Source organism: Peribacillus sp. NPDC055009 (assembly GCF_053608705.1).
Genome location: NZ_JBSGVZ010000018.1, coordinates 1 through 57,671 on the forward strand (window position 1 = coordinate 1; position 57,671 = coordinate 57,671).

The window sequence follows — 57,671 nt, forward strand, 5'->3', positions numbered from 1 at the left end:
ATATATAAGATATATAATAAATAACTTTGGTTAATGAATAATAAAATTTTAAAGGATAAAACGTTTTCAGATGTTATATTAACATGTTTTTGTCGAAATATCCAAAGGTTAAACCACTTTATGCAACCTTTTTTAAACTATATTTCTGTTTAATTCGTCAAAAATCGCTTTTAATTGTCTTTTTTGCTCATTTAAGTCTTTTTTTCGCTAAAAAAAGAATTTTGTATTTTTGTATAATGATTATTTTTCAGGTAAATTTAACTAGTTTGAAAACCCTTTCACCTCAATCAAACTTCCAAGCTGTTAAACTCAGATTGCCATATTGAAAGCTCCTGTGCAGGAGAGCCGCTTTTTTGTTGTCATCTCCTGACCCCATTGCGATGACCAATGGAATGAAATGCTCTTTGGAAGGCACAGCCTCTGTACTGTAAGGGGCGATTTTTTCATAATTGAACAAAGATTGCAAATCCCATTTCATGATATTCTCTTCGACCCAGTTCTCAAACTCGATTGCCCATCCTTCTGCAACATGCATATCTTTCTGAATTTGGGTGAAATTATGGACAATTCCACCGCTTCCTATGATTAGGACATTACTTTCCTTTAATTCTCTCAATGCTTTCCCAATTTCATACTGCTTGTCCAATGGCAGCGCAGGACTGATGGACATGGATACGGTCGGGATGTCAGCTTCGGGATACATGATATGCAAAAGCCCCCATGCTCCATGATCCAGGGGGCGCCTTTCATCAAGTTCCCCCAATACACCTATCTTAGACAATAAGGTTAAAATTCGATCTGAAAGCTCAAGGCATCCCCTGGCAGGATAAGTTATTTGAAATATTTCTTCAGGATATCCTGCAAAATCATAAATGACTTCATGCTTCCCTACTGCAGAAATCATTTGATCTTCATTTTCCCAATGTGCTGATAAAATAACGATGGCAGCAGGTTTCTTCATAGCTTGCATATAATCCTTCAAAAAAGAAGTGTAGTTATTCTTTTCCAAAGCTAATAGCGGTGTTCCATGTGATAAAAACAATGATGGCATCATAGAAACGATAAATCCTTTCACAATGTAATCTCTATATCCTATACCTTAATTTACTATAGATAAACAATGTGTTCATCAATTAAATTGCATTTTTGGGGTTGTCTCATCAATAGTATCAAAGGTATACCCTTCTTTTTTTAGGAATTCAATTATATCAGGCAATGCTTTCACTGTATTTTTCATACTATTGATATCATGCAATAAGATATTAACATGCTTTTGATCTTTCGTCCCTTTTTGTACAGCAGTAATGATTTGTCGTTCACTTATTGACGGACTGAAGCCATCTGTCGAGTCAATGGACCAATCAAAGTATATATACCCTTTGTCCTTTAGTTGTTGAAGGATCCCATTGATGATGGGTTTAGTGGCAGCCTGATGCCGCAGACGATTATTCGAGCCGCCAGGAAGGCGCACAATTCGGCTTTTTAACCCATACTCCTTTTGCAGCATGGTTTCAAGTCTATTCAAGTCTTGAAAGAAACCCTCAGTCGATCGATAAATGATGGAATAATCATGTGTATATGAATGAAGGGCAATCGAATGACCGCGGGAAATCATTTCCTGATAGCATTCCTTTGCGTATGGCTCTTCGTTGCCTTTAACGAAAAATGTGGCTTTAACATGATAGCGGTCCAAAATATCCAATATCTTGATGGTATTCAAAGATGGACCGTCATCGAAAGTCAAATAGGCGATTTTCTGATTTTCCTTACTTTTTAGGAGCGGTGTCATCTCTTCAGGTACCATTGCATGTACTTGAACGTTTTGCACAGCCATAAGGAACAAAATAATAATGAAAGAACCCGCCATGGAAAGAAATAAATTAAGCTTATTCTTCATAGGTGTTGCATCCCCTTCCTTTTGACCATTAAGATGTGCCAATATAGGGGATTCATGCGCAATAAGGCAGCGGTAAAAAATACCGCTGCCTTATAATATGAATTATCGATCGACATTAAAGTAACGAGCTTCAGGATGTGCAAAAACAATGGCGGAAACGGAAGCCTCTGGTTCCATCATGCATCCTTCAGTCAATTCCACGCCAATATCTTGAGGTTGTAACAGGCGGAATAGCTTCTCCTGGTCTTCCAGATTAGGACAAGCAGGATAACCAAAAGAAAACCTTTGTCCGGTGTACTTAGCGGCAAATCGCTCTTTCATGGACATTTCAATCGGATCGCTTATGCCTAAATCATCACGCATTAATTGATGAATTCTTTCCGCAAAACCTTCTGCTGTTTCGAGAGCAAGTGATTGAAGGGCGTGATTTTTCAAGAAATCACCTTCAAGCTTAAGTTTTTCTGCCCATTTTCTGATTCCTTTTCCGGCAGTGACCAGGAAGAAACCAACATAATCCATTTGCCCGGAGGAGACCGGTTTCGCGAAGTCCGCTAAACAAAGATGCGGACTCGTATCTTGCCTTGGGAAATCGAAAGTTTCCAAAACCTCTTGATGATTGTCCGGGTTGTATACCAATAGCCTATCTCCTTCGCTTTGAGCAGGGAAAAATTGATAAACTGCATGCAAGCCATAATCCGGTTCCGTCTTAAGGAATTCAATCAATTCATCAACGAGATCATTGAGCTGCACTGCTTTTTCATTCCCTTGCTTAAGCAGTTCGGAAACTTTACCTTTTAACCCCAAATGATGACCAATCAGCATTTGCCTATTTATATATGGCTGGATGACATCCAATGGATAGTTTTTCAAGACGTGACGTTTGATGTCACGTGGTATTTGAACAGGAACATCGCTTAAAGGAGCAGCTGTGGACTGCTTACGGACAGGTTTTTCCAGAGTGGCGGCAATGGCGGCATTCGCTTTCGACCTTTCTCGTTTCTCGACTAACTCTTCCAAGTACACCACTTTTTTGTCAGAGTCATGTAAAATATTCGTTACAGCCAAACCATCCATCGCATCTTTGGAATATAAAACCGGTCCTTCATATTCAGGTGATATTTTAAAATCGGTGAATTTACGTGATAATGCTGCCCCACCCACTAATATTGGGGTATCTATTCCAGCTTGCCTTAAATCCTGAGCGGTTAAAACCATTTGCTGTGCAGATTTGACAAGTAACCCAGAAAGGCCAATGATGGTTGGCTCATGTTTTCGAACCTCTTCAATGATTTGTTGCGGGGCGACCTTGATCCCTAAATCAATGACTTCATAGCCATTATTCGATAGGATGATATCCACTAGGTTTTTCCCGATATCATGCACATCTCCCTTGACAGTAGCCAAAAGGATTTTCCCTTTCTTAGCGCTATCTTCAGAGTTTTCCATAAGTGGTTCAAGGTGAGATACTGCCGCTTTCATCGCTTCAGCACTCTGAAGCACCTCTGCGACAATAAGTTGGTTGTCATTAAACAACCGACCCACTTCACTCATGCCATCCATCAATGGTCCATTAATGATTTCCAATGGGGTATCACCGCGCTCAATCGCTTCATTTAAATCATCAATTAATCCTTCTTTCGTTCCTTCGATAATATAATTACCTAGACGTTCGTCCAATGGCAGGATCACACCATTATCCTTCTTCTCAGCTTTTTTTCCACGATAAAATTCGGTAAAAATCGCTAAAGTTTCAGTTGAAGTCTCAAACAGGAGTGCCTCAGCCAGTTTCACTTCCTCTTCCGGAATCAGAGCGAAACGTTCAAGTTTTTCTGTATTCACGATGGCATAATCGAGTCCCGCTTTTGTACAATGGTAAAGGAAAACTGCATTTAATATTTCCCTTCCCCTCGCTGGCAGACCGAAAGAAACGTTAGAAATACCAAGTATCGTTAGGCATTCTGGAAACTTTTCTTTAATCGCCTTTATTCCATTCACCGTCTCTAAAGCAGACCCGATATATTGTTCATCTCCTGTGCCTACAGGAAATACAAGCGGATCAAAGATGATGTCACTTTTGTTTAGACCGTACTTTTTGACGAGCAGATCCACAGACCGTGTTGCCACTTCCAATTTCCGTTCAGCATCGACGGCCATCCCTATTTCATCAATGGTTCCTACGACAACGGCAGCACCATATTGATGGACTAAGGGTACTATTTTTTCAAAGCGCTCTTCACCATCTTCAAGGTTTATGGAATTAATGATCGATTTTCCTTGTGAATGTTTTAATGCTTGTTCAAGTACAACTTCATCCGTAGTATCGATGACCAATGGGACCTTCACTTTTTTGACGACCTCTTCCACAAATTCCTTCATATCGCCAAGCTCATCCCCATCAGGATCAGCAAGACAAATATCAATGACATGGGCGCCTTTTTTCACCTGGTTACGTGCAATTTCGGCTGCTGGCTCGTAATGCTTGCCGCGTATCAGCTCCTTGAACTTTCGGGAACCGATAACATTCGTCCTTTCACCTACGAATAAAGGACGCATTGAATCATCATAAATGAGCGGCTCTATGCCTGATACGGCATGACCATGGGCAGTTTCCGTAATAGTACGGGGCTTCATGCCTTCGAGGACCCTGGAAAGTTCTTTAATATGCTCTGGTGTCGTACCACAACATCCGCCAATGATATTGACCCATCCCTTTTCGGCAAATTGCTTCATTTTCTCTGCCAGGGAAGTAGGTGACTCATGATAGTGGCCCTCTTCATCAGGGAGCCCGGCATTCGGATAACAGCTGATGGCGCTGTTTGATATATCTGCAAGTGTCCTGATATGGTCTATCATGAATTCCGGCCCTGTTGCACAATTAAGGCCGACAGCTACGGGCTTCATATGTTCAACCGATAAATAAAAAGCTTCTATGGACTGGCCAGCAAGTGTAGTGCCCATCGGTTCGATTGTTCCTGATATGATGACAGGCACATCTTTTCCTGTTTTTGCGAATGCTGCTTTGATTCCAGAAAAGGCAGCCTTGACATTAAGCATATCCTGACAGGTTTCCACCAACAGCAAGTCTACACCGCCATCCAAGAGACCCAGTGCCTGTTCTTCATAAGAATCGGTTAAAATATCAAAAGTCGTTCCGCCCGTTACGGAAAGCGTTTTTGTAGTGGGGCCCATCGAGCCAGCTACATACCTTGGCCATTCTTCATTGGAATACTTTTCACAAGCTTTAACGGCAAGCTCAGCTGAAATTTTATTTAGCTTGTAGGCGATCGTGCTTATTTGGTATTCCTCAAGAACGATGCTGGTCGCTCCAAAGGTATTTGTTTCAATGATATCTGCGCCCGCCGCTAAATATTTTTCATGAATGGATTGGATGATTTCCGGCTGCGTCAGTGATAAATATTCATTGCAGCCCTCGAATTGTTCCCCTCCAAAATCATCTGCTGTCAAATCCTCCGCTTGAAGCATGGTTCCCATCGCCCCATCAAGTAGGAGAATCTTGGAATTTAACTGATCTTGAATCGCTTTTTTATTCATGTACTGCCACCTCTGATGTCTGTTTACTATCGACTTTTCTAATATATTTCGTAAGTTCCGCCGTCATTTCATAGCGAAGGAACGGAGTGATTAAATATATGCCCTTGAATTTTTCCCTTGCCGCGTCCACCAGTTCCCGCGCGATATTAACCCCTTCAATCCTTGACTTTACAGGGTCATCCCCCGCTAAAGCCATTGCCCTTCTTACGTTATCAGGCAATTTGATGCCTGGGATCTCATTATGGATGAATTCTGCGTTCCGGGTGCTTGTCAAAGGCATGATACCGATGAAAATCGGGGTTTCTAAATGTTTTGTAGCTACATGTACTTCTTCGATTTGCTCCACCGAATAAATTGGCTGTGTCAAAAAGGATTGAGCACCACAGGAAATCTTCTTTTCCATTCTCAGTACTGCTTTATCCAGATATTTCACATTCGGATTAAACGCTGCCGCAATTTTAAAATTTGCCCGTTGCCCCAGACTTTGACCGGAATAGGAAAGACCTTCATTAAATTGTTTGACCATGCTTATAAGGTCGAAGGAAGATAAATCATAAACCGAAGTGGCACCCGGGAAGTCCCCTATTTTTGAAGGATCTCCGGTGATGATCAATAATTCATTCAGCCCCACCGTCTGCAGACCCATTAAATGTGATTGCAGGCCAATCAAATTTCGATCACGGCATGTTATATGCACCATCGGATTAATATTCAATTGGTTCTTCAGTAGGTTAGCCAGTGCATCATTCGATATCCTTGGTGAGGCAAGTGAATTATCCGCTAGTGTAATGGAATCGACCCCTGCTTTTTTCAAAACCTCTGCACCGGTCATGAAGCTCTCTATTCCCAGCTTTTTAGGTGGATCAAGTTCAACCAGGATTGTCCTTTCCGTCTTGGCCTTTTCGTACAGTGGAAGTTCCAATTCTCTTTCGTTCACTTCAATTATTTCTATTTCACGGGATTTCGTAACTTTCTCTTTTACGGGAGCAAAACTTCCGATCGCATTCTTTACAGCTTGAATATGCAGTGGCGTCGTTCCACAGCACCCGCCTATGATAGCGGCACCTTGCTCACGAAGTTCCAGGGCACTTGAACCGAAATATTCCGGCACGGCTTTATAGACGAGCCTTCCATCCACATAATCAGGAAGGCTGGCATTAGGGTATATGGCAATCGATGCTTGCTTTGGCAAACTCACTTCTTCCAAGGCCCGGATCATATGATGTGGACCAAGACGGCAATTCACCCCAACAACATCGGCACCCAATTGCTCGAGTTTTTGAAAGGCTTCATTTAAATGGATTCCATTTTGGAGATTACCCAGTTCATGCATCGAAACATTTGCGATGATCGGCAGTCCAGTTTCATTTTTTACGATTTGCAGAACGGTTTCCAGCTCTTCCAGGTCATAAAATGTTTCCAACAGAATCCCATCAGGGTTTTCCATCAACAGACTGTATAACTGTTCACGAAACCCCCGTTTAATCTCTTCCATGTTTAAATCCGATTTCCTGATACTCCGTTGTGCCCCTATGGTACCGAAGACATAAGCCTGTCCTTTTGCCGCTTTTTTAGCAAGAATGACTCCCTGGCGATTGATTCTGCTTACTTCATCTTCAAGTCCATACCGTTTCAATTTGTTGAAATTGGCTCCGTATGTATTCGATTGAAGGATATCTGCACCAGCTTCCAGATAGGCACGATGGATAGACTCTATTTGATCCGGATTCGTGCAGTTTAATTCCTCATAACATTGATCGATGCCATTTGAGTACAATAAGGTCCCCATTGCCCCTTCCCCAACTAGCATTCTTTCTTTCACTTCTTTACGAAAATTCATCATTACACCCTCTCTCAAAAACAGTCCTGTTTTTGTCGTATTTTATGAGTATGAGAGAAAAGGAAAAAAAAACCTTCTCAAAGAAGAAGGTTTTTTGAAACATTCTCCTCATCTATCAAGCTCTGCTTGCTGGATTTAGCACCTTTGCCTAAGCTGGTTGCTGAGGTTTCTTCGGGCCAGTCCCTCCACCTCTCTCGATAAGATCCATTTATATAATTTTCACAAGATTTCAAAATTAGATTATATTTAATTTACATTAATAATCTGTCAATTTCAATACCTGATCGACATTTTTTTCACTTTTGCAAAAATGATTCAATCTTTTGCAGCCTGAACCCTCTTCAAGATTCTTTGTTTCCAGTCTTCCGCTAATGGGTCCAGAGTAAGTAAAGCCTTGGCGCCTTCCAGCCCATCTCGTTTATGAAGGATTACCTCTGCTGCATAATGAACTGAAATTTTTTCTTGCAAACGATCTATTAGTACGATCTCGTTTTGTTTATTTATCGTTCCTTCTTGAAGTACTCTTGCAAAATAACCAGTGAAACTCGTTTTCAGCACTAGTTCCAAAAACTTAGGTTCTTGATTGAAGTGGGAAATGGTCGAACAAGGTATCCTCCCCTGGTTAATTTGAACAATCACTTCGCCTATTTGATAAATATCGCCGATATACGTGGTTTCTTCTCTCATCCCCGCTACGGTTAAATTTTCACCGAATGCTGGGATATCCAGCTTTTTAGAGAATCTTTCATTCCATAATGAATAATGCTCAAAGGGGTAAAAGCACAAAGCCCGATCAGGACCTCCATGGAACTTTTCATTACCTACCCCATCACCAATTATGCCTGATTTAGTCACTGTCACATTATCCTGTGCTTGTTTATCCATGGCTGAAAAGATATCGACATTCGAAAAACTTTCATGTTTCGGCTTTCCGGCCTGAAGTGATTTGATTTTTCCATTTTCCATTTTGCATCTTCCATTCATATTTAATTTATATCATCCTATATGTATAAATTATACTAAAAATCCATTATATTCAGTAGTTTTTAAAAATATATGAAGTGAAAAAGCCACATGAGCCGTTAAATGGGCGAAATATCATTGATTTCCAGAAAAATTCATAGGTTAGTTTCAGTAATTTTGTTGCTATTTCAGAATTAAATATGGTAGAATATGAACACAATATATAGTCGAAAACTACAACTGTTCGCCTATATGTTGATTTTCACGATTGAATTCCTCATTGTCGCTCTTTAGGGAGCGAATTTTTTTGCCTTCATTATCATCCATCATTTTCTTTTAGTTCCATTCTAATCCTTAAATCGTGATTCACTTACCTATTTTCACTTTCATTCCCTATTCAAATACCTCCCTGTAAAGTCACTTTCATTCCCTTATAAGAGGCCTGATTCCTTGCTAAAACAAGCAGAAAAGCCGAGCGACACCATATGTCTTCCGCTCAGCTTCCTGTTTAAGCTTGTTTCTTTTTTTTTGGTGCCGCTTTCTTTCGGGTCGTCTTTTTCTTTTCCGGTTCATCATGTTTCGTACGGTCAATGGATGCCTGTAATGCCTCCATTAAATCGGTTACATTGTTGGAAACTGGTTCTTTTGTTTTGGCTGTAATCGTCGTCTGTCCCGTTTTCTTTGATTCAATCAATTCAAGTAACGCGGTTCGATAGTCATCGGTGTATTTTGTCGGATCGAAAGTGGTCGTTAATTGATCTATTAATAATACGGCAGTATCGATTTCTTTTTTTGCAATGGTATCATTGGCGGGGATATTCGGAACATCCGCTGTGGAACGGACTTCATCCGGATAATGAATCGTTTCCATCACCAAGGTATTATCAACGACTCGGATTACCGCCATTTGTTCTTTAGAGCGAATGATGATTTTTGCTAATCCTACCTTATTCGATTCCTTGAGGGCCTGCCTCAAAAGGGAATAAGCTTTTATCCCTCCATCATTAGGGGACATGTAGTAACTCCGATTGAAATAAATGGGATCTATTTCTTCAATTTTAACGAAATCCACAATTTCCACGGCTTTTTCTTCGTTTTGTTTTTTCAGTTGCTCTAGTTCATTGTCTTCCAATACAACAAATTTTCCCTTTGTATACTCAAAAGCGCGGACTATATCATCCTTACCCACTTCTTTCTGGCATACCGGACAAACTTTTTCGTATTTAATCGGTGAATGACATTCCTTATGCAACGTCCTTAAAGAAATATCCTTATCCTCCGTTGCAGCATGAAGTTTTATCGGAATGTTCACCAAACCGAATGATATGCTCCCCTTCCACATCGTATGCATATTCGTCACCTCATAACTTATTTTTAAAGAGAAGAACAATTTTATTATTCCCCTTTGTTCAAAAAAAACCGAAAAAACAATTGCCAACTCTAACACTTCGTTTTTTTGGCAAAATAATGTTAATCAATTATTTGCGGAGGTGATACAAAAATGAAACCGATGCTGCCAACATATTACCCAGAAGCCCCCAGCCCCAAGGATTGGCGTTATGAAGTCAAATATGACGGCTTTAGGGCTATTTTAACGATAGACTCCGATACCATAAGCATTTCAAGTCGGAACGAGAAGGAATTATCACCACAATTCCCAGAAATCATTGCTTACATCAAAGAACTGGACCTGGAAGAATATCTCCCGCTTCAGTTGGATGGAGAATTGGTCTGGCTTACCAATGAAGCGAAAGCGGACTTTTTTCAAATACAGTGGCGAGGACGCCTTGGTAAACAATCCCTAATATCCGAAAAATCCCGCTTTTCCCCATGCCGGTTTATAGCGTTTGACCTGCTTCGCAACAACGGAAAAGACTTAGCAGCTAAACCTATGGAAGAACGTAGGGAATTGATGTTGAATATGGGGGCAAAACTTGGCTTTCCTATTCCGCCTGATCCCAACGATAAGGCTTTGATACAATTAATAGAAAGTTTTGACGTTTTGGAAAGTGCCTTGAATAAGGTCACCCTATTAGATGGCGAAGGGGTTGTCGCCAAGGAAATTAGGGGTACTTGGCAAGAAGGAAAACGTACTACATCTTGGATTAAGGTGAAAAACTGGAAAACCGTTTCTTGTTTCATTACAGCATTGCACAAAGAAAATGGTTATGTTTCCCTCGCAGTTTTCAAGGAAGGTGCCGTAACGAAAATCGGAAGTGTTAAAAATGGACTGAGTGCTCAAGATAAAAGTATATTGCATCAACTGATAAAGCAAAATGCATCAAACGAAGACGCACAATTTTTTTATATCCATCCATCCATTTGCATAGAAGTTCAATTCTTACACGTATACGAGGAAAATGAATTGCGTGAACCCCAGTTTTCGCAATGGCTTTTACAAACGACTCCCGATGAATGTACCTGGGAGAAATTTGTGCTAGGTCAATACACATTTCCAGATACGGTACAAATAACTTCCAGGGATAAACCGCTTTGGATAACTGAAGGTAAACAGGTGGTAAAAGTTGAATACCTTCATTATTTACGAGAGGTTTCAGCTTTCTTCTTACCCTACTTGAAGGATAAACTGCTTACGACGATCCGCTATCCTCATGGCACTTTGGATAAAGAAAGATTTTTCCAGAAAAACAAACCTGATTATGCGCCGGCTTTTATTAAAACGTTCATGGATGAGGATATCGAATACATGCTGTGTAACGATATTGAAACGCTTCTTTGGTTTGGTAATCAGCTTGCATTGGAATTCCATGCCCCATTTCAGAAAGCGGGTAAAACAAGACCTGACGAAATCGTCTTGGACTTGGATCCCCCATCAATCGAATTTTTCTCCTTTGCAATAAAGGCCGCACAGGAAATTAAAAAAGTGATGGAATCATTAAGGATTAAAGCTTTTGTAAAAACTTCAGGTAATAAAGGACTGCAAATTCACATCCCACTGCCTGAAGACAGATTTACTTATCAGGAGACACGCATATTCACCGACTTTCTCGGTGACTACTTAACAAGTTCCAATCCAAATGATTTTACAACCGAAAGAATGAAAATAAATCGGCACAATCGACTTTACTTGGACTTTGTACAGCATAGTGAAGGAAAAACCATCATCCAGCCTTATTCCCCACGGGGAAATTCTTTCGCAGGTGTGGCTACTCCTTTGTTTTGGGAAGAAGTGGACGAAAATCTCCAGTTAAAGGACTATACGATTGAAACCATCCCAAACAGAATAAAAAGGGATGGATGTGCTTTTGTGGATTACAGACTTGTCGATAATGGACCAGCCTTTTTGGAAGTTTTGTCGTTCCTAAAACAAAAAAAAACCAACAACTGAAGTAAACCCAAAGAGTCAGAAGTCGCTTTATTTATTAGGCAACCTTGAGGGAATGTAAAATGTAGCGTTGGAACGTAGGGCACTCGCTTTTCTTCGGGTTTGTCAACCTAATGGGATTCGAAATGGTCCCATCCCGAAACCCTTTCTCAATTTAATACAGAGAATACAAGACTGGCTTTCACTACATGATTTTTTACTGTTTTATATGAGATGAAAACTCACTGGATTGAAGAAATTTGCGACACTCCTGCCGAATAACTGGCTAGCCGAGACCCCACAGGCGCTTGAGCCTAGGAGGCTTGGCAGACACTCGGCGGAAAGGGGACCGATTTCTGAAATCAACTGCAACTTTTTCAAATAAGAAAACTGCAGGCAAACTCGCTTTTCTTCGAGTTTGCCTACAGTTTGAAGATTTCTTTATAATTTTGTTTTCAAATAACTTTGCACTTCATCCTGAAGCTTGGCATATAAGCTTGTTTCCAATTCAAAATCCTCTTTTTCAAGCATTTCAAATTTTTCAGGCTGATCTAAATCTATTTCAATCGATACCTTGAATTCATAAGTTGCGTTCCCGATTAAATCAATTAAATACTTTTGGCTTTCTTCATCATGATGGACGACACATTTCACTTTTCCGCCGTTATTGTAGACAGATATTTCACTTTCCAACGCGTTTAAACCAACAGAGTATGTTACAAGGCTTGAAGCCGACATCGCCGTTCCACATGCATTCGTGAAGCCTACTCCCCGTTCGAATGTCCGCACATAAATGCTCCCTGGTTCCAGCTCTTTCACAAAGCTGACATTGACACCATCAGGGAAAAGTTCATTTGGTTGATTGACCTTTGTTGAAAGTTCTTCCTGCAAATCACTTTGTAAAACATCACTATCGACGAGTGTGATCAAATGTGGATTAGGAACCGCCAATGCCGAAAATAGCAGTGTATCATGAAGTTCCGACAATGGTTCGTTTTGCAGCTGTTCTTTAGCCAATACAAGAGGTAGATCCTTCACATTGAAACTTACTGGTGAAATTTCCACCTTGAAAGTCGGAATGCCCTCATAAATATCTTCCGTTTTTTCCACGAGTAGATCTGCCTTCATGGTTTCCACGATCATTTTATCTAGCCCTAGAACGTCGTTCGCGTAACGTGCAACACAGCGAAGTCCGTTGCCGCACATCGAGGCTTCAGATCCATCCGCATTAAAGACACGCATCCGGCAATCGGCATGTTCACTTTTCATTACGAACAAAATACCATCCGCTCCAAGCTTCTCCCTATTGCATAGGGCCTTCGCGAAATTTTTCCGCTCTTCTTCAGTAAACGTCAGGGTTGTAGTCAATTCATCAATGATTAAGAAATCATTTCCTGAACCATGGCTTTTTAAACCTTCAATAATCATCCTGTCACATCCTCTAATATGCTGCTTTTCATTTATCATTTTTTAATATTCTATATCATAGCATTTTCAAGATGGATGTGTCATCGCGTAAATCACATTAAATCCATTTTTTCCAACGAAAAAACAAATAAGAAGAGCGGTTGGAATAAGAATTAACTCATTCCAACCGCTCTTTTGAATAATTAACCGATCATACCGATGATGAAATAGACGATAAACATTCCGGCACTCACATACATCGGGGCTGACACTTCTTTTGCTTTTCCGGTTACAAGCTTCAAGAAAGGGTACAGGATGAAACCGAATGCCATTCCATCGGCAATACTGTATGTGAAAGGAATGATCGTGATGATCATGATTGCAGGTATGCTCTCGGTTAAATCACTGAAATTCAGCTTTTTTATGTTTCCGAGCATCAAAATGCCAATGATAATCAAGATGGGGGCAATGGCGCTGTCAGGGATTACTTTAATCACCGGTATAAATAACAGTGATAGAATGAATAGCACGCCTGTCACCACTGAAGTAAAACCAGTCCTGCCTCCTGATGCGATTCCAGCTGCCGTTTCTACTGTTGCAACGGTAGGACTAGAACCGAATAAGCCTGATAATAGAACGGACACACTTGTCGCCTGCAGCGACTTTTTATAGGCATCCTGGCGGTTGATACTGTCTACATGCCCGTGTACAAGACCAATATTTTCAAAAACAAGAACCATCGTCATCGCAAATACACTTATCCAGAATTCAATCCGGTTTGCTTCCAGGAACGATAATGAAAAGAAAAGATCGCCGTAGGAAGCTGTGTCTATGCCTGAAAAATGGATATCCGATAGTTGAACCGTCCCGAACCAATAGGCAATGAGGCTGCCTGCCAGGATGGTAATCATGAAATTACCGGGGACATTCTTGATGAACAGCGTGATTGCCAATAAAAAGGTCAACACCGTTGCACACACCGCTGGATCGCTTAAATCTCCGAGTGCGACGATTGATGATGAACCTCCAGTGATTATCCCGCCCTTTTCAAGACCGATTAGCATCAAGAATAAGCCAAGACCGACAGATATGGCTTCTTTTATCGAACTTGGAATCGAATCACTGATTAACTTAGAGTATTTTGTAAAAGCGATGATTACAAAAATTACCCCGGAGATAAACACAGCACCAAGAGCCGATTGCCAAGATAGACCCATTCCTTGAACCATGGTATAAGCAAATAGGGCATTTACGCCCATTCCTGGAACGAGAAGGATTGGGACATTCGCCCAAAGTCCAATCATGACACAGCTTAAAGCAGATAAAAGAATCGTGGCGATCACTGCACCATTAATCGGTATGCCCGCTTCCGATAAAATCAGGGAATTCACGATGAGAATATAGACTATCGTAAAATAGCCGACCACTCCAGCAAGGATTTCACGTTTTCCATTCGTTCCATAGTCGGAAAAATGAAAAAACGTTTCCAAGTTTAATTTCTTCATGTTGTATCCTTATTAAATTTATCCCTCGCCCACCCGTTTGTATTAGTGACAAACTACACTTGGCGATTTTAACAAAAAAAAGGATAAAAATAAATAGCAATGATAAAAATTTGAAAAAAAACTGCCGGGAATGATCCCGACAGCCTCGATGAATATATTATTTTTGTTCTTGCGAATATCCATCTACTACCAATTCCAGCTTCCCTGTATCAGGCGAAATGATTAGACCATGCACAGGAATATTTTTAGGGATCAAAGGATGTCCTTTAATCACTTCGACGCTGTTCTTACAACTTTCATAAACATCATCAAATCCGCGAAGCCAATTGCGGATATCGATTCCTGCAGCTCCCAGTGTATCGATGGTGCTCTTTGGTATATCACGTTCGATCATCTTGTCCATTACAGAATCGGCATCGACTGATGCCATTCCGCAGTCATGGTGAGGTATGACCAATACTTCATCTGCCTTTAGCTCATAAATAGCAACAAGGATACTCCGCATCACACTTCCGAATGGGTGGGAGACGATTGCCCCGGCAGTCTTCAGGATTTTGACATCGCCATTTTTGACATTCAAGGATTTTGGCAATAGTTCAACGAGCCGAGTGTCCATACAGCTTATGATGACCATACGTTTCTCAGGAAACTTGTCCGTTCTATACTTAACATATTCACCTTTTTCTACAAACTGTTCATTATAATCAAGAATCTCATTAAGTAAACTCATAATTTACCACCTTTTTATTATGTATTTAATCTATGTATCTCCTATTATTATATCAAATATTTAAAAGATTTGCTAAAGGGTAACCATAGTCAATTTGAACGATGATTCAGAGTGGCTGCACAGAACCCAAAGACGATGATTTTAGGAATTTCAGCAACATTTGATGAAAAAGAAAGTATGGGTGTATTAGTCTTGAATCGTTTCCCCCACTCCAAAGGCATCCAGCCTTCTTGATATGAAACGATCTTTTCCCCGTCTTTTGTGACAATCTCGAATGAATTAACGCTCCCCGGCATTTCAATGGGCATCCATTCCGTACCGTCTGCCTTATAGATCATTCCATTGATTTTCACGAATGACCTATTTTCTTGATACGATCCTATAATGCCGCCCTGGTCATCCATGATCGTCATTTTATTGAAAAGCCCCCTTTTGATATGGTACTTAGCCAGCAAACGCCCTTCATGGTCCACCAGTTCATAACGCTTGGTCATGAGCATCGACAAGAAATTGGGTATCATCCACATGAACCACTTCATATTCAAATCCCGTATCTCGCCCATCAGTGACCCATCAGGCGCAAAAAGGAGCAGGCGCAATGTCGGTGCTGGCATAAAAGTCAATAAAACATGTTCATTTTTTAATAACCCGGAATTCGTCCCGACGAGTTCATCAGGCAATTCCTTCATTCTATTTTCAAATATCCGATGACTGATAAATTGGACAATGCTAAAGAAAATAAAAGGAGACGTGATCAATAATATATTGCCCGGTATCATCGCAAAAATATGGCAAATGAAAAATACAAATGCCAAAAGAAGAGATATCCAAGATGCATGAAAATTTGAATTGCTCGTTTTCTGATAAAATTCACGTATATTCATATCCCGCTCTGCTCCTCACCGCTTACAAGAAAGATTGCCGCCTTAAGGGCGGCCATTTTAGCAGTACAACAATCCGCCCGGCATCCACTTCCTAAAAGTGCATGGAAGTAGTTTTCATAATACTTTATTCGCTTTAATGTGATCTATTCCCTTTTTAATGAAGGGCATTTCCCAACACGGTTCAAATAAAAAAGGACTCCGAATTGAACGGAATCCTATTGTAGACAAAATGGCTTCTACCCAATTTTAAAAACAAGACTAATGTCTTTTTAATGATTCCTTATTGGATTGAAGAAATTTGCGACACTCCTGCCGAATTACTGGCTAGCCGAGACACCGCAGCCGCTAGGCGAGGAGGCTTGGCAGGCAGTCAGCGGAAAGGGAGCGGATTTCTTCATTCCACTGGAACGTTTTTAAATAAAAAACTGCAGGCAAACTCGCTTTTCCTCGAGTTTGCCTGCAGTCTGAAAACACTCCGAATGAACGGAATCCTTTTACATCATTCTATAATATCCTGAAAATCAACGGGAACCTGTAATCCGTTCCCTCATAAGCCCTAACAGCAGCTATGATGGTGAATACGACTAAAGCTATCCCGATAACCGGCAATAGCAAGAATCCAACCAATACTATAGTGAGTATCCCTGCGACTATTGAATATACGGTGTAGGAAATGAAAAAATTCAAGTATTCCCTTCCGTGATAATCCACAAATTGTGACGAGTCCTTCTTCAATAACCAAATCACCAAAGGACCGATAAATGCTGTAAAAAAGCTGATCACATAAATAAGGGCAGCAAACACTCTTTCATCTTTAGTAGGCATAGTGTCTTCTCCTCCTTTCTCATATGAATAATTACGAATCAAATGAAAAATAGTTTCATTTTCCTTTCATTTTATTCGAAAAAGGTAAAATTGGACTGCCTTTTCTTCATAAAACCCAATTGGCAATACATATGACAAAAAATCCGAATATGTTCATCCGTCTTGTGCATACAGTTTAAATAATGGATTGTCCTATACCTTCTAGAATGGAGTGATGTTTTTTTGCTGAATGAATTTCAAGCCTTCATCCTTGGGATCATTCAAGGCTTGACTGAGTTTTTACCTATTTCAAGTACTGGACATTTATATTTAGGACGGCATATTTTCCATCTTGACGAGGCCGGAATTTTTCTGGATACCATGCTCCATATCGGAACATTGCTGGCGTTATTGGTCGTCTATAAGAATGACATAATTGCCATTTTGAAAAATCCTTTCTCCAAAATGACTCTGCTTCTCATTGCTGGGACGATTCCTGCAGTGATTGCCGGCATTTTACTCGGGGATTGGTTTGATGGCCTTTCAAAAACAGGTGTCACCATTGGCTGGGAATTTTTAGCGACCGGACTGATTTTATGGGTAGCGGACGGAGTGAAAAAAGGGGCCAAATCCCTTAATGAAATTTCCATTAAAGATGCGCTGATTATCGGTACCTTCCAAGCTGCTGCCATCATGCCGGCTCTTTCGCGCTCCGGCCTAACGATAGCCGCCGGTCTCTTCTGCAGATTGGATAGGGCCACTGCAGCCTATTTTTCCTTTTTGCTTTCAATTCCTGCCATTACGGGGGGCATCGTATTTCAGATGAAACCGATTTTTACTGGAGATGTTGAACGGCTTCCACTCACTGCGCTTTTCGTCGGAACCCTGGCCGCAGCAATCTTTGGTTATATTGCAGTAGTATGGATGATCGATTTCTTAAAAAAGCGTTCACTGAAAATATTCTCCATTTATGTATGGGCCCTCGGCGCAATCATTTTATTCATGCAATTCACAGGTGAATTTTAAAGAAAAAGGCGGGCGAAAAACCAGTTTTTCAAGGAAAAATGCAGACGTTTGCCTACCGATTTCGCCCTTCAAGAAAAAGTTGAAATTTGACGAAAAAAAAAGGCAAAAAACCTATTCCCAAACCGTTTTTTTTTTAGTATTATACCTTCGTAAGGTACTTTAGATTTGCATATTTTCTGACAATAAAAATAGGGAAGGCAAATGGTGCGCCACCGGTTTCCGGTTCTAGTGGGTTCGATTCCCACCCCGAAATTTTTTGATGAACGACTTAAAAAATTTCGAGGGTGGGCAGCGACTACGCATAAGAACTGCCCTCAAACGGAGGGACGGAAATGTTAAAAAAGAGAGATTTCACAGATTGTTTTTCTCTTTATGAACAAATGACGCATCCAGATGTCTTCCCTTTCGTGCGCCATAAGGTAGATTCATATGAAGAATATGTTTTCATCACTAAGCAAACGATCGAAGCCGAAGATGCTGGGCAACTCATTTCACGAACAATCTTGGATGAATGGGAAAATCCCATCGGTTGTATTTCTTTATATGATATTGAAAATGGTGCAGGTTTCTTAGGCACATGGCTTGGCAAGCCTTATCATGGAAAAGGTTATAATGCCATTGCAAAAGACGCTTTCTTCAAAGAGCTTTTTTTCGAGCTCGGTTTGGAAACGGTCTTCATGCGTATTCGCAAAAAAAATATCCGCTCTATAAAAGCTGCAGAAAAGCTTCCCTATGCCGTCAATGCCAACGAAACAAGAAAATCCCTTTATGATCAAATCAATCATGAAGAAGATATCTACGATTTGTATGAAATCCCTAAAGATTTATACACCTTTCATATCCTTAGACAGCATGATGATGACGAACAGCAGTTACTTGAAGCATAAAGCGAAGAACATTTCAATTTGGATTTGTTTATCTTTTCATATAATGGCCGGAGCTTCCAAACCTGGAAAGCTCTTTTTTCCATTTACATAGGATGTTTAAGATAGATTGCTGCAAATCCCTATTCTTTTTAGGGATATTTTTTTATAATGAATACAATTGACCAATTCATCAATATATTCAAAGCGTCATTGAAAGGACTTAATCATGAAAAAAACATTTGCTTTTATCGTGCAGCTTATCTTCCTGCTCATCATTTGCAAGCTCGGCTATTATTTAGCCAATTTACTTCAATTACCCGTACCAGGCAACGTCATCGGCATGATTCTGTTATTCGTTTTATTACAGACGAAGGTTATAAAAGTCGAATGGATTGAACTTACTTCAGGATTTTTGGTAAAGCACCTAGCCTTTTTCTTCATCCCCATTTCAATCAGTTTAATGACAATGGGATGGCTTTTCATTAAATTCGGTTTGCCATTGGCACTTACATTGGGAGTCAGCTTGATATTTGGATTCATCGTTTCAGCTTGGACTGTTCAGAAGCTATCCCATAGAGGAGAGGTTAAGCAGCATGACAGCGCTCATCACAACATATAGCATCTTGATAACCATTCTTGCCTATTTCATTGGAAGGAAAATATATGCTAAACATCCATCACCTTTTACGACGCCCGTATTTTTCAGTACTGTTACGATAATTCTCGTATTGCTGATCAGCGGTTTGGACTTCGAAGATTATTCACCGGGAAAAGACATCATAACCTATTTCCTGGGACCGGCTACCGTTGCTTTGGCCGTACCACTTTATAAGAATAGAAAGATAATCGTTAAATATGCAATGCCGGCAATTAGCGGCATGATATTTGGTCTTATGGTCACATTGATCATTGCCTTCGCCATCGCTAAAGCATTTTCTCTTCCGCAATTCATACTCCAAGGATTGGCGGTTAAATCCATTACAGTGCCCATCGCTGTTGAAATCACTGAACTTTATGGCGGAAATTCCAATATATCAGCAGCCTTCGTCATTTTGACTGGGGTGCTGGGTACGATGATCGCTCCAAAAATGATGGATAAACTAAACATTACGATGCCCTTCGCTCGTGGTATCGCTTATGGTACGATCGCTCACGGTCTCGGAACTGCTCAAGCTGCCCAGGAAAGTGAGTTCACCGGGGCTGTCGCAGGTGCGGCAATGGCTATCGCAGGTATTCTTATTTCCTGTTTTTTTCCTTTTATAAGTAATTTCCTATAAAAAGAACCGCAACGTCAACGACGTTGCGGTTCTTTTTTATGATTTATCTTTTTTGCAAATCGTCGTATAATCGCCTAAGAATATAGGTTTTATACAGCTCCAGCTTTTTTTTCTCAATTGGATGATAGCTTATCCCTGCAGCTTTTAGCTGCTGAATGAACCATCCTTTGGAATATTCATAAGCCATTCTACCCCCTCCTCTGTTCGAAAAAGATATGCTTCATAGAGGGGATTGATACTTATTTTTTTGCAGCCATTACTTGAAGTAATAATTCATACATTTCAGCTGCCGTTTTGAATGGGCGTTTCTGACGCATTTTTTCCTGATATTCATTCGATTGTTCCAATAAATCCGCTAATGTAGCATTAAAAATCCGGTCATTTAACTCTTCTTCTTGAATGACTTTACAAAAGCCCTGTTTTTCAAAGCTTGACGCATTCAGAATTTGATCTCCGCGGGATGCATTGGCACTTAGAGGGATAAGCAGCATCGGCTTTTGCAAACCAAGGAATTCAAAGATTGAATTTGAACCTGCCCTTGACACAACGACATCAGCAGCCGCCAAAAGATCGAATAATTCTTCATGTACGAATTCAAAAGGAGCATATCCCCTTTGTTTCAACTCCGTTTTCACATTTCCCTTCCCGCAAATGTGTATAATCTGGTAATCCTTTAATAAAGCATCTAGGTTATCTGTAATTAAATTATTGATTTTAACGGCCCCAAGACTCCCGCCCATAACGAGTAACACCGGTTTGTTATTCGTGAATCCACAGAATGTCTTACCAGCTGTAGCGCGTCCCTTAAAAATCCCATCGCGCAATACAGCGCCTAGATACATGGCCTTATCTTTCGGAAGGTCTTTTTCCGTTTCCTGGAAAGTGGTGAAAATTTTCGATGCAAGTGGCATGGCAATCTTATTAGCCAGACCAGGCGTATAATCCGATTCATGTATCGCAATCGGTATTCTCAGCATCCTGCCTGCCAAAACGACTGGAACCGAAACGAATCCACCTTTAGAAAAAATGAAATCCGGCTTGGTCTTTTTTAATATTTTTCGTGCATCAAAAATCCCTTTTATGACCCGGAAAGGGTCTTTCATATTTTCAACTGATAGATAACGTCTGAATTTACCTACGGAAATCGTTTCATAACGGACCTCGGGAAATTCCGTTTCGATGATATTTTTTTCAATGCCTTTTTTTGAACCAATATAAGTAACATCCCAATCATGCTTTAAAAATTCCGGGATGATTGCTGCATTAACAGATACATGACCGGCAGAACCGCCTCCGGTAAATACTATTTTCTTAGTCAATATTTCCACCTTCCAAACTTAAAAAATCACTTTGCATCCATATTACCATATATCCCTGCCATTAATAACTTGAAAAAGTATTCAGTGAACAGCAAAATCCCCGTGAGGAATGTAATCATCGATTATTTTTCCTTTTTCAGCATGAATATATTATAATCTTAGTATTCTACAATACTACAAGATACATTGGAGGAGTAATACATTGCAAGAAGTTTCTGAATCACTCGATCAATTTGATGGAATCGAAGCCTGGACCAAATTAGGAATATCCATTGGCATTTTTCTAATCTTCCTTTTGCTTCGGAAAGTATTTACTACATATATATTCAAGTTCTTTCTACGAATTGCAGAAAAACGTAAAGTAGAATTTGCCGCCAACTTAATGCTCGCTATAGAACAGCCGGTAAGATGGCTTATCGTTTTGATTGGTGTTATCATTTCACTGCACTATTTTCCGATTGACTCACCTTCGGTTGAATTAAGATCGAAAATATACAGATCATTTTTTGTCTTCTTAATAATTTGGACGATTTTCAATATCAGTTCGATCTTAACCATTTTATTTCCGAAATTGGTAAGTAAATTCGGGCTTGAAGTCGATCAAATCGTCATGCCGTTCTTTACGAAAATCATAAAATTAATCATCATTGCTTTTGGTGCCTCCATCATTGCTGAAGAATGGGGATTTAATGTCGATGGATTCGTTGCAGGGCTTGGATTGGGTGGATTGGCTTTCGCTCTTGCCGCTAAAGATACAGTCAGCAACTTCTTTGGAGGGATCGTCATCGTTACCGAAAAACCTTTTACCATAGGAGATTGGGTCAAAACTCCAAGTGTTGAGGGAACCATTGAAGACATCACATTCCGAAGCACCAAAGTTCGGACTTTTGCCCAAGCTTTAGTTACAGTCCCAAATGCGACCCTTTCGAATGAACCGATCATCAACTGGTCCAAGATGGGAAAAAGACAGATTGCCTTCCATTTAGGTGTGAATGTCACGACACCAAAAGAAAAATTGGAAAATGTCATTAAAGACATAGAAAGAATGCTGATTGATCATCCTGAAGTCCATCCGGAAACGATTTTGGTTAAATTTGATGAGTTCAGTCATTCCGGTTTCAATCTTTACCTTTATTTCTTCACGAAAGCGACGGACTTTGGAGGATATTTATCAATCAAAGAAGATGTGAACTTTAAAATAATGGAGATATTGGAACAGGAAGATGTACAAATTGCCATTCCGTCCCAAGCCTTCATTCTTCAAAAAGACTCAAATATGGAAGCCATGAATGATTTTGAATCCATGCGCGACTGACAAAAGGACTTGCCCAAAAACGGAAAGTCTCAGAATGTAGACAACCTCGATGAAAATCGAGGTTGTCTACATTTTTTTATGGCTTGTACAAATTTTGACATTGATTATAACGTAAGACACTCGCTTTCCGCGTCCAGGAGGAGCCTCGCACACCCGCTCCAATCAACTTTGTTTTAACTTTTAGATAGAACCCTTTTGCCTAAAGTCTTTATTGTTTTAAAATAGACTAATTAACACTTGAGGTGATGAGGATGCTTTCTAAACATGATTCTATTCAGCGAGATCAACTTGAAATGGTTACTTTAGATCTTTAAAGTGTCGTTTAATTTTCCCCGAACATTGAGATATGAGGCACTTTCCATATCGCACTCTTTCACATGTGTGGAATCCACGTATACTTGCTCTGCACTTATTAACTTAAATAAGTGAAAAATCAAAAGGGGTTCTGAATTTTTTAATTCAGAACCCCTTTTGTCTACAAGCTGAGACCTGCCCAAAACGGCAAGTCTTTTTTAGCTTCAAATAAAAACTCTTAAAACATCACATGCTTATGTGATATAATTCTTTCATTGTGTTGAAAATTGCAAATATTGATATTGAGGTACTTTAATGAATCAGACTTATACTAAATCACAAAAGATCCGCCTGTTATTTTATATATTGATACCTATCCTGATAACCCAAATCAGCATGTATGCCATGACCTTTTTTGATGTGATGATGTCAGGACAATACAGCACTCAGGACGTTGCTGGCGTCTCCATCGGCAGTTCGCTATGGACACCCGTATACACGGGGCTGAGCGGGATATTGATTGCCTTAACGCCGGTGGTTTCACAGCTGGTCGGTTCCAGGCAGTCTAAATCCGTTTCCTATTCCGTGATGCAGGCCATTTATTTAGCTGTCACTTTAGCCTTATTCATATTAATCATTGGGGCGTTTTCCTTGAACCCCGTATTGAATGCCATGGACCTTGAAGATAGTGTCCACATGGTTGCTCATGATTATTTGATTGCACTTTCACTCGGTATCATTCCTTTATTCGTTTATAATGCGTTAAGGGCCTTCATTGATGCTCTGGGGCAGACCAGGATATCCATGATAATCACCTTATGTGCACTCCCGGTAAACGTCCTTTTTAATTACCTATTAATCTACGGGAAGCTTGGATTCCCCGAACTTGGCGGTGTCGGTTCGGGGTACGCCACTGCCATTACTTATTGGTTAATTGCCTTGGTGGCCATCCTTGTTGTAATAAAAATCAACCCGTTTTCGACATATAAGGTTTTCAATGAATTTTTCCGGGTTTCCTGGAAAGAATGGCGTGCCTTATTATTGATTGGAGTACCCATCGGGCTGGCTATCTTTTTTGAAACAAGCATTTTCTCGGCCGTCACCCTCTTGATGAGTAAGTATGATACCGTCACAATAGCATCGCATCAGATTGCCATGAATTTTGCCTCCCTGCTTTATATGATACCGCTAAGTATATCCATGGCTTTGACGATCGTCATTGGATTTGAAATTGGGGCAAACCGTTATAAAGATGCAAAAGTGTATAGCTGGATTGGCATTTCGATGGCCTTGACAATGTCGCTCGTTTTGTCGACCATCCTATTCCTCTTCCGTGAACCTGTGGCTTCTTTATACACAAAAGATCATGAGGTAATGATGCTGACTTCACATTTTTTAATATATGCCATCTTCTTTCAGATATCGGATGCCCTCCAGGCACCTATTCAGGGTATATTGCGTGGTTATAAAGATGTTAATGTCACATTTGCGATGTCACTGGTCTCCTACTGGATTCTCGGGCTTCCCATTGGCTATGTTTTCGCAAAGTATACAGATATGGGAGCCTTTGGGTATTGGATTGGCCTAATTACCGGCTTGGCTCTCGGAGCAATAGGCTTGGCGGCTCGCTTACGGTTCATACAGCAAGTGAAATATAAAAAAATGGCGTAAAAAAAGAGTGGGGCTGGATTACCGGCCTCACCCTTTTTCATTCTCACGCTAGGCTTTATATATTTTCCCAAGAACATCCTTTCCGCCTGTTACCGGTATGATGCTGCCGGTAATGAAATCTGACTCCTCATCACAAAGAAACGTGACGACCCTCGCTATATCTTCGCCTGTACCCGGTCTGCCGATTGGAACCGTACCATCCTTTTCTGCTCTCGCGCCCCTGATTTCCCCCTCTTTCCAATCACCTACTATATCACCAGGACAGACCATATTCACGGTAATGCCATGTATAGCTTCTTCGGCAGCTAAAGTTCTTGTCAAGGAGGTCAAGCCGCTCTTTGCCGCGGCAAAAGCAGAACGATAAATCCATCCTGGTGCAGTTTCACACCGTTCAAACCCTAATGTAATGACTCTGCCCCAGTTTCTACTTCGCATTTGCGGAATAAGTTCCTTCGCAAAATAGAAAAAACCGTTTAAATTCCCATCCATGATGTACTTCCATTCATCACTGCCATATTCAGTCATGTGTTTACGATCATGCATATATGGCCCTGCGTTATGAATGAAGATATCAACATGGCCAAAGACCTCCAAAATCTTTTGCAAAATATTCCGGCAATCTTCTTCACTTGACGAGTCACCTTGAATCGCAAGTGCCTTTACATGGTATTTTTCCTGTAATTCATCCACTAATGCTAAAGCTGCCTTTTTACTTTTTCGATAAGTAATGATAATGGCCATTCCATTATCCGCGAGTGAAAATGCCATCCTTTTGCCGATTCCCGTTGCTCCACCAGTAATAAAAGCTACTTTTTCATCCACAGGCTTTCCCTCTTTATCTAATGGATTTTACTTAATTATACATAAGTTTATTCCGTTTTCTATAATTTAGTAATTATATAAAAGAACCTATGGGCTTTAGCTGCATAAAATATAACAAATAAACCTGTCAGACCATAAGCAGGAGAGAGGAATTCAATATGTTTCCTTGGAATTCACTTTTTTCTTTTAAGAATAACCCGAACCAAAAGGATTTCATGAAAAATATGCAGCAAAGTGATGTACAATCATTCATTGAAAAAGTATTTTCACAAGTCATACCTGAAAATATGCAAGGTATGATGAATCAAAATGATGGCCGCTCACAAAAAGAAAATGCCAGATCTGAACATCCTTTATATGCCGAAGTATTTGAAACGCATTTATATGTCTTCGTAAGAATTCCAATAGAAGATGAATCTTGGCTAAAGAAAATGAAACTTTACCATACATCTAACCAATCCATCATCGAGGGGATTCCTGAAGAGTCAGATCGGCATGTCATAACACTCCCCGCACCTGTAAAGAAAAAAGGGGCATCAGCCCAATATAAAGAATCAACATTGGAAATACGTCTTCAGAAAAGTTTCAATACACAGTATTCAGAAATCGATGTATCCGAGATATAAGTTGCTACACACCGGGACCTCGCTGATGATAAGGTGCGGTTCCAGTTATTTCTTGGTTCAATTTTTTTAGATTTGGGTACATTATAGAGAACCAATCGATGTCACAATTGATTTTATTCCATGGAAAGGAATAATCTGATCCATTCTCGCAAAAAAAAAGCGCACCCCATGTTAATGGGATGCACTTTTCTATTAATCTATTATTTTCCGATGAATTGTTGAGTCCAGTAGTTACCAGATTCAACGTAACCTACTCCAATATGAGTAAAGCTAGAATTCATGATGTTTTCACGGTGTCCTTGGCTATTCATCCAAGCTTGTACCACTTCTTCAGGTGTTTGTTGACCTTGTGCGATGTTTTCACCAGCTGATGTATAGCTGATTCCGAATTGTTTCATCATATCGAATGGTGAGCCGTAAGTTGGGCTATTGTGATCAAAGTAGTTTTTATCTTTCATGTCTTGAGACTTGATACGTGCAACTTTGCTCAACTCAGTGTCGATTTTAAGAGCTGCCAAACCTTGTTTTGCACGTTCTGCATTAGTTAATTTAACAACTTCTTGTTCAAAAGCACTTAATTGAGAGCTTGTCTCTTGTTTTTCATCAGTTGATTTATTAGGTGTTACTGGTTTTGCTTCAGGTTTTGCTTGGTTCGTTGTTCCAGTTTCTTGCTGAACCGGTTTTTGAACTGGTTTTTGAACTGGTTTTTGAACTGGTTTTTGAACTGGCGTTTGAACTGGCTTTTGTTGTGCCTGCGCTGCAGGTAAAGTGATATTGTATTTAGCTAGGTATTGGTTAAGGACTTTTTGCATATCCTCTTTATTAGTAGATTTAAAAGTTACTTGTTTCACAGTATCACAGTTGGCTGCTTCAGCTTGGTTAGCTCCTACTCCTGTGAATATAATAGCTGCAGCCGCTGCTGCTGACATAAACATTTTCTTTTTCATTCGTATTTCCTCCTGTGATGTTCGTTTTGTGTTGTGCTTTGCTTCTGGAATTATCATAACATGTACTTTTTGTAATAAATGCACCAGCAATTTCCATCGAATTTAACAGGATACGAAAGAGAAAATATTATTATCCTAGTTTCAGAGAAAACTTGCAAGAATGCTTTACCTATCTATGTTTCTTTCAGTGGTATATATACTCATATTTTTCCAGCCCTTACTTGTCAATGGTAGTTACATAGAACCATTTCCATTGAATACTAATAACTTTTTGTTGACATATCGTATTTAACCAACTTAATATGACTTTCATTACTTTTATGTTACAAATTTTTCGATTTAACTTCGACGCTCCGTCTTTTGTCCCGATCATTTCTACCCTATTGCCTTGGTCCATTTTTCAAAAAAAAAACAATTCGGATTCACTTCCGAATTGTTTTGAGTTTGATGGTCATTCATCATTTCATTTCTTCATCATCCATCTCGTCCATTTCTTTTTTTTCGCCACTTTGTTCAGGAGTGCTTGGTTTGCCTATTACGAATTCTTTCTTTGGCATGTTGTGCATATCCCTTGCAGTTACATGAGCATATACATAGTAGGTTCCTTCTTCATCAAAATTCTTTTCCAATTCATATATGCCATTCCCTTTATGTTTCACTGCGATCTTGTCATGATCATCGCTATTTGCAAGCCAAATTTCAAAACTGACATCATCCGCATCTGTCACGGCTTCGTCCCCATATGTCACTTTTGCCTGAAATTTCACAGGCTCATTCACTTTACCCTGAATTGGATTGACAGCTAAATCGACATTTAACATTTTCGGAATTTCCTCTTCCTTGCCGCATCCAGCCAAAAAAATTAACGCCATGCAAAATAACATGATTTTTTTCATTTTTGAACGTATCCCCTTTTTATGAATTCCATTCTTCTTTTATAATCGGTAGGATGACCTTGACTTTTGTTCCACTTTTTTCCTTGCTTTCTATTTCGATTTTACCATTTTGTAATTCCACCAATTTTTTGACAATGGACAGTCCAAGCCCTGAACCGCCATCAAAACGGCTGCGTGCTTTGTTAACTCGGTAAAAACGATTCATGATATGAGGCAGATCCGCTTCCGGAATCCCGTTACCCGTGTCAGTTATCAGCAGTTCGCAATCATCTTTATGCTGAATTAGGGTAATATGAATCGCCCCTCCAGAATCCGTGTACTGAATGGCATTATCAAAAATGTTATGCAGGATCTGTTCCATCCTTCCTTCATCCCCAAAAATAATCGGGTCTGGATCCAGATCCAACTGCAAGTCCAATTTCTTTTCCTTTATTATCGGTTCATATTTCACAAGTACGTCTTCTATGAATTGAGCATAGGCAATTGGGATTTTATTTAACAAGAATGGATCACTATCCATTTTTGTTAAGTCCATCAGATCACCCACAAGCCGCTGCAGCCTAAGGGCCTCCCTTGAAATGAGATGAAGGTATTTCCGTTGTTCTTCATCATTTTTCACGACACCATCCAATATGGCCTGCGTGTATCCCTTTACGTAACTAAGCGGGGTTCTGAGCTCGTGTGCTACATTTTCAAGAAATTCTTTTTTTCTTTCTTCTTCCAAATGGATGGAATTGGCCATATCATTAAAGGCTATTGCCAGTTTACCTATTTCATCATGGCTCCTTACATGGACCTGTATGTCATAATTCCCCTCTGAAACGAGATGGGCTGCAGTCTCGATTTCCTTAATCGGACTGATTAGCCTTTTCAACCATTTTGTAGTAAAAAATATCGCGACTATCAAGAATAATAGGATCGCTGCCAACCATTTTGCAGCAAATTCCTTAAGTAAGACCGTAATGGAATCTACTGGAATATATGTATAGATGATACCTTCGAGGCGATCTTCGTCAATCAGGGGTATGATCGCCGCTACGATGTTCTTTTCAAACCTTTTCTCATATCCCTCTTTTTCAACGGCTTTCCCATCTAAAAGCATTTGCCGTTCTTCTTCAGAAATAAGGGTATCATAATTGATTTCAAAAGGCAGACAGGCACTCAATTCCCTGGGATTGTTGACGACAAAGACCTCGCTGTCATTCTTACTGTTAAACCATTCAACTTTTTCCTTGAAGTCATCACTGATTTCACCGCCGGTATAATCCGCCCCTAGCAATGACGCTTCATTGACTAAATCTGTTTTAAGCTTCTCCACATATAGATTTTTATAATAATATTGAGAAAGTGAGTATGCGAACAGAACGGAAAGGATGATGGCGGTGATGATGGTGAGCCATAATTTAAATGAGAGGGTTCGCCATTTATTGATCATTTCTTTTCCTCTATCTTATAACCGATTCCCCAGACGGTTTGAATGTAATCAGCCGCTCTTAATTTCATTCGTAACGTTTTGATATGGGTATCCACAGTACGTAAAGATCCTCCATACTCCCCGCTCCATACATTTTCAAGCAGTTGTTCGCGGCTGAGTGCCTGGCTTTTATGACGCATGAGAAATAACAGCAATTCGAATTCTTTCAAGGTTAAATTGATTGCCTTCCCTTCAACCAAAACCGTTCTGGATTGTAAGTTCAAGCTAATTTTACCGAATCGGACATGGTTTTGATTTTCTTCTTTCAATGATAATTTCCCTGTCCTTCGCAATACAGCTTCGACCCTTGCTACCAATTCTCCTGGATTGAACGGCTTGACGATATAATCGTCGCCGCCAAGCTTCAGCCCTTTCACCATATCCCATTCTTCACCTTTCGCACTGACAAATATCACAGGGATCTCCCAATTATCACGAATCTCTTCACAAACGGAGAAACCGTCCATACCTGGCATCATGATATCCAATAGGATTAAATCCACTTCCTCTGTTTCAACCATCCTTATAGCTTCTTTTCCATTCGCAGCTTGAAGGCATCGATAACCTGAGTTCAGCAAATACATTTCAACTAGATTTCGCATATCTTCTTCATCATCCACGACTAAAATGGTGTAAGCATGCATGTCATCTACTCCCTCAACATCAATTGGAACGGACCTTCGCCGACTTTTATCGTTTTTTTAACATCGACTGTTTCAGCATCCATTACATACACTTCATCACTATCATATCCCGCCACGACCACATCTTCATTGAAGTTCGCCATTTCAAAGGGGTTGACGCCGACCACTTTGCTTTTCACTTCCTGATATTGATCATTCAATTTATATAAGGAGCTTGTACCATGACTTAGGACAAATATGCCTTCAGCATTCTCCAGGAACTTTATCGGCATGGTGGGGGCCTTCAGTTTCTTCTTCAACTCTCCCGTTTTTGCCGAATAAATATATAGATCTTCTTCCACTTGGTCCCCATCCCCGTGTCCTCCGATCCATATTTCATCCTTTTCTTCCCTTAATAACGTGCCGGTGCTGGAACTATGTACGGGAAATTCGAAATCGACCTTTTTCGTTTCAAGATTTATCACTGAACATTTGGTATCACCAAAATTAATAACATACAAGCGATTTGCTTGCTCTCCTTGAAGAACGGTCAAGGGGCTTTTACCAACCTTGACAATATCCTGTACCTCCCCATCAGCATTTAAAAAATAAATGGAGTGATTCGCTTGATTGACCGCCACGATGCTTTTTCCATCACGTAACAATTGCATATTGACGATTCCTTTCCCAATTTCCCAACTGTTTATCAGTTTTCCTGCTGATAAAGAGTAAACTTGGACTTTCTTCATCTCTTTTCCATAAAGCAGGATAGTATCTTTGTCTGCCAGGAGCAGGGCTCCGGTAAATGGTTCTGAAATATCCCATTTTGCAAATGGATGATAGTTTTCATCTATAAAAGTCAGAGAAGTATCCTTGATATTGACAGTCGCCAGGAAAGATTCACTTTTATTGATTTTAGTAAATGCATTACCGCTAATACACCCAGTAAGCAGTACGATGGCAAGAAAAAGCCCAATGCCCCACTTCATATTTTAAGCTCCTTATTCATTAAATATCTATTTTTTTAAAATTTTAACAATGATTTGTGAAAAAAGTATGAAGCGGATAAGAATATTTGCTAACAAGCACCCGTATCACAATCTGGAATCATAATCTTTCCAATTCAGTAATATAGAGCATGACGATTGCATTTTTCATTTCTTCCGAAAGCGAAGATTCCATCACGCGTTTAATGGAGAGGTAAAATTTCTCCAATACTGGTTTTCGGGCACGGGGATGGGCATTTTCATCCAAAAGCTCACGGCGGATGAGTTCCGGCAAAACTTCCCTTCCACCTCCATCGGTCACCTTACGATTGTTCCATATGCTTAAATAAGCCACCAGTAATTCTTCTTGCCTGATATTTTCCTTCATAGTATCCCTTCCATCCATTACTAATTCATACATATTATTGATCAAGTTCGTAAAGACTATCTTAATAATACGATTACGCTTTTTAAAATTCAAAAAAGGAGTGAGTACAGTGTCTCAAGTATACCGCTGTCCGAATTGCCGGACAAATAAATCTCGCTTCAATCTCATTCAGCAAGTAGCAACCCCCGTTAAAAAGGATCCGCAATCCGGTGAGATTGTTGAACAATATTCGAACGATTCCCTTCAGCCGTTCCATCTAGCATATAATGGTCCTGAAGTTCGGGTGCAATGTGCTGCGTGCGGATTAATAGAAGACGAAAAGACATTTGCCGCCTTTGGAATGCAAGAATAAAAATGGTCAGACCCTCAAATGGGTCTGACCATTTTTTCAATCTTTTCCCACCGACATCTTAGCCCGGTCTATGGCAATTGGAATGGCTTTTCCATCCTCATATCCTTCATCCAATAATGCATTCGCGATCTCTATAGCCTTTTCCCTGACATCTTTATCTAGATTCTTCATCGAATTTGGGTAATCGTTCTTATTCCATGGCATTAATACCGCCTCCTTGATAAGAAAGTCTTCTTATATGTTTCCCTTCTTTTATGGGCGGTAAACGTTTATCGGACCGCTCTCGCTTCCAAAGCTTTCAACTGACCGATCAACATTTCCTCATCCAACTTTTCCCCGATGATGACGATATTCAATGGCATTTTCATCATTTCATTCATATACATCGGCATTCCGTATGAGTATTGAAATAAATGGGGGTATTGTGAATGTGTAAAAGAAATGTATCCTTTCATTCTATATACCGTTTCCGGCAGGGACCTAAGCCACTCTTCAAAGTCGGTTTGTGCCACCGCACCTTCAAAGGTATGAACGACTGCAGTTAAATGCAAATTGTCATGTACATCAAGCTTTTGATGGCTATTTTGCCGATTTCTTTGCATCCCTTGCAATGATTTCAAGGAAACATCTGCATACTCCGTCAATAAACATACAGCATCCGTATTCAGTGCCTGTATCGTATATATCAGCTGTGCGGCCTCCATCTCACTTACTAAATCCGCTTTATTCAATAGTATGAAATCGGCATGGTGGATTTGCTCGGCAAGCAGCTGTCGAAGCTGCGGAGACAGTTCCTCGCGATCGCGCCACCTTAATAAATCGACCACGGTGATAATCCCTTTATACTCCAGCCTTTTGGCGAAGATCGGGGACATGATGCCATCCAATACTTCAACTGGATGAGCAGCGCCCGTCGTTTCAATATAAACCGCATCCAAGTCATTTTCGGTTAGCAATTCATGAAGCTGAACTTCCAGTTTATCTTGAATTGTGCAGCAGATGCACCCGTCAAACAACTCCTTCAGAGGCACTCCATCACCAATGAGTCCGCTGTCAACCGATACACTGCCGAGCTCATTTAAAAGCACGGCCACTTTTCTGCCCGCGTCACTTTCCTGCTTTAATATATTTCGAAGAAGCGTCGTTTTCCCGCTGCCGAGAAAGCCGCCCAATATGTACACTTCGGTTGTTTTCATTCTTATCTGCTCCTATGATCCGGTTAAATTCGATTCCGTTAAATTTTATCATAATTACCTTACTAAAGCACTTGCCGGATTCACATAAAAAAACCAGCCCGTAAGCTGGTTTCAGACTAGGCAAATTCGAAGAAATGCGAGTTCGACTGCAGTTTTTTATTTAAAAACGTCCAGTCGATTTCAGAAATCCGCTCCCTTTCATCCGACTGTCTCCCGAGCCTCCTCGACGCAAGCGTCTGTGGGGTCTCGGCTAGCCAGTTATTCGGCAGGAGTGTCGCAAATTTCTTCAATCTTGCGAGATTTCTTTCCTATAAAATAGAAAAAACACAAAGGGATTAATCATGTTTTTTTATAAAATCAAGGTTAGGTGAGACCATTCCGACTTCCCTTTTTTCTACAAATAAAAACCAGCCCGCAAGCTGGTTTTTTAACATTGATTCATGCTTGAACTTCGTCTTTTTCGTAAATCGGCACCCATCCTGCCGCTGTAACGAAAATGCGGACAGCAACAGTTTTCCTATCTTCTGCAAGCGTGAAATAATGTCTTGTTGATTCTGGTACACTAATAAGATCACCTGGATTAAGGCGCACGTCAAACCACTGTTTATCTTTGCCTTCAATCGCAAAGATACTCGTACCGCCTGCTATGAAACGCACTTCATCATCTTCATGGTGATGTTCCTGCTTAAAGTTTTCAAGCATTTGATCCAAGTTCGGATTCGCATCGGATAATGTGATGATATCATGCGCTTTATAGCCTCTTCTTTCGGAGATTTCCGCTATCTCTGATTGGAATGCTACAAGGATTTCCTCCTTTTCAGCATCTGTTAGATCGTATTTTTCCACGAGATGGGCCGGTAATTTAGAAATGTCCCATTGCTCATAAATAACCCCTTGTGTTTCTAAAAATCCTTTTACCTGTTCACCGTTTTCAATAACCTCGTTTGTTTCCTGGAATCTTATCGTCGCCATCATTCATTCCTCCTTCATTAGTGTTTATCTTAAAGAAACTGCAAATGCCTTTTGTTGATTAAGCAACAGTTGATATTGAAATAAAAATTCGCAAGCTTCAAGTATTCTCTTTGCTTCGAGTCCGCTTTTACCCCAAACCGTAATACCATGATTGCGGATCAGCACGGCGCCAGAGTCTTCTTCGACATGTGGCTCGAACTTATCGGATAACAGCGGAATGTCAGCATGATTATATATGATTGGAATCCGAAGTTCCGAATCTTCATCCCACCGACCGGTCGCTTTAATGATTTCATGATTACGAAAAGAAACTTGGCCTTCATCCCCGTACAATTCGGATATCACATTATTTTCAACTGTATGGACATGGAGTACACAGTTCGCATTCGTTTTCCGGTAAATGACTGTATGAAGTAAAGTTTCGGCCGATGGTCTTAGGTTCGTTTCTTCAACTGGCTTTCCTTTTAAATCCACCAGTAAAAAGTCCGAATCCGATTGCTTCCTTTTATCCTTACCGCTTGCCGTAATATAAAAGAAAGGGTTTTTGGGCTCCCGAATGGACAAGTTCCCGCTAGTTCCCATAAACCAATCCCTTTCGGCCAGTTCAGCTTTAATATCTGCCAGCTCCTGCCATTCTTTAGAATGATTATTCACGCTTTACCCACCCATCTGCTGCTTAATAATATCAATTACATCAAAAAACGTTTCAAAACCTTGATGTGGAATCCCTTCGCTATCGCATTTTTCAAGCAGTATGTCACGGGCTATGACAAAATCCGCCTGTTTTGCAGCTTCAAAATCCGTTACTGAATCTCCAATAACGAATTTAAAATCTTCCGCACCCGCAATTTCCCTCATAATGGATGGCTTGCAGCAACCGCATCCATTATTACATTGATCATCACAGGAATGCGGCCACTCAATATAAATCTTTTCCTTATCAAAAAATGCACGGTTGCAATAAACGGACTCTGTTGGCAAGATATCATTCAAAAGCGGTGCAATGAAAAAATCCATGCCCCCGCTTACAATATATAAAGGGATGTTGGCTTGTTTCGTATACTCAACGAATTCATAAAACCCTGGACGAATGCCGGCCGTCTTTCTTACATATTGGATGATGTCATCCTTCAAGCCGCTATCAAGCAGGGAAAACATATCCCCTACTCCCGAAGATATACTGATTTTTTGCTGAAGGACACCGTCTTTCAACGCTTCCCATTCCGGAGGCGCAAATTTCTTCATGATGGAAATGATATTATCCGAGTTGGTGATCGTTCCGTCAAAATCACAAAAGATGATCGGTTTCATTATTTCTTATAGGCCTCCCCATAACACAAGAGCTTTTTTTAGTGTTTCATCCTCAGCAGCCGCTTCAGATAGTTCCTTTCCTGCAAGTACGGCTTCCACAGCGGATCGGAAAGCCTTTGCCCCGCCATCTGCTCCATCAGGATGCCCGTGAATTCCACCTCCGGCATTAATCACACTATCGATTCCAAAATCCTTGATTAGATCCGGAACCATGCCCGGATGAATGCCAGCAGAGGGAACAGGGAAGGCTTTTTTCCATGAAAGTTCATCTTTTGTCAGAGCTTCAGCAATCGCCAAGGTCTCCTTTTTTTCAAGTGCGACACTTCCATAAGGGGACGGGAACAAGGATAAATCCGCACCTGATAACCTTACTAATTTACCAAGCAATAATGGATAGCCGACCCCATAAAATGATGAAGCTGACAATGCCCCGCTATATGCGGGGTGCGCCATGATCGGCAGCTTGATACGATCATGTTCACTCAAGGCCTGCAATACATCCAAACCATATGTATGAACGTTGAACAACAAGGCATCTGCCCCTGCATCAGCCGCTTGCTCTGCCTTATCCAATAATTCAAATGTTTTCCCTGATAGATTGACTGCATATAAAGTTCGGTGGCCAGTGGTTTCATAGACATCATTCAATATTCTTTTTCCCGTTTTTATTCTATCGAAAAATGGAGTCAGTTCCTGGTCAAAGAGGATCTCATCATCTTTAACTAGGTCGACACCTCCTAATGCTTGTTGCCTCAGTTGCTCATTATGGAATGTTAGGTCTCTTCCTAATACACCTTTAAAGATGCTCATCACCAGGGGCCGGTTAAATACGCCAATCTTTTTCCTAATGCCTTCAATGCCAAATTGCGGCCCGGGAAAGGCTTTTTGAATATCACCGACAAAATCCAAGTCGATAAGTTTTATTTCCCCGTCCAATGAAAGTTTGCCGAAGACCGTCGTTAGGATTGCAGGTAAATCATTGGAGAAATTCCTTGCCGGATAGGCAATTTTAATAAGCGAACGGTATACTTTACGATTAAAGTAGCTGTTTGCCCTCTCTTCTTCGGAAAGTGGTGTCACCGATACGACGCGTCCCTTATGTTTTTCCAGTTGTTTCTGGACTAAATGGGGCAGGTCCGTCCATGTCCCGACAGTCAAACCTAAGGCAATGCTCTCTGCTTTTTTCTCATGATTTCCCTTAGAATCATGAATTAAATAAGTAGCGACTATCTCGCTCATTTGATCACTCCTATATCACGTTAGTAAACTCCCGATGTCATTAACCTGAAATGGTCTCAAAATGGCAAAAGCCCCTTCATAAAGAAGAGGCTTTAATAAGCCATCTTCTTATCTCCCAGCCATTGGCTGCAAGAATTAGCACCGTGCCTTGTGGATTTCAAGAAAAATCCGGCGAAGAATTCCGCCCCATTTTACAATGGAATTACGGTCGGTTGCTGGGCTTCATAGGGCTAGTCCCTCCACCTGCTCAAAATAAGAAAACGCTGATATATAAATTTGCATCCAAGTATCGAAAGATTAAGAATTTATTTTGTATTCTGACAGGTAATCCCTACTTTGTCAATAAGTTTTAACTATTTAAGGGTGAATTAATCGGATATATCATTGTGGTTAAAATAATTTTAATTTACTTATCCGTTCCACAGCCTCTTTCAGCCGTTCTTCCGAAGTCAGCAGCCCTACCCTGACATAACCTTCGCCAAATTCACCAAATCCATTCCCTGCGGCAACAGCAACGTGGGCATGCGTTAATAAATAGTCTGCAAAACTCTCGGACGTAAAACCTTTAGGTACCTTGAGCCAGGCAAAAAATGATGCCGCAGGAGCTTTGACATCCCAGCCGATTGCCCTTAATCCCTCAATGAAAACATTCCTTCGTCCCTCGTACATCTGCACTAACTGCTCTACACAGCTCTGCGAGTCAAGCAAAGCGCTTGCAGCAGCTTCTTGTATCGCCGGGAACAGACTCACATAAAGATGGTCTTGTAATAGTTCAAGAGCTTCTATGACACTCTTATTCCCCACTGCGAAGCCGACTCTCCACCCTGCCATATTGTATGTTTTCGATAGTGTGTATATTTCTATTCCTATTTCCTTCGCTCCCTCTGACTGGAGAAAGCTTATCGGTTTTTTTCCGTCGAATCCTATCGCCCCATAAGCGAAGTCGTGGACCACACAAATTGAATGCTCTTTTGCAGTAGAGACGGTCTCATCAAAGAAACTTTCAGTTGCAGAAGCACCTGTGGGATTGTTCGGATAGTTCAAGAACATCATTTTGGCTTTATCAAGCACTTCTTTATGTATGTCACTGTATTTTGGAAGAAAATCATTTTCTTCTGTCAAGGGCATGAATTCGGTCTTTGCCTGGGCTAAAACAACACCGGAAAGATAATCCGGATAGCCGGGATCCGGAACAAGGATCGTATCACCCGGATTCAATAAACACTGCGGCAGTTCGACAAGACCTGCCTTTCCCCCGAAGAGAATCGCCACTTCACTGTTCGGATCCAGCTTGACACCGAATTCACGTTCATAAAAGACGGCAGCAGCATCTTTTAAATATTGATGCCCCCGGAATGGCGAATATTTATGATTAATCGTTTTTTCAGCGGCAGACTGCAAGCTTTTCACGATATGGTCTGGTGTCGGCTGATCAGGGTTTCCCTGGCCTAAATTAATGACATCATGTCCTTGCTCCGTGATGGCATTGACTTTTGCGACTAGTGAGGCAAAAAACTGCTTGGGCAGGTCCTGAAGCTGTCTGGATTTTTCGAATTGCACCATTTATACACCTTCTCTGAAATTTCTTGAAATTCTAGACACAAATGATATATGTTTATCATAGTCTTGTAAAGCATTTTTTACATGTGGGGGTTTTAAACGATGAAGTGGAAAATAGCTTGTATTCAAATGGATATAGCATTCGGGCAACCGGATATCAATTTTCAGGTTGCGGAACAATGGTTGGAAAAAGCAGCACGGTCAGAACCCGATATCGTCATTTTACCAGAGCTTTGGACAACCGGATACGACTTAAGCAGGTTAAATGAGATTGCTGATCAAGAGGCGGAAAAAACGATTGAATTTCTTAAAACACAGGCAAGGAAACACGAGATTCACATCGTAGGCGGTTCCATTGCGAAAAAAACGGGCAAGGGAATCTATAACACCATGATCATCATCGATAAACAGGGAAATCTCATAAAAGAATATGATAAGCTTCACTTATTTCAGTTAATGGATGAACATCATTTCCTGAAGCCAGGAGAAAAGGATGGTTTATTTACTCTTGATGAAAAAATATGTGCTGGTTTCATTTGTTATGACATCCGTTTTCCTGAATGGCAGCGAGCCCATACCGCTAAAGGCGCCGAAGTTCTATTCGTTACGGCTGAATGGCCAAAGCCGAGACTCGATCACTGGAGAGCCTTATTGATTAGCCGTGCCATCGAGAACCAAGCCTATGTAGTAGCCGTTAATCGCTCAGGCTCTGATGTCAATAATATATTTGCCGGTCATTCCCTGATTATTGATCCTTGGGGAAATATCATAAGTGAAGCCGGAGAAGGAAACGAACTCCTGACAGGCACCTTGGACTTCAATAAAGTTACGGAAGCACGTAACAAAATACCTGTATTCGAAGATCGCCGTCCTGATTTTTATTAAATTACCCATTGACAAACTATTTAAAAAGTTGATATTATTTTCCCGAAGATTAAAATTTCAGAAAACATTTACTCTTATCAAGAGCAGGCTGAGGGATAAAGGCCCTATGAAGCCCAGCAACCGACTGTAATACCATTGTGAAATGGGGCGGATTCACCGCCGGATTATAAAATCCACAGAGCACGGTGCTAATTCCACCAGAATTCATATTCTGGAAGATAAGAGGTCCGAAGCCAAAACTTCTGCCTCTTTCTATATGAAAGAGGCTTTTTTATTCTTATTTTGAATCCGGAGGGGAAAAGAATGACTCAAAACCATTCAAATTTTAAGAGATTGACAAACGAAACAGCTATAACCCTTGCAAAAAAACTTGGGTTGGTCAATGCGGATGCAAGTTTAACATGTAAAGAAATCGGCGATGGAAACTTAAATTATGTTTTTCATATTACAGACACAGTCACAAATAAAGGAATTATCATTAAACAAGCGGTTCCTTATGCCAAGGTACTTGGCGAAGGCTGGCCGCTGACATTGAAAAGGGCTGCCATTGAAGCGAATGCGCTGATTCATTTCAGAAGTTATTGCCCAGAATTCGTACCGCAAGTCTATTATTCTGATGAAAAGCTTGCCATCACGGTCATGGAGGATTTATCCCATTTGAAAATCGTTAGAACAGGATTGATTGAAGGCGATTCATATCCATTGCTTTCACAGCATATTGGTGAATATGTTGCGAAAACGGCATTTTATACATCCGATTATCATTTAGAACCCTCTGCCAAAAAGGAAGTTGCCCGACATTTCACGAATCCCGAACTCTGCAAAATCACTGAGGTCTTCATTTTCACGGATCCATTTTTTGAGGAACTCCCGGGAGATTTCGAGGTGGAATTGACTGATGCCGCCAAAAATATATGGAATGATAAAGAAGTGATCCTTGAGGTCGCTAAGCTGAAACAAAGCTTTGAAACCGAGCAGGAAGCCTTGCTTCATGGAGATTTACATACTGGAAGTATATTTGCAAGTGAAACTGAAACAAAGGTTATCGATCCAGAATTCGCTTTTTATGGTCCAGTTGGTTTTGACCTTGGTCAATACACTGCCAACCTTCTCTTTCAGGCAGTCACACGTAATAGCGTTGGAAAGGAAGAGATTTTCACACACCTTAATGAATTTTGGAATGCCTTTGAAGAAACTTATTCCGAATTATGGGAAGGTCAAAATAAAAGCCCATTTCGTCATGTGAAAGGTTATCTGCCTTATTTACTGACAAAATTCAAAAAAGATGCATTCGGCTTTGCCGGCTGTGAACTGATTCGGCGAACCATCGGACTTTCCCACGTTGCCGATTTAAATGTCAATGAAGATAAAGAAACAAGGATCGCTGCCAAAACGGCTACATTGGAAATTGGTGTTTTTTTAATTAAAAAACGGGAAGAATTGGATGTTTCAGCTGTCATTGAAGCCTTGAAGCAACGTACACTGCCATCTTATTCAACCATTTAAAAGGAGACCTGCACATGACAACACATGCACCATTACCTTATTCGGTACAATGGGCTGATACCCATATTACATTATTAAATCAACAAGCCCTTCCTTCCATAACAGAATTCATTGAACTTCATTCTGTTGATGATGTGTATGACAGCATTTTGACATTAAAAGTTCGCGGTGCCCCAGCAATTGGACTGACGGCAGCATTTGGTGTTGCACTTGGTGCGAAACAGGAAACAACCGCTGAATTAGCCGAATTCAAGAAAAATGTATCAAGGCATATTGAAAAACTCGCATCATCACGGCCAACCGCTGTCAACCTTTTTTGGGCGTTAAGGAGGATGGAAAATACTCTGGAAGATGCGCAAAGCATTTCAACTGCCAAGGAAGCACTTATATCGGAGGCTAAAGCCATCTTTGCTGAAGATGAAGAAATGTGCAGGAAAATCGGGGAACATGGTTTATCCTTATTCACTAGAGGAGATTCCATTCTAACGCATTGCAACGCTGGGGGAATTGCCACGGCTCGGTATGGCACAGCCTTGGCTCCCTTCCACCTGGCAAAAGAAAAGGACTTTCCGCTAAAAGTGTATGCATGTGAAACCAGGCCTGTCCTGCAAGGGGCGCGTTTGACTGCTTGGGAATTGATGCAAGCGGGGGTTGATGTCACATTAATTTCTGATAATATGGCTGCCCATACGATTCATCAGAAAGGAATAAATGGAATCATCGTCGGTGCCGACAGAATTGCGGCTAATGGAGATACAGCCAATAAAATCGGGACATTGGGATTGGCGATATTAGCCAAGCACTTTGGTATCCCTTTTTACGTGGCCGCTCCATCAACCACATTCGACCTCACTCTCGAGTCCGGCACTTCCATCCCGATCGAAGAAAGGAATGAAGCGGAAATCACCTTCATTCAAGGTGTTAGGATCGCTCCTGAAAACGTGAAGACTTTCAATCCAGCCTTTGATGTTACACCGAATCATCTAATTACAAGCATCATTACCGAAAATGGCATCATAACCCCGGATTTCATTAAAAACATTCCGCTTTTTGTTAAATGATCCAGGTTGCTTTATTGATGATAAAAAACGAGAAGGGTTACTTATCCCTCTCGTTTTTGTGATTATTCTTGCGAGGTCCATAATACAATTTTTATTTTTTTGAAAAGAATTCTTGAAGTGCCTTCTTATTTTTAGTGTAGTCTATTTCCAAAACGGCTCCGGACTGGGGATATATTTCATCTTTAAAGCTTCCTTCCACTGGAACCCTTAAGGTTTCGACGGTGTCCGGTGTATGGAAGACGGCTTTTGGCCCCATTTCCATTATTGTTTTCAGTCCAATATCCGTATCCAAGTACGAGAGTCCTTGTTCGATTATACTAGGAAGGGCTGCCATCCCTTCGAAGGACGAGATTTGATTTATAAAGGCTGTTTTTAATTGAACCATTACTTCTTGTTGTCGCTCAACCCTTCCAAAATCACTTTCATCGTCATGTCTAAAACGGACATATTTCAATATTTCCTCGCCATGTAAAACATTTTTACCGACGCTTGCTTGAATGCTCATATCATCAATGATTTCCTGGTCCACATTCACCGCTACCCCCTCAGGTGCAAGTAAATCGACCATCTTCACGAATCCCTGAAAGTCAATTACCGCCACATGATCGACCTTGACACCGAAGTTTTCCTGTATGGTTTTTTTGAGAAGTTCCCTTCCACCATAATAATAAGCTGCATTTATTTTGTTATATCCTGTTTTATTCCCAGGGATTTTAACATAACTATCACGCATAATCGAAGCCAGTTTCAATTTTTCCTGCTCAGGAAAGTATTTTGCCAGAATAATCGCATCGGATCGAGATTTTCCCTCTCCCCTTGTATCGACACCAATTAACAGAAATGTTTTCACACTTTCCTGGTTCTCTTCTTTGGTTAGTTTTTTTTCCGTACCTGCATTTCCATTTTGTTTGGGTAAAGGGGCATAAGTGCAGCCTGCCAGAATCAAGATCAATAGATATATGAACAATACCTTTTCTTTCATTACCTCACCTCATCGGAAAATTACCCCTTATTCTCTTCCTAATATTGGAATATTATGCATTAAACGACAAAAAAGCCTGCCAACGATAATCGCTGACAGGCTTTTCGGGCAAATCACTTATTGATTTCTTTCTTTAATACTTCTACCGCCTTTTTCACTTGTGTGTCATTCTTAAGGATTTTCTCCTGGATGACCTGCATCAATTTCACGGTAGTATCATCTTTAATGGTGCCAGTTTCTTTAATTTTTTGTTCCCTTTGAAAAGCTGTGACAGCATTCGTTGTTGCTTCATCAAAGAATCCATCTATCTTACCCGGATCATGGCCTGCTTCCTTCAGCATCTCTTCAGCAGCTTTCACTTCACTCGAAGAATCGGATGCTTTCAATTCCTTGTCAGGCGAAATGTACGGAAGGCTGGCATAATCAGGAAGCTTCACGGTAATATCCGGCTTGATCCCTTTTTTATGAATCCAATTACCTTCAGGAGTCAACCATTTAGCTGCCGTATATTTGAAATTAGATCCATCTTTAAAGTCTTCGGCAGTCTGCACTGTCCCTTTCCCAAATGACTTGACCCCAATCAATGGGATGTCCGCAGATTCACTGACAGCCGCTGCAACGATTTCAGAAGCACTGGCACTTCCGTCATCAATCAACACGACTACCGGGATTTTCAGTTCTCCATCATTCTTCGATTTTTCGACTAGTTTTTCCCCGCTGCGATCCTCAACTTGAAGGACCACTTCCCCATTAGGTATGAACAGGCTTGCCATTTCTATTGCTTGATCAAGCAGTCCCCCCGGGTTTCCCCGCAAATCCAATACGAGACCCTTCATATCCTTCTTGGACATTTCTTCAAGCGCCGTTTTCAGCTCTTGGACTGTATGTTCGGAAAAACTGGTCACTTGAATCTTGGCAACTCCATCATCAAGCATTTCCGCATAAACCGTCTCAATCGGAATTGTGTCCCGTTTAATGGTGAGCTCAATCGGTGCCGACTCACCAGCTCTTGAGATGGATAGATCCACTTTCGTGCCCTTCTCGCCCCTGATTTTCAGGACAGCTTCAGAAGAGCTTAGCCCTTCAACGCTTTTACCGTCCACACTTAAAATGATATCATTCGGCTTTACCCCCGCTTTTTCTGCTGGGGACCCTTTTATCGGTGAGACGACCATGATTTTTCCATCCTGCTCCTGAATCTCGGCACCGATTCCTTCAAAAGATGAAGAGATGCTTTCATGGAAACTCGATGCTTCCTTTTTATCCATATAAGCAGAGTAGGGATCATCCAATGATTTGATCATTCCATTAATTGCGCCGTCAACCAGCTTTTCTTCATCAACCTCTTCATAATAGTTATCTTTTATCTTATCGTATGTAGTATACAGCTTTTCAAATTCCGCATGCTTATCCGGTGCTAATGACTCTACTTTTTCATCTCCAAAGGTCAAGGCTATTGTAGTAATCCCTGCAGTTAGAAATATGACTAAGAAAATCCCCATAATGAACGTAAACTTTTTTATTTTAATGAATTTCCCTGCCTCTTTTGGCTGTCCTTGATTTTCTTCTTCCACTGAAGCCTCACCACTTTCATTCTTCATGACGATATAAACGATTTCTATCTATTTTAACAGCTTTCATGACAATCGAAAAATAATTGTTATCAAAAATAACAACTTATGCCCATATGTATTTTTTTACGCCTTCGCAAACGTTAAACGCTCCATGGACTACAGGCATCTATTGACATTACAAAAATGGGGCTACCAAGGAATAACTGAGCCTGTATCCAACTGTCATTATACAGCTTCACTTATTCCTGGTCACCCGCCTGTCATTTACATCCAATTATCAGTCCTGGATAGCTGCTTCCAAAGCCACTTCAACCATTTCGTTAAAGGTTGACTGGCGCTCATCCGCCGACGTTTCCTCACCGGTTAAAATGTGATCGGAAATGGTTAATACAGATAATGCTTGGCGGCCAAATTTAGCAGCAAGCGTGTAAAGCGCTGCTGATTCCATTTCTATCGCAAGGATTTGGTATTTTGCCCATTTTTCCAAATCACTATTATCATTATAAAACTGATCGGCCGTAAAAACATTACCGACCTTCAATTGCAATCCCTTAGCTGTGCCGGCGTCATAAGCTTTTCTTAGTAATTCGAAATCCGCCGTTGGGGCAAAGTCCACCCCGCCGAAAGTCATGCGGTTCATTTGGGAATCGGTGGAAGCACTCATTGCAAGGATAACATCCCTGACTTTTACATCCTTCTGAATCGCTCCTGCAGTTCCCACACGAATCAGCTTCTGGACATTATAGCTATTCATCAATTCATTCACGTAAATCGAAATGGATGGGACACCCATGCCTGTACCTTGTACAGAAATTCGTTTCCCTTTATATGTCCCTGTATATCCAAACATGTTACGGACTTCATTATAAAGTTTAGCATCCTCTAAAAATGTTTCAGCAATATATTTTGCACGCAACGGGTCCCCAGGAAGTAAGACCGTTTCCGCAATTTCATTTTCTTTTGCACCAATATGTACGCTCATACGACTATGTCCTCCTTAACTTGTGGTTGAAATGATATTCAAAAACTACTATACCATATCAACCACAAGTTAGGAAAATCCAACCTTATCCTAGAACTTGAAAAAGATAAGGAAACTGGAAGTCATGAAAAGACTTTGACACCCTTCCTTTAAACCGCAACAAAACGGCGGAGGACCGCCGTCTTTTTTTTAAGGTTAATAAAATTAAGGGATAGGAAGCTGTTAACCGTCTTATGACAGGTTACTCATCGACTTCTTCATCAATTATGCACTTTTCAAGAAGATATTCGAATGTGATGTCAGCAAGATCTTCAACTTCAGCTTCTGTTGGAAGATAGCCCCGTCTTATCAATTCTTGAAAAAAGAATTCCGCTATCTCTTCTGTATCAATAAAAACCTCAATTTCTCGCAAATCATCGCCCCCTTATTTAAAGGTCTATGAATGTGTAGAGACAAATATACCAGTAAGGCATCCCATTATGGAAAATCATTTGAAGGGCCTATATTTATCATGATCCATCCGTGTTCAATTTGAATGGAAGCTTCTATAGGGAATTTGGAAATTGTTCCTTTAAAAATTCAGGATACCTTTCACTTCGTTTGCTTCTTTTTATGATCTGGATAAATTTCCTCTGCCGCCTTTTCAATTTTAGCAAGGGCGATCTTCATGATGTGGCGATATTCATCATCGCCAAAATGTTCGTAGAGCTTACAATAATCATTATATAAATCCAACAGTCCATCAATCATTTCCTTTTTTTCATTTTTTGTCATTGTCATTTCTCGCTCACCTTTACCAGGGTTGTTTTGTTTAGCAATGATAGCAAGCTCATTTTTCTTTTTAGGAAGTAGCAGACCCAACTTTTTAATGATTCCATCTGCACGTTTAGCATCGGCTATCAAAGTCAGTTCTTCCTCATGCGCTTCAAGCCATTCACCATCAGAGATTCTGGATAACTCATAGATTACATCCTCCCAGGCATTTTCCTTATAGCGCCAAATTTCCGTTCGATAGCCGATAATCTTGAAATAATCCTGTTCATACCCATCCACCTGGACCAAGTCACCTAATAAAAATTTATATTCAATATCTATTTGTTCTTTTTGATAAAGGATTTCACCTTCATATTCATTTATCGATTGCAATGTTTTTTCGATATAAAGACCTTCACTATAGTTCACTTCATACACATAAGCACCATCGAGAAATTTTACATCGGTTATATTCCCGACTGTCCCATACATTGTTATTACGACTGTATCGCCTAATTTAAATTTCGGCTGTTTTTTTTTGCCCATAAGAGACATCCCCCAATATGGTCCTTATCGTTTGATTAGTAAATTATATGCACAAACAAACATGGAGGTTAATGGAAAAGAGAGGGCATTTTGCTCATTTAGCTAAGGAACCGGCCCATTTATTAAATGGCACTAAAGCCAAAAACCGCCTCATTTAATGAGACGGTTCGCAGTGGGAATGATGAGCGTCACTTTCGTTCCTTCGTCGTGGACGCTTTCAATTTGGAATTTCCCTTTTAATTCCTCCATTATCTGAATGCACGTCGCCACACCTAATCCGTTTCCATCCGGTTTAGTGGTATAAAAGGGCATGCCGATATTTTTTAAATTTTCGGGACTGATGCCTTTCCCATCATCGCTGATCACTAATCTTACATAATGGGACACGGAAGTATGATGCAATTCAATCTGCCCCCTAGCTTCGATGGCTTCACAAGAATTATTCAAGACATTCAAGAGAACCTGTCTTAACCGGTTCCTGTCTGAATAAACAACGACAGAGTGTGTCACTCCATTAATTAGTCTTACATGAGAACTCGGAATTGAAGGGATATAGGTATCTATTATTTCTTCAAGGAAATCCTTTAAATCGATTTTCTCCCATTCCAGCTGATGCGGTTTTGCCAAATCAAGAAGTTGTGTCACGAATACATTAACCCGGTCCACTTCATGAAGCATGACATCACTATATTTTTCTATTAATGTTTTATCATGATCCTGGCTCTTCAATAATTGGAAAAAGCCCTTTATCGTCGTTAGTGGGTTCCTGATTTCATGTGCGACACCGGCAGCAAGCTGGCCGACATATTTCAATTTTTCAGTTCGGACGATTTCCTTCTCACGATCTTCTATCGTTTCCATCATTCTTAGAAAGGCAAGGTTCAATTTTTCCATTTCCTCGAAGCTTCTTTTATCGGAAATGATGAATTCCTTTCCTCCAATGAAATCCTCTGTCGCTTCGACAAGTTCTTGAACTGGCCGTACAAGGGTCTTTGTTAGTAAATAGACAGCCAGAATGATAGAAACAAAAACGATGCTGTAGATTGTCAGATACCGTGTTAAAAGGTCATTCAAAGGCTGAAACACTTGTTTCTTATCTGCACCCACAACAACAAACCATTTATTCTCCGTTTTTGCAATCGTATGGACAGGCTGGATGGAATATATCTTTTCCCCGTTCTCTGCGCTGTACAATTCATCCGATAACGAAGCTTCCATCAGCTTACCTTTCGTTAATCCCATTTCTTTCAAGGCAGAAGCCTGCATGACTCCATGTGGGTCTTTTTTCGAAATCATGATGCCTTCTTGATTGATCATGAAAAAGTTCACTGGGTATTTATCGCTAATTTCGTTAGCCTTTTTCTCCATCAGCTCCCAAAGTCCTTCCAATCGGAAAGCTGGAGATACGACACCCATCATTTTCCCTGCATTATCATATACCGGAGCACTCAGAGCTATTATCGGTTCTGGGTATGCCCGGGTTTTATAAATGTCAGAAAGGAATTCATGACCTTCTATGGCCTCTTTGAACCATATCCTCTGCGCGAGGTTGTCCCCGATCATTTTATTGGATGTATCTGCAATGACATTGCCTTCCATATCCAAATGCAAGACACCGTAATAATTTCCTTTTGCATCGATAAACCTTTTTAGTTCCTCTGACTTCTCTTCTTTTGAATGGCCAGGATTGTTGATTACCGAATTTGCGCTCATTAACTTCACATCACTGATCCGTTCGTTCAAATAGCTATATGTTTCATTTACAATATTCAGTGAACCCGCATTCAGGGCATTTTTTGCTTCCTTCTCAAGCAGGGACCGTTGTGATCCATAGGATATGATCCCCAATATCAGAAGAGGAACACTTGCAATAAGTAATGAATAAAGCAAAATTCGGGTTTGAAGGCTTTTAAGCATCCTTCCGATCCTCCCCTATTCCTGATCTCCTAATAAGAGCCCTTCTTCTATTTGGACATACTGTTCCCAAGCTTGATCGAATAGTGACATACTATCGAGATAGTCTGCATTCAATTCTAAATAACTGCTCAGTTCATTATAATCAGTCGATTGTTTTGGGAAGCCATGATCCTCATAGGCATGATTGGCAAATTTAGTGATTGCATCAATTTCCTTTGGTTGTCGAAATTTCATTAAATATAAATAAAATGGTCTCATGATGTTGAGCCCCCCTAAAATAACTATGATTTCTGCTTTAATATATCGGAAACTTCCGCTTCCGTCCACTTTTTTAAATAGAATTTGGTCTATTCTTACCCACTTTATAGAAATCCACGATTTTTCAACAAAAAATGCATTCATTTTCTTACGGAATTACACTTAAATATCGCACTCCCTTCCATATTAATCCCCATCCTTTTAAGATGGAAAATCTTTTTTTATACTTTTTTCATGAAGAAAGGAACGAAGTGCTTAATTCTTGCTTAACCCAATCTTTCAATCAAATGCACTTCAAAAACCTTATTATTTTCATTATCTGAAAAGGAAAATCCCCTTCATCTAAGATGGAAATAGTGGTTTGCACTAATTCTGTCCAAATGAGGGGATTTATACATTCATATATGGAAACGTACATGCATCCAGCCGCTAAAAGTCAAAGTAATTACGTTTCAATAGCCTCTTCATGTTCATTAGCTCACTGTACGTCGTTTGTTTTTCAAGCTGTTTAGTATCAATTAAAAATAGTTGATTTTCAATTTCCTTCACTATTTCATCACTTTGAAAAAATGCATCGCAACTCCCACAATGAGATGAAGGGGTCTCCGTAATTTCAACTGCCCTCGTACCATCCGGCAGTTCCCAATACACAGTTCCATTCACTGATGCAAGCTTCCCTTTCTCACACCATGGACACGTCTCCATGCTATTCATCTCCCTTAGGCGTGCTCTTTTTTTGCTGTGCCTGGAATTTCTTTTCTTTTAACAGATCCCGCTTTTCACGTTGGTTTTTCAATGAAGCATGCTCTGGGTTAGTCACGTAATTTTCCCGTCGATTCATTCGCTTCAGTCCCTCAGGCACTAAATTGAATTGCTTGTCGGTCATTAAACCAGATACACCTATATCTGATTGTTTTTCTTCCATATCAGGATATACCCCTTTGAAGTACTCATCTGCAAGTCCTGGTGTATATTGCTCAGGTTCGGGATATGTGGTTATCACACCTTCAAAATTGCGCAGCACCGTTTTGGTTGGAGATTGTGAAAGGATATAGTTCGGCTGAAGCGTGATTTTCCCTCCCCCTCCAGGAGCATCGACGACGAAGGTAGGAACAGCATACCCGGATGTATGGCCTCGGAGCCCTTCGATGATTTCAATGCCTTTTGAAATGGGAGCCCTGAAGTGACCGATGCCTTCCGACAGATCGCACTGATAAATATAGTAAGGGCGGACACGAATCTTAACAAGGTCATGCATCAGCTTTTTCATGATTGCGACACTGTCATTGATCCCCGCTAAAATAACTGCCTGGTTGCCCACAGGTACACCTGCATCGGCAAGCATCTCACATGCCTTCTTTGACTCCTCGGTAATTTCTATCGAGGTATTGAAATGAGTATTCAGCCAAACCGGATGATATTTTTTTAAAATGGCACATAAATTTTCAGTGATTCTTTGAGGAAAAACAACAGGAGCGCGCGTACCTATCCTGATTATCTCAACATGAGGAATTTCCCTTAAGTTTTTGAGGATATATTCAAGGATCGTATCATTGATCAATAATCCGTCCCCGCCTGAAATAAGGACATCCCGAACTGCCGGTGTGTCACGTATATAACCGATTGCAGCGTCCAATTGTTTTTTGGGCACGCCCATGCCAATTTGTCCTGAAAAGCGTCTCCTCGTACAATAACGGCAGTACATGGAGCATTGATTCGTCACCAAAAAAAGAACGCGGTCCGGATATCTATGGGTCAGTCCCGGCACTGGGGAGTCCTCATCCTCATGAAGGGGGTCTTCCATGTCATATTTGGTTTTATGCATTTCTTCCGAGATTGGGACCGATTGCATTCTGATTGGACACCTTGGGTCATCTTTATTCATTAACGAAGCATAGTATGGGGTGATATTCAATGGAATGGTTTTTGTGGAAATCCTCACACCTTCCTCTTCATCCGGAGTCAGGTTTATCACTTTCTTCAAATCATCAACAGTCCGGATCGTATTCGTAAGCTGCCACAGCCAGTTGTTCCATTGTTCTTCGGTTACATCTTTCCATAGCTCTATATCTTTCCAATTGCGATCTGGCTTATATAAGTCAAATAACATGGTTATACCTCCTGAGTTATGATAGTAGTATTAAATGCAAGAAGGGTGCCAAAATGACCCAATAATTCGAAGGCCCATAAAAAAAACCGGATTGCAGGCTGCATCCGGATTTTTTCCATTCAAATATGCTTTTTAATTTTATATTGCAAGGTCTGCCTTGGAATTTGCAATAGCTTCGATGCCTGAAAAACGTTACCGTTCGTTTGAAGAAGGGCCTCGGTAATCAACTTTGTTTCCATTTCAAGCATGGCCTCACGAAGCGGAAGTATTTTTTCAGTCGGGGTGCGCTTTTTTAAAGACTGGGGCAAATCTGCAAGGTTCAAAACATCATTCTCCGTATGGTTCATCATGAATTCTACGGTATGTTTAAGCTCCCTTACATTTCCAGGCCAATGATATTCCCGAAAAAAAACCTTTGTCTGCTCATCCATGCCTTTTATGGTTAATTCTAATTTACTGTTAAATATTGATATGAAATGTTCAGTAAGAAGCTCTATATCATCAATCCGCTCCCTTAGCGGAGGCAGCTCGTAGCTCAATACGTTCAATCGGTAAAATAAATCGGGCCTTAACCTGTTATCCGATACCGCCTTTTTCGGATCTATATTCATCGCTGCCATGATCCTCACATCCACCTGTACACTCTTTGTACCTCCTATCCTTCTTATGAACCCATCTTCGAGCACACGCAGAAGCTTTGCCTGCAAGTCAATCGGCATCGATTGCAATTCATCCAAAAACAAGGTTCCTCCATTGGCCAATTCAAACAGTCCCTGGCGTTCCACAGCACCAGTGTAGCTTCCTTTAGCCGTACCGAATAGAAGCGATTCCAATAAATTTTCTGGTAAGGCCGCACAATTTTGCGCGATGAATGGTTCTTTACTGCGGCTCGAACCCTGGTGTATGCTTTGAACAAAAAGCTCTTTTCCTACACCGCTTTCCCCATAAACCAACACCGATGAGGAGGAGCGGGCAGCCTTTTTCCCTTGTGAGATCAGACCTTTAAATCCAGCATCAATAGTCAGGATTTCAGTGAAAGAATATAATCCATCGGTTCCGGGCATTTTCCTTTCAGGACTTTTGATCGTCTTGAGCGAGCTTTCCAGGTCTGCTAGCCTTTCAGATAATTGCTTCAAGCTTGAATAATCCTTGGCAATCTCGATAGCACCTATCATAAACCCTTCTACATATATGGGGAGCGTCGTGTTTAACGTCTCAATGATTCGCCCATGTGCATTTACATACGATTGGCTATAGTTGTAGATTGGTTTTTCAGATTTAATGACTCTCAGCAATGTCGATGATTTGTGATTCAAAGAAGGGAAGGCTTCAAGCAAAGGTTTCCCAAGCACCTCACTTCTTTTCATCCCATCATGATTGGCCGCCACTTCGTTATAAAAGATGGTCTGTCCTTTTGGATCTATCACATGAATGCCTTCATCAATGGTTTCTAATATTGCTTCCAATACTTCACTTGTATTAAAAAATTCACTTGGCAAGATATCCCTCCTCAAGACCTTCTTGCTAGATGTATATGAGGAAATGCCAAAAACTTGTCATGTACCGCCTAAAATTGAGCATTCAAGTGAAATTTTTCACCCAAAGGTTCATGTCTTCCAGTTTATCGAAGATGTAACAGTTATTGGCCAAACGTCCGCGGTACGAGTATCCATGCTGATGCAATGCAGCATTCATGCCGAATGAGAGCGACCTGGCAATCGAATAAATACAATAAATTTCATGAGAGATAAGATATTCTTCAAGCGCGGAAATCAAGTGTTTCATCAAGCCGTACTGCCGGTGTTCCGGCAATGTCGCACAATCGGTGATTTCTGCGTTATGGTAAAAGGAATCAATTTCTGCTGAAGCAGCACTGACAATCCTGTCTTCATGGACATAAATATAAAAAACCGTTCCCCTTTCCATGCACTTTTTCACATATACCGGATCATTCATCGGCGTGGGATACACTTCAAAAACCTCCCCATACAATTGGGCCAGCTGAGGTGCATCGGTAACTTCCGCTTTACGGCCTTGATAGGCTGACGGCGGATTATCTAAACCGGATTTTATCGGCAGCCTCTGAACATCGGTAAGGATTTGATCTTCCTTTACCCATTCTGCACTGTTGCGCCTTGCATTCCGGTTATATTTAACAAGGAAGAAACAATCGCTTCCCAAAAAGAATTTGTCGATGCTTCCTTCATATAGAAAGCCCTGAGCAAGCAATGCCAAAACGTTTTCCTTTCGTGACTTGAAGATGATTTTTTCTGCTGAAATGTCTTTAGCCACCCTTAAAGATTCCTCCACGCATTCTTGAAAATGACCTAAATAATCATCAATCCTGATTCGCTTATTAAAATGGTCAATCGTAATATGTATGGTGCACCTTGGCTTTTGAATCCTTTTTTCAGTGATTCCAGCCTCCATTTGTCCCGCTCCCTTCAAAACTTCGAAATTGTTGCGAAAGGCCTGACCCTTCCTGGAATCAGACCTCCGGAAAAATGATTATTCCAGGTCCACCCCACACCATTCAATAATGGTCAATGCAATGATTTCCGCAACCTCCATCATTTTATCCACCTCTATATATTCGTTCGAATCATGGGCCATCTTCGTTTCCCCTGGTCCAAACACAACTACGGGGGTAGAGCCAACCGATGAAAGATACCCTCCGTCCGTCGCCCAAGGGGACGCTTCGACAAGCGGTTCCTCCCCTACCACTTTTTCATAATTAGTGCCAATTGTCTTCATGAGCGGATGTTCTATTTCGAGATTGCCAGGCAGCCATCTGGCCCCAAACCATTCTAATTCAATCGGTTTTTCTTTAAACCATGCATCACTCTCATTTAAAGCATCTATTCGCTCCATCAGCGATTTTTGTGCTTCTTCCATGGTTTCTGTCGGGGCGATGCCGAATCTACCTTCCAGAACGGCTGTATCCGGCACGGAGGAAGGCCAATTCCCGCTTTGAATGCTACCTATGTTGATTGGAATGGGGATAGGTACATTTTTATAGAGTGAATGACGAAGTGACTCATTCCGTTCTTTTTCGAGCATCTTGATTTCTTTCATTACACTAACCGCTTTATCTATTGCACTGACTCCTTCATACCTAGTGCCCCCATGTGCAGACTTGCCTTTTATTTTCAGTCGAAACCACATCGAACCTTGCTGTAAAGGGAATAGTTTCATATTTGTAGGCTCCGGAATGATTGCACCATCAGCTTTGTACCCCCGTATGACTGCCGCAAGTGTGCCGGCACCACCGCTTTCCTCTTCAATCACACTCTGGAATAGCACATCGCCCTTCAATTTGATTCCGGATTCGACGATCGCTTCAATGGCCAGCAATAAAGATACATTTCCGCCTTTCATGTCCGTCGTTCCCCGCCCGAAGACTTTCCCGTCCATTAACTTGCCGCTATAGGGTTCATCGTGCCATGCTGCAAGATCTCCTTCAGGAACTACATCAATATGTCCGTTTAAAATAAGGGATTTCCCCTGGCCCGTTCCTCTTTTAATAGCCACAAGATTCGGATTTCCTTTAAAGTCCCGGCGGTCGCAATAAAAATGGGGATGTTTTCTTAATTGTTCATCCCCGATTTCCCAAAGATCTATTTCTAGACCAAGTTGTCTGCACTTCTCGACCACTATGGCTTGTGCACTTCCTTCTTGCCCCCTTTTGCTCGGTTCCTGAACCAGTTTTTGCAAAAGCTGAACCCCATTCATCCGATGTTCATTCAACCATGTTTTTATTTTTTCCTCATACATATCCATTCTCCTCTCTCATTCTTTTAAAATATGGATGTTTTCAGAGACGGTAAACGAGGCTTCGGTCCGATTCCTGATTTCCTGAATGCTGGATGTATCAAATACATCAGTTAAAAGGAGGCCCCCCGAAGTTATGGAAAACACGCCTAATTCGGTGATGATCATATGTACGCATTTCTTGGCAGTTAACGGTAACGTACATTTTTTGACTAATTTAGACATGCCCGTTTTATCGTTATGTTCCATCAAGACAATGACCTTTTTGGCCTTTGCCGCCAGCTCCATGGCACCGCCCATGCCTGGCACCCGCTTTCCCGGGACAATCCAATTAGCGAGATCCCCCGCTTGACTTACTTGAAGGGCTCCTAGAATCGTGATATCCACCCTGCCACGCCGTATCATCCCAAATGCAACAGTACTGTCGCAGTAGGAAGCCCCGGCTCTAATGGTAATCGGCAGTCCGCCTGCATTGCAAAGATGCGCATCTTCCTTCCCCGTTTCAGGAGTACTGCCAATTCCCACAAGGCCATTTTCCGCATGAAACATAACTTTATGGTCATTCAAAAGATGATTCGGTACAAGTGATGGAATGCCAATTCCCAAATTGACCAGCATCCCATCGCTTATTTCTGCTGCTGCCCGTTTCGCTATTCTATTTCTATCTTCTGTTCCCAAACCCATTTCCAATCGACTCCTTTTGATGGAATGATATAATCCACAAAGGCACCCGGAACAATGATGTCCTCTGGATCCAAAGAGCCAAGCGGAACGATTTGCATGGCTTCGACTATAGTGATTTGTCCAGCTGCAGCAACGATTGGATTCGTGTTCCGGGCGCTTTTATCAAATATAAGATTTCCATAAGGATCTGCCATTTCTGCGTAAACAATGGCGATATCTGCAGTTAATGCCGGTTCCACCAGATAATTTTTCTTACCTAGCTTTACGGTTTGCTTGCCGTCCCGGACGATATCGGCCTCAATTCCAATATCGGTCAATATACCGCCTAGCCCCATCCCTCCAGCCCGTATACGTTCGACAAGTGTCCCTTGCGGAGAGAACTCCACTTCGAGTTCTCCATTGTTCATTAATAGTCCTGCATTTGGATTGGAACCGATATGGGAAACGATGATCTTTTTCGCTCGGCGTTGCGTGACCAGTTTTCCGATTCCGATATCGGGGAAACCTGTATCGTTACCAATCAAGGTTAAATCCTTAATGCCTGATGCCAAAATCAGATTGATCAATCCAGGAGGCGACCCTATGCCACCGAATCCCCCATACATGATGGACTGATTATCTTTAAAGTGATGGCGCACATCCTCCAAACTACAAATCTTCCTGAATGTATTTTCCACCACTATGACTCACTTCCTTGTTGTGATGAACGTTTACCTATCGATTCATTGAATTGTCTAAAAGTTATATCGACCCTCATTAACAATTCAGCACACTCCTCTTCCGATATCGTTAACGGAGGGGAGATGATGATGGCTGCCCCGGTTACACCATCAAGACCTGCTGCGGCGGGATAAAGAAGTATTCCATTTCCCATCCCCAATTCAATGATTTCATTTGTCACGTCTGCCTCCTTCGGAAATGGGGCCGATGTTGCTTTATCCTGGACAAATTCGATGCCAATCAATAAACCTTTCCCGCGTATATCACCGATAAAGGAATACTTCCCTGCCAAATTTTTTAGGCCCCTAATCAGGTAATTCCCTCTGTCGGCCGATTTTTCGACAAGATCATTCCTTTCGACATATTCCAAAACGGCCAAAGATACCGCACACGATAACGGATTAGCACTAAGCGTATGGCCTCCTATAATTGATTTCGAGCCTTTCATTATGGGCTCCATCACGTTTTTGGTCATTACTGCGGCTGCTATTGGGGTATATCCTCCACTCATACCTTTACCAAATGTTACGATATCAGGTTCCACATCCCAATATTCGGAAGCAAGCATCTTACCGGTACGTCCAAAGCCGGTCATTACTTCATCCGCAATGAATAAAATATCATTCTCTTCGCATATTTTCTTGAGTTTTCGATAATAACCATCAGGAGGAACGATGGCCCCTCCTGCAGCGCCGATAACAGGTTCAGCAATGAATGCAGCTATATTTTCACTGCCAATACGCCGGATTGACGCTTCCAATTCCGAAGCACAGGCCATTCCGCACGAATGTGAATCAAGTTGAAGTGGACATCGGTAACAATATGGAGGAGATACAGAAGGATATGATTCAAGCAAAGGAGTAAATCGTTCCCGGCGAATCGGATGTCCGGACATTGAAAGAGCCCCCATCGTGATGCCATGGTAGCTCATCCATCTCGATATGATTTTTTGTTTCTTAGGCTTCCCTTTTTCCTGCCAATGCTGAATGGCAATTTTCAATGCCGTTTCAGTCGCTTCGGAGCCGCTGTTTACAAAAAAGCTGTATGTTAGCTCCCCTTTGGTCAATTCTGCAATTTTTCCGGCAAGTTTCTCTGCAGCATCGCTGGTGAATTGGGAACGATACACGAATGAAACCTGCTTAGCCTGTTTGACCATCGCCTCAATGACCTCCTGGACTCCATGGCCAATATTGGCTGTAACAGCACCGGAAGAAGCATCTAGGTAATCCTTTCCATCTTTATCGTACAAAAAAACTCCCTGACCATGACTGATAGTCGGGTAGGCTCCTCCCAGGACCGGTTTGATCAATGAAGACTGCTCCATAAGCCTGCACACTCCTTCTCTTTAAAAACAAATGCAATATAATAAAGTGTATGTCCAGGTGAAGGCAATCTTGCTAAAGAAATTGCCCTAGGCATGTAATCGGATAAGTTTCTTGGTTTCATGGGAGATCGTAAAAAAAGGCGACAAAAAAAGTGTATCCGCAAAAGATACACTTTTTTCTTACAATACGCTATTTAGTTTTTCTTCACGAATTGACTCCAAAAAGCTTTCATCCTTTAAAACAGCCAGCACATTTTTATAAAAAGCAGCTTTATCGATAACTGAAGTATGTACATATTCATACTCTTTTAAAGACGGATGACGCAAAACATTTTTCATGCAGGAATGACAAACTTTTTTAGTTCCTAACTTATAGTAGTTTAAGTTACTTGCATCCCCATTAGAAGTGTCTTCGTTACATACGAAACATGTATGGCTCACACGGCCTTTTTTATTATACTCGGCCAAAGCCCCTTCTAAACGAATGGATGCTGGAATTGTTAATAACACATAATCACCTTTTCTATTTTA

At 40.9% G+C, this 57,671-nt stretch carries 55 protein-coding genes, 1 pseudogene and 3 riboswitches; of the genes and pseudogenes, 13 read left to right on the top strand and 43 right to left on the bottom strand.

Features of this window, described 5'->3' with window-relative positions:
- Positions 1-283 precede the first annotated feature (283 nt).
- From ACWF5P_RS21320 to ku, 6 genes are all read right to left on the bottom strand, one after another.
- Positions 284-1,075, bottom strand: a complete 792-nt coding sequence (locus ACWF5P_RS21320) for a dioxygenase family protein (RefSeq protein ID WP_452445234.1) — start codon at positions 1,073-1,075, stop codon at positions 284-286.
- 54 nt (positions 1,076-1,129) lie between these two features.
- On the bottom strand, positions 1,130-1,897 hold the full coding sequence (locus ACWF5P_RS21325) for a polysaccharide deacetylase family protein (RefSeq protein WP_101225210.1): 768 nt from the start codon (positions 1,895-1,897) through the stop codon (positions 1,130-1,132).
- A 102-nt stretch (positions 1,898-1,999) separates the two neighbouring features.
- Positions 2,000-5,449 carry a methionine synthase gene (gene metH / locus ACWF5P_RS21330; RefSeq protein ID WP_452445235.1) on the bottom strand — a complete coding sequence of 1,150 codons (3,450 nt, stop codon included), beginning with the start codon at positions 5,447-5,449 and terminating at the stop codon, positions 2,000-2,002.
- A complete protein-coding gene (locus ACWF5P_RS21335; RefSeq protein WP_452445236.1) occupies positions 5,442-7,289 on the bottom strand; it encodes a bifunctional homocysteine S-methyltransferase/methylenetetrahydrofolate reductase in 1,848 nt (615 codons plus the stop codon). Before ACWF5P_RS21335 ends, metH begins: the two co-directional genes overlap by 8 nt.
- Positions 7,290-7,394: 105 nt before the next feature.
- Positions 7,395-7,493, bottom strand: a riboswitch (SAM riboswitch).
- Between the two features lie 111 nt (positions 7,494-7,604).
- The gene (locus tag ACWF5P_RS21340) at positions 7,605-8,255 is read right to left on the bottom strand and encodes an MOSC domain-containing protein (RefSeq protein WP_452445237.1); all 651 of its coding nucleotides are present in this window, start codon (positions 8,253-8,255) and stop codon (positions 7,605-7,607) included.
- 505 nt (positions 8,256-8,760) lie between these two features.
- Positions 8,761-9,603, bottom strand: coding sequence for a non-homologous end joining protein Ku (gene ku, locus ACWF5P_RS21345; protein ID WP_101225214.1), 843 nt, complete (start codon positions 9,601-9,603; stop codon positions 8,761-8,763).
- A gap of 150 nt (positions 9,604-9,753) precedes the next feature.
- On the opposite strand from ku, the gene ligD reads away from it, so the two are divergent.
- A complete protein-coding gene (gene ligD / locus ACWF5P_RS21350) occupies positions 9,754-11,601 on the top strand; it encodes a DNA ligase D (protein WP_452445238.1) in 1,848 nt (615 codons plus the stop codon).
- A 417-nt stretch (positions 11,602-12,018) separates the two neighbouring features.
- On the opposite strand, the gene dapF is transcribed toward ligD, so the two are convergent.
- From dapF to ACWF5P_RS21370, 4 genes are all read right to left on the bottom strand, one after another.
- Entirely contained in the window at positions 12,019-13,005 is a 987-nt protein-coding gene (dapF, locus tag ACWF5P_RS21355) for a diaminopimelate epimerase (protein ID WP_452445239.1), read from the bottom strand.
- Between the two features lie 182 nt (positions 13,006-13,187).
- Complete coding sequence (locus ACWF5P_RS21360; protein WP_101225217.1) at positions 13,188-14,489, bottom strand: NCS2 family permease; 1,302 nt, start codon at positions 14,487-14,489, stop codon at positions 13,188-13,190.
- A gap of 157 nt (positions 14,490-14,646) precedes the next feature.
- Positions 14,647-15,219 (bottom strand): beta-class carbonic anhydrase, encoded by a 573-nt coding sequence (locus ACWF5P_RS21365; protein ID WP_101225218.1) that lies wholly within the window; start codon positions 15,217-15,219, stop codon positions 14,647-14,649.
- A gap of 89 nt (positions 15,220-15,308) precedes the next feature.
- Entirely contained in the window at positions 15,309-16,103 is a 795-nt protein-coding gene (locus ACWF5P_RS21370) for a hypothetical protein (protein WP_452445240.1), read from the bottom strand.
- 288 nt (positions 16,104-16,391) lie between these two features.
- Between ACWF5P_RS21370 and ACWF5P_RS21375 the strand changes: the two genes are divergently transcribed.
- Positions 16,392-16,520, top strand: a complete 129-nt coding sequence (locus ACWF5P_RS21375; protein ID WP_452445241.1) for a hypothetical protein — start codon at positions 16,392-16,394, stop codon at positions 16,518-16,520.
- 87 nt (positions 16,521-16,607) lie between these two features.
- On the opposite strand, the gene ACWF5P_RS21380 is transcribed toward ACWF5P_RS21375, so the two are convergent.
- Entirely contained in the window at positions 16,608-16,928 is a 321-nt protein-coding gene (locus tag ACWF5P_RS21380; protein ID WP_034311189.1) for a DUF4870 domain-containing protein, read from the bottom strand.
- A gap of 225 nt (positions 16,929-17,153) precedes the next feature.
- Between ACWF5P_RS21380 and ACWF5P_RS21385 the strand changes: the two genes are divergently transcribed.
- The 4 genes from ACWF5P_RS21385 to ACWF5P_RS21400 all read left to right on the top strand — a co-directional run bounded on the left by ACWF5P_RS21385 (position 17,154) and on the right by ACWF5P_RS21400 (position 20,076).
- Positions 17,154-17,933: an undecaprenyl-diphosphate phosphatase gene (locus ACWF5P_RS21385; RefSeq protein WP_101225332.1), complete on the top strand. Its 780-nt coding sequence runs from the start codon at positions 17,154-17,156 to the stop codon at positions 17,931-17,933.
- 332 nt (positions 17,934-18,265) lie between these two features.
- A complete protein-coding gene (locus tag ACWF5P_RS21390; RefSeq protein WP_101225221.1) occupies positions 18,266-18,820 on the top strand; it encodes a GNAT family N-acetyltransferase in 555 nt (184 codons plus the stop codon).
- Positions 18,821-19,025: 205 nt separating this feature from the next.
- Entirely contained in the window at positions 19,026-19,418 is a 393-nt protein-coding gene (locus ACWF5P_RS21395; RefSeq protein ID WP_434167154.1) for a CidA/LrgA family protein, read from the top strand.
- Positions 19,393-20,076, top strand: a complete 684-nt coding sequence (locus ACWF5P_RS21400; protein ID WP_101225223.1) for an LrgB family protein — start codon at positions 19,393-19,395, stop codon at positions 20,074-20,076. The genes ACWF5P_RS21395 and ACWF5P_RS21400 overlap by 26 nt, the downstream gene beginning before the upstream one ends.
- Positions 20,077-20,119: 43 nt before the next feature.
- Here ACWF5P_RS21400 and ACWF5P_RS21405 read toward each other — a convergent pair whose 3' ends face one another.
- Together ACWF5P_RS21405 and ACWF5P_RS21410 are read right to left on the bottom strand one after the other, a co-directional pair.
- Positions 20,120-20,263 carry a DUF2639 domain-containing protein gene (locus ACWF5P_RS21405; protein ID WP_101225224.1) on the bottom strand — a complete coding sequence of 48 codons (144 nt, stop codon included), beginning with the start codon at positions 20,261-20,263 and terminating at the stop codon, positions 20,120-20,122.
- Between the two features lie 52 nt (positions 20,264-20,315).
- Positions 20,316-21,404, bottom strand: a complete 1,089-nt coding sequence (locus ACWF5P_RS21410; RefSeq protein WP_452445242.1) for an undecaprenyldiphospho-muramoylpentapeptide beta-N-acetylglucosaminyltransferase — start codon at positions 21,402-21,404, stop codon at positions 20,316-20,318.
- 193 nt (positions 21,405-21,597) lie between these two features.
- On the opposite strand from ACWF5P_RS21410, the gene ACWF5P_RS21415 reads away from it, so the two are divergent.
- On the top strand, positions 21,598-22,710 hold the full coding sequence (locus tag ACWF5P_RS21415) for a mechanosensitive ion channel family protein (RefSeq protein WP_232783017.1): 1,113 nt from the start codon (positions 21,598-21,600) through the stop codon (positions 22,708-22,710).
- A 609-nt stretch (positions 22,711-23,319) separates the two neighbouring features.
- The gene (locus ACWF5P_RS21420; protein WP_101225226.1) at positions 23,320-24,675 is read left to right on the top strand and encodes an MATE family efflux transporter; all 1,356 of its coding nucleotides are present in this window, start codon (positions 23,320-23,322) and stop codon (positions 24,673-24,675) included.
- A gap of 48 nt (positions 24,676-24,723) precedes the next feature.
- Here the strand turns inward: ACWF5P_RS21420 and ACWF5P_RS21425 are convergent, their stop codons facing one another.
- Positions 24,724-25,497, bottom strand: coding sequence for an SDR family oxidoreductase (locus ACWF5P_RS21425; RefSeq protein ID WP_434167155.1), 774 nt, complete (start codon positions 25,495-25,497; stop codon positions 24,724-24,726).
- A gap of 158 nt (positions 25,498-25,655) precedes the next feature.
- Between ACWF5P_RS21425 and ACWF5P_RS21430 the strand changes: the two genes are divergently transcribed.
- The gene (locus ACWF5P_RS21430) at positions 25,656-26,123 is read left to right on the top strand and encodes an Hsp20/alpha crystallin family protein (RefSeq protein WP_452445243.1); all 468 of its coding nucleotides are present in this window, start codon (positions 25,656-25,658) and stop codon (positions 26,121-26,123) included.
- Between the two features lie 200 nt (positions 26,124-26,323).
- On the opposite strand, the gene ACWF5P_RS21435 is transcribed toward ACWF5P_RS21430, so the two are convergent.
- The 6 genes from ACWF5P_RS21435 to ACWF5P_RS21460 form a co-directional block, all read right to left on the bottom strand.
- Positions 26,324-27,070, bottom strand: a complete 747-nt coding sequence (locus ACWF5P_RS21435) for a CAP domain-containing protein (protein WP_452445244.1) — start codon at positions 27,068-27,070, stop codon at positions 26,324-26,326.
- Positions 27,071-27,528: 458 nt separating this feature from the next.
- Positions 27,529-27,966 carry a FixH family protein gene (locus ACWF5P_RS21440; RefSeq protein ID WP_434167157.1) on the bottom strand — a complete coding sequence of 146 codons (438 nt, stop codon included), beginning with the start codon at positions 27,964-27,966 and terminating at the stop codon, positions 27,529-27,531.
- 19 nt (positions 27,967-27,985) lie between these two features.
- Positions 27,986-29,401 carry a sensor histidine kinase gene (locus ACWF5P_RS21445; protein WP_452445245.1) on the bottom strand — a complete coding sequence of 472 codons (1,416 nt, stop codon included), beginning with the start codon at positions 29,399-29,401 and terminating at the stop codon, positions 27,986-27,988.
- A complete protein-coding gene (locus ACWF5P_RS21450) occupies positions 29,398-30,084 on the bottom strand; it encodes a response regulator (protein WP_434167159.1) in 687 nt (228 codons plus the stop codon). The genes ACWF5P_RS21445 and ACWF5P_RS21450 overlap by 4 nt, the downstream gene beginning before the upstream one ends.
- Before the next feature lie 5 nt (positions 30,085-30,089).
- The gene (locus ACWF5P_RS21455) at positions 30,090-31,052 is read right to left on the bottom strand and encodes a WD40 repeat domain-containing protein (RefSeq protein WP_434167160.1); all 963 of its coding nucleotides are present in this window, start codon (positions 31,050-31,052) and stop codon (positions 30,090-30,092) included.
- A 118-nt stretch (positions 31,053-31,170) separates the two neighbouring features.
- On the bottom strand, positions 31,171-31,437 hold the full coding sequence (locus ACWF5P_RS21460; protein ID WP_434167161.1) for a hypothetical protein: 267 nt from the start codon (positions 31,435-31,437) through the stop codon (positions 31,171-31,173).
- 109 nt (positions 31,438-31,546) lie between these two features.
- On the opposite strand from ACWF5P_RS21460, the gene ACWF5P_RS21465 reads away from it, so the two are divergent.
- A complete protein-coding gene (locus ACWF5P_RS21465; RefSeq protein WP_101225235.1) occupies positions 31,547-31,789 on the top strand; it encodes a DNA alkylation repair protein in 243 nt (80 codons plus the stop codon).
- A 57-nt stretch (positions 31,790-31,846) separates the two neighbouring features.
- Here ACWF5P_RS21465 and ACWF5P_RS21470 read toward each other — a convergent pair.
- The 7 genes and pseudogenes from ACWF5P_RS21470 to ACWF5P_RS21500 form a co-directional block, all read right to left on the bottom strand.
- Positions 31,847-31,993 (bottom strand): annotated as a pseudogene (locus ACWF5P_RS21470) (DUF2188 domain-containing protein); the annotation flags it as partial.
- 65 nt (positions 31,994-32,058) lie between these two features.
- Positions 32,059-32,985, bottom strand: coding sequence for a CobW family GTP-binding protein (locus ACWF5P_RS21475; RefSeq protein ID WP_402937663.1), 927 nt, complete (start codon positions 32,983-32,985; stop codon positions 32,059-32,061).
- 438 nt (positions 32,986-33,423) lie between these two features.
- Positions 33,424-33,957, bottom strand: a complete 534-nt coding sequence (locus ACWF5P_RS21480) for a cupin domain-containing protein (protein ID WP_402937665.1) — start codon at positions 33,955-33,957, stop codon at positions 33,424-33,426.
- 24 nt (positions 33,958-33,981) lie between these two features.
- Entirely contained in the window at positions 33,982-34,611 is a 630-nt protein-coding gene (locus ACWF5P_RS21485) for a methylthioribulose 1-phosphate dehydratase (protein WP_434167164.1), read from the bottom strand.
- A 3-nt stretch (positions 34,612-34,614) separates the two neighbouring features.
- Positions 34,615-35,268, bottom strand: a complete 654-nt coding sequence (locus ACWF5P_RS21490; protein ID WP_427572321.1) for a 2-hydroxy-3-keto-5-methylthiopentenyl-1-phosphate phosphatase — start codon at positions 35,266-35,268, stop codon at positions 34,615-34,617.
- A 6-nt stretch (positions 35,269-35,274) separates the two neighbouring features.
- Entirely contained in the window at positions 35,275-36,507 is a 1,233-nt protein-coding gene (gene mtnW / locus ACWF5P_RS21495) for a 2,3-diketo-5-methylthiopentyl-1-phosphate enolase (RefSeq protein WP_101225240.1), read from the bottom strand.
- 105 nt (positions 36,508-36,612) lie between these two features.
- A riboswitch (SAM riboswitch) is annotated at positions 36,613-36,766 on the bottom strand.
- Between the two features lie 131 nt (positions 36,767-36,897).
- The gene (locus ACWF5P_RS21500) at positions 36,898-38,070 is read right to left on the bottom strand and encodes an aminotransferase class I/II-fold pyridoxal phosphate-dependent enzyme (RefSeq protein ID WP_452445246.1); all 1,173 of its coding nucleotides are present in this window, start codon (positions 38,068-38,070) and stop codon (positions 36,898-36,900) included.
- A 99-nt stretch (positions 38,071-38,169) separates the two neighbouring features.
- Here ACWF5P_RS21500 and ACWF5P_RS21505 point away from each other — a divergent pair, with 99 nt between their 5' ends.
- From ACWF5P_RS21505 to mtnA, 3 genes are all read left to right on the top strand, one after another.
- The gene (locus ACWF5P_RS21505; RefSeq protein ID WP_434167167.1) at positions 38,170-38,952 is read left to right on the top strand and encodes a carbon-nitrogen family hydrolase; all 783 of its coding nucleotides are present in this window, start codon (positions 38,170-38,172) and stop codon (positions 38,950-38,952) included.
- A gap of 71 nt (positions 38,953-39,023) precedes the next feature.
- Positions 39,024-39,177, top strand: a riboswitch (SAM riboswitch).
- Between the two features lie 78 nt (positions 39,178-39,255).
- A complete protein-coding gene (gene mtnK, locus ACWF5P_RS21510; RefSeq protein ID WP_452445247.1) occupies positions 39,256-40,458 on the top strand; it encodes an S-methyl-5-thioribose kinase in 1,203 nt (400 codons plus the stop codon).
- 14 nt (positions 40,459-40,472) lie between these two features.
- The gene (mtnA, locus tag ACWF5P_RS21515) at positions 40,473-41,519 is read left to right on the top strand and encodes an S-methyl-5-thioribose-1-phosphate isomerase (RefSeq protein WP_452445248.1); all 1,047 of its coding nucleotides are present in this window, start codon (positions 40,473-40,475) and stop codon (positions 41,517-41,519) included.
- Positions 41,520-41,610: 91 nt separating this feature from the next.
- Here the strand turns inward: mtnA and ACWF5P_RS21520 are convergent, their stop codons facing one another.
- From ACWF5P_RS21520 to ACWF5P_RS21595, 16 genes are all read right to left on the bottom strand, one after another.
- Positions 41,611-42,501, bottom strand: coding sequence for an LCP family protein (locus ACWF5P_RS21520; protein WP_452445249.1), 891 nt, complete (start codon positions 42,499-42,501; stop codon positions 41,611-41,613).
- A gap of 113 nt (positions 42,502-42,614) precedes the next feature.
- Positions 42,615-44,075, bottom strand: a complete 1,461-nt coding sequence (locus ACWF5P_RS21525) for a lmo1851 family serine protease (RefSeq protein WP_452445250.1) — start codon at positions 44,073-44,075, stop codon at positions 42,615-42,617.
- Between the two features lie 277 nt (positions 44,076-44,352).
- On the bottom strand, positions 44,353-45,057 hold the full coding sequence (gene deoD, locus ACWF5P_RS21530) for a purine-nucleoside phosphorylase (protein ID WP_230175687.1): 705 nt from the start codon (positions 45,055-45,057) through the stop codon (positions 44,353-44,355).
- A gap of 241 nt (positions 45,058-45,298) precedes the next feature.
- Positions 45,299-45,469: a YozD family protein gene (locus tag ACWF5P_RS21535; protein WP_064505166.1), complete on the bottom strand. Its 171-nt coding sequence runs from the start codon at positions 45,467-45,469 to the stop codon at positions 45,299-45,301.
- Positions 45,470-45,648: 179 nt separating this feature from the next.
- Entirely contained in the window at positions 45,649-46,356 is a 708-nt protein-coding gene (locus tag ACWF5P_RS21540) for a hypothetical protein (RefSeq protein ID WP_137017690.1), read from the bottom strand.
- A gap of 150 nt (positions 46,357-46,506) precedes the next feature.
- A complete protein-coding gene (locus ACWF5P_RS21545) occupies positions 46,507-48,273 on the bottom strand; it encodes an ATP-binding protein (RefSeq protein ID WP_452445251.1) in 1,767 nt (588 codons plus the stop codon).
- Positions 48,274-48,288: 15 nt separating this feature from the next.
- Positions 48,289-48,531, bottom strand: coding sequence for a YozE family protein (locus ACWF5P_RS21550; RefSeq protein WP_101225334.1), 243 nt, complete (start codon positions 48,529-48,531; stop codon positions 48,289-48,291).
- 429 nt (positions 48,532-48,960) lie between these two features.
- Positions 48,961-49,236 (bottom strand): YokU family protein, encoded by a 276-nt coding sequence (locus ACWF5P_RS21555; RefSeq protein WP_434167173.1) that lies wholly within the window; start codon positions 49,234-49,236, stop codon positions 48,961-48,963.
- Between the two features lies 1 nt (position 49,237).
- Positions 49,238-50,641 carry a lysine 2,3-aminomutase gene (gene kamA / locus ACWF5P_RS21560; RefSeq protein ID WP_101225269.1) on the bottom strand — a complete coding sequence of 468 codons (1,404 nt, stop codon included), beginning with the start codon at positions 50,639-50,641 and terminating at the stop codon, positions 49,238-49,240.
- 119 nt (positions 50,642-50,760) lie between these two features.
- The gene (locus tag ACWF5P_RS21565) at positions 50,761-52,140 is read right to left on the bottom strand and encodes a sigma 54-interacting transcriptional regulator (RefSeq protein ID WP_434167174.1); all 1,380 of its coding nucleotides are present in this window, start codon (positions 52,138-52,140) and stop codon (positions 50,761-50,763) included.
- Positions 52,141-52,222: 82 nt separating this feature from the next.
- Positions 52,223-53,071 (bottom strand): putative beta-lysine N-acetyltransferase, encoded by an 849-nt coding sequence (gene ablB / locus ACWF5P_RS21570; RefSeq protein WP_101225271.1) that lies wholly within the window; start codon positions 53,069-53,071, stop codon positions 52,223-52,225.
- Positions 53,072-53,149: 78 nt separating this feature from the next.
- Positions 53,150-54,421, bottom strand: coding sequence for a peptidase (locus tag ACWF5P_RS21575; protein WP_434167175.1), 1,272 nt, complete (start codon positions 54,419-54,421; stop codon positions 53,150-53,152).
- Between the two features lie 9 nt (positions 54,422-54,430).
- The gene (locus ACWF5P_RS21580; protein ID WP_452445252.1) at positions 54,431-55,096 is read right to left on the bottom strand and encodes a 3-oxoacid CoA-transferase subunit B; all 666 of its coding nucleotides are present in this window, start codon (positions 55,094-55,096) and stop codon (positions 54,431-54,433) included.
- Positions 55,063-55,773, bottom strand: coding sequence for a CoA transferase subunit A (locus ACWF5P_RS21585; protein ID WP_452445286.1), 711 nt, complete (start codon positions 55,771-55,773; stop codon positions 55,063-55,065). Before ACWF5P_RS21585 ends, ACWF5P_RS21580 begins: the two co-directional genes overlap by 34 nt.
- A 2-nt stretch (positions 55,774-55,775) precedes the next feature.
- Positions 55,776-57,140 (bottom strand): aspartate aminotransferase family protein, encoded by a 1,365-nt coding sequence (locus tag ACWF5P_RS21590; RefSeq protein WP_452445253.1) that lies wholly within the window; start codon positions 57,138-57,140, stop codon positions 55,776-55,778.
- A 180-nt stretch (positions 57,141-57,320) separates the two neighbouring features.
- Positions 57,321-57,650 carry a hypothetical protein gene (locus tag ACWF5P_RS21595; RefSeq protein ID WP_101225275.1) on the bottom strand — a complete coding sequence of 110 codons (330 nt, stop codon included), beginning with the start codon at positions 57,648-57,650 and terminating at the stop codon, positions 57,321-57,323.
- Positions 57,651-57,671: the final 21 nt, after the last annotated feature.

Bases quoted from the DNA above. Each gene is read 5' to 3' on its own strand.
- ACWF5P_RS21325 (WP_101225210.1), bottom strand. From the start codon at position 1,897: ATGAAGAATAAGCTTAATTTATTTCTTTCCATGGCGGGTTCTTTCATT.
- metH (WP_452445235.1), bottom strand. From the start codon at position 5,449: ATGAATAAAAAAGCGATTCAAGATCAGTTAAATTCCAAGATTCTCCTA.
- ACWF5P_RS21335 (WP_452445236.1), bottom strand. From the start codon at position 7,289: ATGAATTTTCGTAAAGAAGTGAAAGAAAGAATGCTAGTTGGGGAAGGG.
- ACWF5P_RS21340 (WP_452445237.1), bottom strand. From the start codon at position 8,255: ATGGAAAATGGAAAAATCAAATCACTTCAGGCCGGAAAGCCGAAACAT.
- ku (WP_101225214.1), bottom strand. From the start codon at position 9,603: ATGCATACGATGTGGAAGGGGAGCATATCATTCGGTTTGGTGAACATT.
- ligD (WP_452445238.1), top strand. From the start codon at position 9,754: ATGAAACCGATGCTGCCAACATATTACCCAGAAGCCCCCAGCCCCAAG.
- dapF (WP_452445239.1), bottom strand. From the start codon at position 13,005: ATGATTATTGAAGGTTTAAAAAGCCATGGTTCAGGAAATGATTTCTTA.
- ACWF5P_RS21360 (WP_101225217.1), bottom strand. From the start codon at position 14,489: ATGAAGAAATTAAACTTGGAAACGTTTTTTCATTTTTCCGACTATGGA.
- ACWF5P_RS21365 (WP_101225218.1), bottom strand. From the start codon at position 15,219: ATGAGTTTACTTAATGAGATTCTTGATTATAATGAACAGTTTGTAGAA.
- ACWF5P_RS21370 (WP_452445240.1), bottom strand. From the start codon at position 16,103: ATGAATATACGTGAATTTTATCAGAAAACGAGCAATTCAAATTTTCAT.
- ACWF5P_RS21380 (WP_034311189.1), bottom strand. From the start codon at position 16,928: ATGCCTACTAAAGATGAAAGAGTGTTTGCTGCCCTTATTTATGTGATC.
- ACWF5P_RS21390 (WP_101225221.1), top strand. From the start codon at position 18,266: ATGTTAAAAAAGAGAGATTTCACAGATTGTTTTTCTCTTTATGAACAA.
- ACWF5P_RS21395 (WP_434167154.1), top strand. From the start codon at position 19,026: ATGAAAAAAACATTTGCTTTTATCGTGCAGCTTATCTTCCTGCTCATC.
- ACWF5P_RS21400 (WP_101225223.1), top strand. From the start codon at position 19,393: ATGACAGCGCTCATCACAACATATAGCATCTTGATAACCATTCTTGCC.
- ACWF5P_RS21405 (WP_101225224.1), bottom strand. From the start codon at position 20,263: ATGGCTTATGAATATTCCAAAGGATGGTTCATTCAGCAGCTAAAAGCT.
- ACWF5P_RS21420 (WP_101225226.1), top strand. From the start codon at position 23,320: ATGAATCAGACTTATACTAAATCACAAAAGATCCGCCTGTTATTTTAT.
- ACWF5P_RS21430 (WP_452445243.1), top strand. From the start codon at position 25,656: ATGTTTCCTTGGAATTCACTTTTTTCTTTTAAGAATAACCCGAACCAA.
- ACWF5P_RS21435 (WP_452445244.1), bottom strand. From the start codon at position 27,070: ATGAAAAAGAAAATGTTTATGTCAGCAGCAGCGGCTGCAGCTATTATA.
- ACWF5P_RS21440 (WP_434167157.1), bottom strand. From the start codon at position 27,966: ATGAAAAAAATCATGTTATTTTGCATGGCGTTAATTTTTTTGGCTGGA.
- ACWF5P_RS21445 (WP_452445245.1), bottom strand. From the start codon at position 29,401: ATGATCAATAAATGGCGAACCCTCTCATTTAAATTATGGCTCACCATC.
- ACWF5P_RS21450 (WP_434167159.1), bottom strand. From the start codon at position 30,084: ATGCATGCTTACACCATTTTAGTCGTGGATGATGAAGAAGATATGCGA.
- ACWF5P_RS21455 (WP_434167160.1), bottom strand. From the start codon at position 31,052: ATGAAGTGGGGCATTGGGCTTTTTCTTGCCATCGTACTGCTTACTGGG.
- ACWF5P_RS21460 (WP_434167161.1), bottom strand. From the start codon at position 31,437: ATGAAGGAAAATATCAGGCAAGAAGAATTACTGGTGGCTTATTTAAGC.
- ACWF5P_RS21475 (WP_402937663.1), bottom strand. From the start codon at position 32,985: ATGAAAACAACCGAAGTGTACATATTGGGCGGCTTTCTCGGCAGCGGG.
- ACWF5P_RS21480 (WP_402937665.1), bottom strand. From the start codon at position 33,957: ATGGCGACGATAAGATTCCAGGAAACAAACGAGGTTATTGAAAACGGT.
- ACWF5P_RS21490 (WP_427572321.1), bottom strand. From the start codon at position 35,268: ATGAAACCGATCATCTTTTGTGATTTTGACGGAACGATCACCAACTCG.
- mtnW (WP_101225240.1), bottom strand. From the start codon at position 36,507: ATGAGCGAGATAGTCGCTACTTATTTAATTCATGATTCTAAGGGAAAT.
- ACWF5P_RS21500 (WP_452445246.1), bottom strand. From the start codon at position 38,070: ATGGTGCAATTCGAAAAATCCAGACAGCTTCAGGACCTGCCCAAGCAG.
- ACWF5P_RS21505 (WP_434167167.1), top strand. From the start codon at position 38,170: ATGAAGTGGAAAATAGCTTGTATTCAAATGGATATAGCATTCGGGCAA.
- mtnK (WP_452445247.1), top strand. From the start codon at position 39,256: ATGACTCAAAACCATTCAAATTTTAAGAGATTGACAAACGAAACAGCT.
- mtnA (WP_452445248.1), top strand. From the start codon at position 40,473: ATGACAACACATGCACCATTACCTTATTCGGTACAATGGGCTGATACC.
- ACWF5P_RS21520 (WP_452445249.1), bottom strand. From the start codon at position 42,501: ATGAAAGAAAAGGTATTGTTCATATATCTATTGATCTTGATTCTGGCA.
- deoD (WP_230175687.1), bottom strand. From the start codon at position 45,057: ATGAGCGTACATATTGGTGCAAAAGAAAATGAAATTGCGGAAACGGTC.
- ACWF5P_RS21540 (WP_137017690.1), bottom strand. From the start codon at position 46,356: ATGGGCAAAAAAAAACAGCCGAAATTTAAATTAGGCGATACAGTCGTA.
- ACWF5P_RS21545 (WP_452445251.1), bottom strand. From the start codon at position 48,273: ATGCTTAAAAGCCTTCAAACCCGAATTTTGCTTTATTCATTACTTATT.
- ACWF5P_RS21550 (WP_101225334.1), bottom strand. From the start codon at position 48,531: ATGAGACCATTTTATTTATATTTAATGAAATTTCGACAACCAAAGGAA.
- ACWF5P_RS21555 (WP_434167173.1), bottom strand. From the start codon at position 49,236: ATGGAGACGTGTCCATGGTGTGAGAAAGGGAAGCTTGCATCAGTGAAT.
- kamA (WP_101225269.1), bottom strand. From the start codon at position 50,641: ATGTTATTTGACTTATATAAGCCAGATCGCAATTGGAAAGATATAGAG.
- ablB (WP_101225271.1), bottom strand. From the start codon at position 53,071: ATGGAGGCTGGAATCACTGAAAAAAGGATTCAAAAGCCAAGGTGCACC.
- ACWF5P_RS21575 (WP_434167175.1), bottom strand. From the start codon at position 54,421: ATGGATATGTATGAGGAAAAAATAAAAACATGGTTGAATGAACATCGG.
- ACWF5P_RS21580 (WP_452445252.1), bottom strand. From the start codon at position 55,096: ATGGGTTTGGGAACAGAAGATAGAAATAGAATAGCGAAACGGGCAGCA.
- ACWF5P_RS21590 (WP_452445253.1), bottom strand. From the start codon at position 57,140: ATGGAGCAGTCTTCATTGATCAAACCGGTCCTGGGAGGAGCCTACCCG.